50 protein-coding genes, 1 pseudogene and 1 riboswitch are annotated in these 44,950 nt (G+C 70.2%); of the genes and pseudogenes, 37 read left to right on the top strand and 14 right to left on the bottom strand.

The window, feature by feature from the left end; translation table 11 throughout:
* A partial coding sequence (locus AX018_RS18080; protein WP_245951660.1) for a transposase occupies positions 1-307 on the bottom strand: 307 nt, incomplete at its 3' end.
* Between the two features lie 127 nt (positions 308-434).
* Between AX018_RS18080 and AX018_RS18075 the strand changes: the two genes are divergently transcribed.
* The 3 genes from AX018_RS18075 (at position 435) to AX018_RS18065 (ending at position 3,379) form a co-directional block, all read left to right on the top strand.
* The gene (locus tag AX018_RS18075) at positions 435-1,430 is read left to right on the top strand and encodes a tripartite tricarboxylate transporter substrate-binding protein (RefSeq protein ID WP_111880095.1); all 996 of its coding nucleotides are present in this window, start codon (positions 435-437) and stop codon (positions 1,428-1,430) included.
* A gap of 270 nt (positions 1,431-1,700) precedes the next feature.
* Positions 1,701-2,732, top strand: a complete 1,032-nt coding sequence (locus tag AX018_RS18070; protein WP_111880092.1) for a transglutaminase family protein — start codon at positions 1,701-1,703, stop codon at positions 2,730-2,732.
* Entirely contained in the window at positions 2,660-3,379 is a 720-nt protein-coding gene (locus AX018_RS18065; RefSeq protein ID WP_111880089.1) for an RHS repeat-associated core domain-containing protein, read from the top strand. Before AX018_RS18070 ends, AX018_RS18065 begins: the two co-directional genes overlap by 73 nt.
* A gap of 377 nt (positions 3,380-3,756) precedes the next feature.
* Here the strand turns inward: AX018_RS18065 and AX018_RS18055 are convergent, their stop codons facing one another.
* The 3 genes from AX018_RS18055 to AX018_RS18045 form a co-directional block, all read right to left on the bottom strand.
* Entirely contained in the window at positions 3,757-4,263 is a 507-nt protein-coding gene (locus AX018_RS18055; protein WP_111880113.1) for a GNAT family N-acetyltransferase, read from the bottom strand.
* A 176-nt stretch (positions 4,264-4,439) separates the two neighbouring features.
* Positions 4,440-4,766 carry a DUF1840 domain-containing protein gene (locus AX018_RS18050; RefSeq protein ID WP_111880084.1) on the bottom strand — a complete coding sequence of 109 codons (327 nt, stop codon included), beginning with the start codon at positions 4,764-4,766 and terminating at the stop codon, positions 4,440-4,442.
* A gap of 45 nt (positions 4,767-4,811) precedes the next feature.
* A complete protein-coding gene (locus AX018_RS18045; RefSeq protein WP_111880081.1) occupies positions 4,812-6,098 on the bottom strand; it encodes a class I SAM-dependent methyltransferase in 1,287 nt (428 codons plus the stop codon).
* A 209-nt stretch (positions 6,099-6,307) separates the two neighbouring features.
* On the opposite strand from AX018_RS18045, the gene AX018_RS18040 reads away from it, so the two are divergent.
* Together AX018_RS18040 and AX018_RS18035 are read left to right on the top strand one after the other, a co-directional pair.
* Positions 6,308-7,192 carry a flagellin N-terminal helical domain-containing protein gene (locus tag AX018_RS18040; RefSeq protein WP_111880074.1) on the top strand — a complete coding sequence of 295 codons (885 nt, stop codon included), beginning with the start codon at positions 6,308-6,310 and terminating at the stop codon, positions 7,190-7,192.
* 167 nt (positions 7,193-7,359) lie between these two features.
* Positions 7,360-8,376 (top strand): hypothetical protein, encoded by a 1,017-nt coding sequence (locus AX018_RS18035; RefSeq protein WP_111880072.1) that lies wholly within the window; start codon positions 7,360-7,362, stop codon positions 8,374-8,376.
* A gap of 39 nt (positions 8,377-8,415) precedes the next feature.
* Here AX018_RS18035 and AX018_RS18030 read toward each other — a convergent pair whose 3' ends face one another.
* The 7 genes from AX018_RS18030 to AX018_RS24910 form a co-directional block, all read right to left on the bottom strand.
* Positions 8,416-10,503: a flagellar biosynthesis protein FlhA gene (locus tag AX018_RS18030; protein ID WP_111880069.1), complete on the bottom strand. Its 2,088-nt coding sequence runs from the start codon at positions 10,501-10,503 to the stop codon at positions 8,416-8,418.
* 11 nt (positions 10,504-10,514) lie between these two features.
* On the bottom strand, positions 10,515-11,645 hold the full coding sequence (flhB, locus tag AX018_RS18025; RefSeq protein WP_111880066.1) for a flagellar type III secretion system protein FlhB: 1,131 nt from the start codon (positions 11,643-11,645) through the stop codon (positions 10,515-10,517).
* Positions 11,638-12,459, bottom strand: coding sequence for a flagellar biosynthetic protein FliR (gene fliR, locus AX018_RS18020; protein WP_245951658.1), 822 nt, complete (start codon positions 12,457-12,459; stop codon positions 11,638-11,640). The genes flhB and fliR overlap by 8 nt, the downstream gene beginning before the upstream one ends.
* Positions 12,460-12,639: 180 nt before the next feature.
* Positions 12,640-12,912: a flagellar biosynthesis protein FliQ gene (gene fliQ, locus AX018_RS18015; protein ID WP_111880061.1), complete on the bottom strand. Its 273-nt coding sequence runs from the start codon at positions 12,910-12,912 to the stop codon at positions 12,640-12,642.
* Positions 12,913-12,916: 4 nt separating this feature from the next.
* Positions 12,917-13,639 carry a flagellar type III secretion system pore protein FliP gene (gene fliP, locus AX018_RS18010; protein ID WP_111880111.1) on the bottom strand — a complete coding sequence of 241 codons (723 nt, stop codon included), beginning with the start codon at positions 13,637-13,639 and terminating at the stop codon, positions 12,917-12,919.
* Between the two features lie 71 nt (positions 13,640-13,710).
* On the bottom strand, positions 13,711-14,055 hold the full coding sequence (gene fliN / locus AX018_RS18005) for a flagellar motor switch protein FliN (protein ID WP_111880059.1): 345 nt from the start codon (positions 14,053-14,055) through the stop codon (positions 13,711-13,713).
* 8 nt (positions 14,056-14,063) lie between these two features.
* Complete coding sequence (locus AX018_RS24910) at positions 14,064-14,987, bottom strand: FliM/FliN family flagellar motor switch protein (protein ID WP_211322479.1); 924 nt, start codon at positions 14,985-14,987, stop codon at positions 14,064-14,066.
* Positions 14,988-15,324: 337 nt separating this feature from the next.
* Positions 15,325-15,416: riboswitch (cyclic di-GMP riboswitch) on the top strand.
* A gap of 308 nt (positions 15,417-15,724) precedes the next feature.
* Here AX018_RS24910 and fliE point away from each other — a divergent pair.
* The 17 genes and pseudogenes from fliE to AX018_RS17915 all read left to right on the top strand — a co-directional run bounded on the left by fliE (position 15,725) and on the right by AX018_RS17915 (position 29,620).
* Positions 15,725-16,066 carry a flagellar hook-basal body complex protein FliE gene (fliE, locus tag AX018_RS17995; RefSeq protein WP_111880056.1) on the top strand — a complete coding sequence of 114 codons (342 nt, stop codon included), beginning with the start codon at positions 15,725-15,727 and terminating at the stop codon, positions 16,064-16,066.
* 64 nt (positions 16,067-16,130) lie between these two features.
* A pseudogene (gene fliF / locus AX018_RS17990) lies at positions 16,131-17,832 on the top strand (flagellar basal-body MS-ring/collar protein FliF).
* Complete coding sequence (locus AX018_RS17985) at positions 17,825-18,856, top strand: flagellar motor switch protein FliG (protein ID WP_111880055.1); 1,032 nt, start codon at positions 17,825-17,827, stop codon at positions 18,854-18,856. The pseudogene fliF and the gene AX018_RS17985 overlap by 8 nt, the downstream one beginning before the upstream one ends.
* Positions 18,853-19,725, top strand: coding sequence for a flagellar assembly protein FliH (fliH, locus tag AX018_RS17980; RefSeq protein ID WP_211322478.1), 873 nt, complete (start codon positions 18,853-18,855; stop codon positions 19,723-19,725). The genes AX018_RS17985 and fliH overlap by 4 nt, the downstream gene beginning before the upstream one ends.
* Positions 19,722-21,047, top strand: a complete 1,326-nt coding sequence (gene fliI / locus AX018_RS17975) for a flagellar protein export ATPase FliI (protein ID WP_111880052.1) — start codon at positions 19,722-19,724, stop codon at positions 21,045-21,047. The genes fliH and fliI overlap by 4 nt, the downstream gene beginning before the upstream one ends.
* The gene (locus AX018_RS17970) at positions 21,044-21,481 is read left to right on the top strand and encodes a flagellar FliJ family protein (RefSeq protein WP_111880050.1); all 438 of its coding nucleotides are present in this window, start codon (positions 21,044-21,046) and stop codon (positions 21,479-21,481) included. Before fliI ends, AX018_RS17970 begins: the two co-directional genes overlap by 4 nt.
* Positions 21,482-21,670: 189 nt before the next feature.
* Positions 21,671-23,020, top strand: coding sequence for a flagellar filament capping protein FliD (fliD, locus tag AX018_RS17965; protein WP_111880048.1), 1,350 nt, complete (start codon positions 21,671-21,673; stop codon positions 23,018-23,020).
* Positions 23,021-23,041: 21 nt separating this feature from the next.
* Complete coding sequence (gene fliS, locus AX018_RS17960) at positions 23,042-23,434, top strand: flagellar export chaperone FliS (RefSeq protein WP_415842087.1); 393 nt, start codon at positions 23,042-23,044, stop codon at positions 23,432-23,434.
* A gap of 5 nt (positions 23,435-23,439) precedes the next feature.
* A complete protein-coding gene (locus AX018_RS17955) occupies positions 23,440-23,760 on the top strand; it encodes a hypothetical protein (RefSeq protein WP_111880045.1) in 321 nt (106 codons plus the stop codon).
* On the top strand, positions 23,757-24,929 hold the full coding sequence (locus tag AX018_RS17950; RefSeq protein WP_111880043.1) for a flagellar hook-length control protein FliK: 1,173 nt from the start codon (positions 23,757-23,759) through the stop codon (positions 24,927-24,929). The genes AX018_RS17955 and AX018_RS17950 overlap by 4 nt, the downstream gene beginning before the upstream one ends.
* Positions 24,930-24,950: 21 nt before the next feature.
* A complete protein-coding gene (locus AX018_RS17945; RefSeq protein WP_111880040.1) occupies positions 24,951-25,454 on the top strand; it encodes a flagellar basal body-associated FliL family protein in 504 nt (167 codons plus the stop codon).
* A gap of 10 nt (positions 25,455-25,464) precedes the next feature.
* Positions 25,465-26,178 carry an RNA polymerase sigma factor FliA gene (gene fliA, locus AX018_RS17940; protein ID WP_111880037.1) on the top strand — a complete coding sequence of 238 codons (714 nt, stop codon included), beginning with the start codon at positions 25,465-25,467 and terminating at the stop codon, positions 26,176-26,178.
* Positions 26,179-26,194: 16 nt separating this feature from the next.
* Complete coding sequence (gene motA, locus AX018_RS17935; protein WP_111880034.1) at positions 26,195-27,091, top strand: flagellar motor stator protein MotA; 897 nt, start codon at positions 26,195-26,197, stop codon at positions 27,089-27,091.
* Positions 27,075-28,085, top strand: coding sequence for a flagellar motor protein MotB (locus tag AX018_RS17930; RefSeq protein WP_111880103.1), 1,011 nt, complete (start codon positions 27,075-27,077; stop codon positions 28,083-28,085). Before motA ends, AX018_RS17930 begins: the two co-directional genes overlap by 17 nt.
* A gap of 50 nt (positions 28,086-28,135) precedes the next feature.
* Positions 28,136-28,423, top strand: coding sequence for a flagellar biosynthesis anti-sigma factor FlgM (flgM, locus tag AX018_RS17925; protein ID WP_111880032.1), 288 nt, complete (start codon positions 28,136-28,138; stop codon positions 28,421-28,423).
* A complete protein-coding gene (flgN, locus tag AX018_RS17920; protein WP_111880029.1) occupies positions 28,420-28,851 on the top strand; it encodes a flagellar export chaperone FlgN in 432 nt (143 codons plus the stop codon). The genes flgM and flgN overlap by 4 nt, the downstream gene beginning before the upstream one ends.
* Positions 28,838-29,620: a glycoside hydrolase family 73 protein gene (locus AX018_RS17915; RefSeq protein ID WP_111880027.1), complete on the top strand. Its 783-nt coding sequence runs from the start codon at positions 28,838-28,840 to the stop codon at positions 29,618-29,620. Before flgN ends, AX018_RS17915 begins: the two co-directional genes overlap by 14 nt.
* Here AX018_RS17915 and flgA read toward each other — a convergent pair.
* A complete protein-coding gene (gene flgA / locus AX018_RS17910; protein WP_111880025.1) occupies positions 29,602-30,372 on the bottom strand; it encodes a flagellar basal body P-ring formation chaperone FlgA in 771 nt (256 codons plus the stop codon). The genes AX018_RS17915 and flgA overlap by 19 nt on opposite strands.
* On the opposite strand from flgA, the gene flgB reads away from it, so the two are divergent.
* The 14 genes from flgB to AX018_RS17840 all read left to right on the top strand — a co-directional run bounded on the left by flgB (position 30,371) and on the right by AX018_RS17840 (position 41,695).
* Positions 30,371-30,733, top strand: a complete 363-nt coding sequence (gene flgB, locus AX018_RS17905; protein ID WP_111880022.1) for a flagellar basal body rod protein FlgB — start codon at positions 30,371-30,373, stop codon at positions 30,731-30,733. The two genes, flgA and flgB, sit on opposite strands and share 2 nt — an antisense overlap.
* A gap of 2 nt (positions 30,734-30,735) precedes the next feature.
* Positions 30,736-31,155, top strand: coding sequence for a flagellar basal body rod protein FlgC (flgC, locus tag AX018_RS17900; RefSeq protein ID WP_111880019.1), 420 nt, complete (start codon positions 30,736-30,738; stop codon positions 31,153-31,155).
* A 4-nt stretch (positions 31,156-31,159) separates the two neighbouring features.
* On the top strand, positions 31,160-31,840 hold the full coding sequence (locus AX018_RS17895) for a flagellar hook capping FlgD N-terminal domain-containing protein (protein WP_111880016.1): 681 nt from the start codon (positions 31,160-31,162) through the stop codon (positions 31,838-31,840).
* 13 nt (positions 31,841-31,853) lie between these two features.
* On the top strand, positions 31,854-33,056 hold the full coding sequence (locus tag AX018_RS17890; protein ID WP_111880014.1) for a flagellar hook protein FlgE: 1,203 nt from the start codon (positions 31,854-31,856) through the stop codon (positions 33,054-33,056).
* Between the two features lie 13 nt (positions 33,057-33,069).
* Positions 33,070-33,810, top strand: a complete 741-nt coding sequence (locus AX018_RS17885) for a flagellar basal body rod protein FlgF (protein WP_111880011.1) — start codon at positions 33,070-33,072, stop codon at positions 33,808-33,810.
* Positions 33,811-33,859: 49 nt separating this feature from the next.
* A complete protein-coding gene (flgG, locus tag AX018_RS17880; RefSeq protein ID WP_170146295.1) occupies positions 33,860-34,648 on the top strand; it encodes a flagellar basal-body rod protein FlgG in 789 nt (262 codons plus the stop codon).
* Positions 34,648-35,319: a flagellar basal body L-ring protein FlgH gene (gene flgH / locus AX018_RS17875; protein WP_111880006.1), complete on the top strand. Its 672-nt coding sequence runs from the start codon at positions 34,648-34,650 to the stop codon at positions 35,317-35,319. Before flgG ends, flgH begins: the two co-directional genes overlap by 1 nt.
* 23 nt (positions 35,320-35,342) lie before the next feature.
* Positions 35,343-36,467, top strand: a complete 1,125-nt coding sequence (locus AX018_RS17870; RefSeq protein WP_415842088.1) for a flagellar basal body P-ring protein FlgI — start codon at positions 35,343-35,345, stop codon at positions 36,465-36,467.
* A 14-nt stretch (positions 36,468-36,481) separates the two neighbouring features.
* Entirely contained in the window at positions 36,482-36,853 is a 372-nt protein-coding gene (locus AX018_RS17865) for a flagellar biosynthesis protein FlgJ (RefSeq protein ID WP_211322477.1), read from the top strand.
* Between the two features lie 53 nt (positions 36,854-36,906).
* Complete coding sequence (gene flgK / locus AX018_RS17860) at positions 36,907-38,277, top strand: flagellar hook-associated protein FlgK (RefSeq protein ID WP_111880004.1); 1,371 nt, start codon at positions 36,907-36,909, stop codon at positions 38,275-38,277.
* 13 nt (positions 38,278-38,290) lie between these two features.
* Positions 38,291-39,202 (top strand): flagellar hook-associated protein FlgL, encoded by a 912-nt coding sequence (gene flgL, locus AX018_RS17855; RefSeq protein ID WP_111880001.1) that lies wholly within the window; start codon positions 38,291-38,293, stop codon positions 39,200-39,202.
* 34 nt (positions 39,203-39,236) lie between these two features.
* Positions 39,237-40,442 (top strand): hypothetical protein, encoded by a 1,206-nt coding sequence (locus tag AX018_RS17850; RefSeq protein ID WP_111879998.1) that lies wholly within the window; start codon positions 39,237-39,239, stop codon positions 40,440-40,442.
* Positions 40,443-40,803: 361 nt separating this feature from the next.
* Complete coding sequence (locus AX018_RS25305; protein WP_170146294.1) at positions 40,804-40,974, top strand: hypothetical protein; 171 nt, start codon at positions 40,804-40,806, stop codon at positions 40,972-40,974.
* 166 nt (positions 40,975-41,140) lie between these two features.
* Entirely contained in the window at positions 41,141-41,695 is a 555-nt protein-coding gene (locus AX018_RS17840) for a hypothetical protein (protein ID WP_111879995.1), read from the top strand.
* 26 nt (positions 41,696-41,721) lie between these two features.
* On the opposite strand, the gene AX018_RS17835 is transcribed toward AX018_RS17840, so the two are convergent.
* On the bottom strand, positions 41,722-42,390 hold the full coding sequence (locus AX018_RS17835) for a DNA-3-methyladenine glycosylase I (RefSeq protein ID WP_111879993.1): 669 nt from the start codon (positions 42,388-42,390) through the stop codon (positions 41,722-41,724).
* 167 nt (positions 42,391-42,557) lie between these two features.
* On the opposite strand from AX018_RS17835, the gene AX018_RS17830 reads away from it, so the two are divergent.
* Positions 42,558-43,685, top strand: a complete 1,128-nt coding sequence (locus tag AX018_RS17830) for an aminopeptidase (protein ID WP_111880097.1) — start codon at positions 42,558-42,560, stop codon at positions 43,683-43,685.
* A 2-nt stretch (positions 43,686-43,687) separates the two neighbouring features.
* Here AX018_RS17830 and AX018_RS17825 read toward each other — a convergent pair whose 3' ends face one another.
* A complete protein-coding gene (locus AX018_RS17825) occupies positions 43,688-44,791 on the bottom strand; it encodes a hypothetical protein (protein WP_111879991.1) in 1,104 nt (367 codons plus the stop codon).
* Between the last annotated feature and the right edge of the window lie 159 nt (positions 44,792-44,950).

Genomic DNA, 44,950 nt, shown 5'->3' with positions numbered 1-44,950 from the left:
GTTGCGCCCCAGTCTCTCGCGGGCCGCGCCAACCTGATTTTTTTAAAGCCTGCTCCAGCACGCTCACTCCGTGCTGGTCAGGCTCGCTCCACTTGCGCCAGTACGCATAGACGTTGTGCCACTTGGGGAACTGCGGCGGCAGATAGCGCCACTGACAACCCGTGCGAAGCAGGTACAGCACTGCACAGAACACTTCGTACAGGTCCAGCTTGATCGGTTTGGTGCTGCGCCGAACGCTGCGCAGCAGCGGCTCGATCTCGGCAAACTTCTCTCTACTGATGTCGCTTGGGTATGGCTTTCTTTTCACCCCAGGATTGTCGGGGGAGATCGTAAACACGCTCTTAAAACCCCGCCCTCCGCAGCCTCAGTGATTACCTTGATGTGACGCCCAAAGGCCGTGACTATCATGGCACGTCTTTACGCTGAGGATCACCATGAAAATGCATTTCAAGACCACGCTGCTGGCCGCCGCCGCGACCGTTGCCGTGTTCGGAGCCCAGGCCCAGCAGGCCTTCCCGTCCAAGGACAAGACGGTCACCATCGTCGTGCCCTTCGCGGCCGGCGGCCCGACCGACCGCGTGGCCCGCGACCTGGCCGAGGCCATGCGCAAGCCCCTGGGCGGCGTGAGCGTCGTCATCGACAACGCCGCCGGCGCCGGCAGCAGCATCGGCACCGCCAAGGTGGCGCGCGCCACGCCCGATGGCTACACGCTGCTGCTCAACCACATCGCCATGGCGACGATGCCCTCGCTCTACCGCAAGCTGCCCTTCAGCGTGCCCAACGACTTCGAGTACCTGGGCATCGTGAACGACGTGCCCATGACGCTCATCGGCCGCCCCTCGCTGTCGGCCAACAACTACAAGGAGCTCGCCACCTGGATCGAGCAGAACAAGGGCAAGATCAACCTGGGCCACGCGGGCCTGGGCGCCGCATCGCACCTGTGCGGCCTGCTCTACCAGAGCGCGATCAAGGTCGAGATGACCACCGTGGCCTACAAGGGCACGGCCCCCGCCATCACCGACCTGATCGGCGGCCAGATCGACCTGCTGTGCGACCAGACCACCAACACCACCTCGCAGATCGAGGCCAAGAAGGTCAAGTCGTACGCCGTCACCACGTCCAAGCGCCTCGCCACGCCTTCGCTGAAAGACCTGCCCACGCTGGCCGAGTCCGGCGTGAAGGACTTCCAGGTCACGATCTGGCACGGCCTCTACGCGCCCAAGGGCACGCCCGCCGACGTAACGAAGAAGCTCAACGACGCCCTCAAGGCCGCCCTGAAGGACCCCGACTTCATCAAGAAGCAGGAAGGCCTGGGCGCCGTGGTGGCCGCCGACCAGCGCGTCGAGCCCGCCGAGCACAAGAAGTTCGTGCAGGCCGAGATCGATAAGTGGGGCACCATCATCAAGGCCGCCGGCACCTACGCGGACTGACGCGCGCATCCTTCACTCCAGTCCACAACGCCCCTCGCCCCGGGGCGTTCTTTCAGGGCGGGCTTGCGATCTGCCACGCAAACAACGAACCGGTTATTGATACGCAGTTCGCCCCAATGCAGCCTACGAGGTTGGAGAGCGTTCGTCATTGCCAATACCCGAGGTTGCTGTGCGCCTGATCCATCCAACCGGACCGTTTCAACGGTGTGGAAGGAGCAGTTGGATTGCTGCGCCACGTCACCGGCGGGAATCGTTTGTTCTCTGTACAAGATGCCACAGGTCACGCGCTTCCTCGCATTGGTTTTCGCGTTGTCGTGCTTTTCTGCATCGGCACAACTGCAGTCCACAGCTATTCGCGATGCAGCCGAATATCGAGGAATAGCCTCCGACACACGGATCAAAACCCTCAAGGCACTCCTCGGGCAGCCCGAGGCGGACATCGATCTGGCTCGTGTGAAACTGACCATCGACCACATGATCGACCCTCACATCGATGTCGAAGGCACCTTGGCCCAACTCGATGCAATGGCCAATGAAATTCGACGACTCTATCCCGCGAATGCCAGCAAGCAGGTTGCCGTTGAAACACTTCGGGCCTATCTGCACGGACCAGACCCTCAACGCCCGCACCCGTTCCGATATGACCTGGATGATCCGCAGGGAACGAAGGTGTCGAACAAGCTGATCCCGACCTATCTGAAGACCAAAAAGGGCAACTGTGTATCCATGCCCGTTCTATTTGTCATCCTGGGGCAGAAGCTGGGGATTGATGTCACGCTTGCCCGGGCGCCTCGGCACTTCTTCGTGAAGTATCGGGACACACGGGGCCGGTTTCTCAATCTGGAGACGACTTCGGGCGGATTTCCGCGTATGGATTCAAGCTACCAGCGTGACACGCCCATGACGACAAAAGCACTGGCCAATGGCGTGTACATGCGGCCTTTGAGTCGACGCGAGGCAGCAGCCGCGATGGCAGAAACACTGCGCCAACATTTTTTTGAGCAAGGCCAAGTGCCTCATGGCCTCGCCGTTGCGTCCATGATGCTCGAACATGCGCCGGATGACGCGGAAACCATGGTGAACCAGAGCTATGGCTATTGGCTGCTGGAGAAGAAGAACTTTCAGGCCAAGTACCCGAACCCCAACACCATTCCGCACGGGCTTCGACCATACTTGCGTGATCTGCAAGAAAAGCAGGCGTTCTGGCGAAGCAAGGCAGAAGCACTAGGATGGCACGAGCCAGACCCATCCCGGGAAGAGCAATACAAGCAGATCGTCAACAAAGCTCGCAGCGCTTCATAACAACGACAGGGGAGTGGAAAGTGATGAGTCATCGCAGGGTTCATATTTCTTTCATCGTGGCTGTGATGCTCTGCAGTGCTGGCAGCGCGACTGCTCGTTATTTGCAAGCGGACCCGATAGGGCTTGATGGAGGCTGGAATCGGTTCGGGTACGTTGAGGGTGATCCTGTGAACCATGTCGACCCCACAGGTCTCGATGTCGTCGTGATCACAGGCGGTCGTCGCGAAGCCACCAACCCCTTTGGTCACACGGCAGTGGGTGTAACGGGCGCAGGAATCTACAGCTACGGCAACAACACCCCGCTTGGCGGCTCTCCGTTGAGCTACTTACAGTCCCAAAGTCAATTCCGAGATCAGCAGGTCACCATCATTCCTCGCTCTTTTGAGCAGGATCAGGCAGCACTTGGCAATTTGTCGCGCAACAGTTGCAGGAATTGCGTGGGAATACTCGACAACTGTGCAGTGAGAACAGATTCAGCACTGCGCGCCAGCGGGGTAAAAACAAACATGTCTCCTTTCCCAGGTGGGGTGGCTCGCGATGCCGCACGGACACCGGGCGCTATCAACTATTACATCCCCAAGGGTGGTCCGATTCCTCCCGAGGTCGTTGATGCGATGAAGCCCTTCACTCCCCCGAATGTGCCATGAGGAATCGGCCGCAAGCCATTTACAAATGGACGACCTTCGGGTGGTTCATTGGCGTGTGCGTTCACCTGGCCTGGTCATTGCTACGGCAACGCACCCAGACACCGACGGAGGAGGTGTACACACAGATGCTTTCTTTCCAGATAGCCAGTTTCACCGTGACGACCCTGCCTTACTGGCTGGGCGCTCTGCTTGCGATCCTGATCTTTGAATTTGCAGTCTTTGGGCGCAAGGCCAGATGACCCCACGTCTTCGCCCGGCTCGGCGCGCACAGAACCTTTCGGCGTCCACTCATTAACGCAATAGTGACGGAGCGCAGGCAGTGGAGCGCGCATACGGCAACCATTGCGCGGGCCCCGGAGGCACGGCAGCCACAGGCATCACAGGGGGAGCCACAAGGTCTCGCGCGCGGCCGGATCGAGGGTCTGCCACTGGCGTTCCATGACCGCCCTCAGCCCGGCGCCGATCCGGTCGGACGGCATCGGGCGAAACCCATGCTTTCGGAACCACGGCCCGTTCCAGATCGGCACCTTGAACGTCGTCAAAGTCACCGCCGGGGCCTCCAGGGCGGTGGCGTGCTCCATGACCGACGACAGCAGCACCTTCCCGATCCCGCGACCGGACGCGCCGGGCTCGACCGAGATGTTGTCCAGGTAGAGCAATCCGTCGAGCGGCCGCATGGCGGCAAAGCCCACGACCGCCTGGCTGGCGCCATCGACGGCCACCTCGACGCGGCAGGCCTTGAACCGGTCGGCGCTCAGCGGAGGCGCATAGGCGATGTGAGCGAGAGGGGGAACGGCGCTGTAGCGCCCACGCGCCCGTGCCGAGATGAGGCTCAGGCGCTCAATATCATCCATGTTCGACAGGCGCAGGGTGAAACCGCCCATGATGCTCTCCTGATGTCGTCGCCGCGGTTTCTCCACCGGACGGATCGCTTGGCCGCCATGGGCCGAACCCGGCCCGCAGCCGAGGCGTGCCGGGGGCCCCTCAACGAATTGGATGGGTGGGTGGGTGGCTCCGGGTGGCGGATCACCGAGCCCCATCCTCCGCGGGCCGCCGCCGGCTACCAGGTCACTTCCTTGCCCTCGGCGGCGCTGCGGCGCAGCATGTCGATGAAGGGCGCGGCGCGCTGGCGCAGCCGCACGGCATCCGCCGGCTCGCGCGCATCGTCGTCGCCGTCGGCATCCGCCGCGTTACCCGCCTCGGTACGGCGCGCCTCGTCGGCCGCCACGGCGGCCTCCAGCGCCTGGATGGCGCCGGGGATCTGCTCGGGCGTGACGATGCCGTGCGCATCGTCGGGGGATTTGCCGATGGCCTGCAGGATCTGCCGACCGTGGGCCGGCAGCAGGATGAGGTCGGCCGTGGCGCGGGATTTGAATTTGTAGAGCATGGATGCCTGTCGGAGAGCCGTGGAAGAAAAAGAAAAGGGTGGGGATCAGGCGGCGAGCGCCGCGCCCGCATACATGTAGCCGCGCTGGAAGGGGTAGTCGGACTGCGCTCCCGGCATGGTGCCGGAGTCGATCCGGCCGTCCGGCCGGATGGCGAGCATCTGGTGCAGCGCCATCCAGCCGCGCTCGAACCCCATGGCGCTGCCGGCCAGATAGAGCCGGTAGGCGCGCAGGACCCTGGCGCCGCGCTCGGCGCCGGCCTCCTCGGCCAGGATCGCCCCGGCCTCGGGCAGGCGCGCCTCCAGCGCGTCGGACCAGGCCCACAGGGTGCGCGCATAGTGGGGCCGCAGGTTCTCGGTATCGACCATCTCCAGGCCCTCGGCCGCCATGCCGCGCAGCACCGCGCCCACGTGCACCAGCTCGCCACCGGGGAAGATGTACTTCTCGATGAAATCACCCATGCCCGCGCCCAACTGGGTGTTGCCCACCCCGCCGGCCGTGATGCCGTGGTTGAGCAGCAGCCCGCCGGGCCGCAGCAGACTGCGAATGCACGCGAAATATGCCGGCAGCCGGGCGCGGCCCACGTGCTCGAACATGCCCACCGAGGCGATCTTGTCGAACGGCCGGGGCTCGGTGGCGGGCAGCTCGCGGTAGTCGCACAGCAGCATGCGCGCCCGGCCCGCGAGGCCGCGCTCGGCGATCAGGCGCGTGGCGTGCGCGTGCTGGTGGCGCGAGAGGGTGATGCCCGTGGCCTCCACCCCGTAGTGCTCCGCCGCCCAGAGCAGCAGCCCGCCCCATCCCGCTCCGATGTCGAGGAAGCGCTCGCCGGGGGCCAGCCGCAGCTTGCGGCAGATGAGGTCGAGCTTGGCCTCCTGCGCCTCGGGCAGCGCCATGTCCGCGTCGCGGTAGTAGGCGCAGGAATACACCCGGCGCGGATCGAGCCAGAGCGCGTAGAAACGGTCGGAAAGGTCGTAGTGGAACTGTATCTGCCGCGCGTCCCGCCCCCGCGTATGCCCCCAGCGGGAGCGCGCCCGGTGCCGCAGCGACCGCCACCAGCCGCAGGATTCACGCACGGGATCGCCGCGCAGCACGGTGCCCGCCACGGCCATCAGGTCACGGATACGGCCCTCCATGGCCACCCGGCCCTCCACGATGGCCGTGCCCACGTCACCCAGATTGCCGCGCACCAGGGAGGCCAGCGCCACCACGTCGCTGAACCGCAGCACCACGCGGGCATCGCGGCCGCCGAGCCGCTGGCCCCCGGGCAACTCCAGCGCCAGACCGACCGGAGAGGCGGCCAGGCGGTCTTCCAGGGCGTGCATCAGGTGTTTCATGCGGCGGATTGTTGGAGCGGGCCTCGCGGAGCGTCAATGGCCACTGTGTTACAGAAAAAGCGCGTCCATCCCCCCTCCCGGGGCCGGTCCCGGCAGGGCCGGGGGAAAAAAATCGCGCCCCGCATTTAAGGCCCGCGCGAAACCCGTCGCCCTTGAGGGTAGGAGGCGAAAAAAGCACCGGCCTCCAACCAGTTTCACAGGAGTCTTTCATGCTGAGCCTACACACCAACACCGCATCGCTGTCCACCCAGAACGCCATCGGCCAGACGCAGAAGTCGCTGAACACCTCGCTGACGCGCCTGGGCACGGGCTACAAGATCAACTCCGCCCAGGACGGCGCCGCCGACCTGCAGATCGCCTCCCGCCTGCTGGCCCAGACGCGCGGCCAGACCGTGGCGCAGAAGAACACCCAGAACGGCATCTCCATGCTGCAGGTGGCCGACGGCGGCCTGGACGAGGTGAACAACATCCTGCTGCGCATGAAGGACCTGGCCACCGAAGCCTTCACGGCCTCGACCTCCAGCGACGACAAGACCGCCCTGCAGTCCGAATACGACGCCCTGGGCAAGGAACTGGCCAACATCGTCAAGAACACCTCCTTCGGCGGCAAGCAGCTGCTCAGCAACGGCTCCTCGGTGGACGGCACGGGCGGCGTGCTCTCCTCCAGCACCCTCACGTTCCAGATCGGCGCCTCCTCCAGCGAGACCATGAGCGTGGACACGCAGACCTCCCTCACCTCGCTGACCTCCGCGCTGGCCAGCGTGAGCGACATGTTCGCCACCACGCCCACGGGCTCGGGCGTCGAGCTGACGGGCACCAGCAACGCCATCATCGACACCATCAAGGGCGCCATCGACAAGGTGGGCACGATGCGTGCCGAACTGGGCGCCTCGGCCAACCGCCTCGAACACATCTACACCAACCTGGGCAACATGAGCTCGAGCACCGAGGCAGCCCGCGGCCGCATCATGGACGTGGACTACGCCCAGGAATCGGCCAACTCCACCGCCAAGCAGCTGCTGCTGCAGGCCGGCACCTCCTCGCTCAAGCAGGCCAACAGCCTGTCGCAGCTGGTGCTGTCGCTGCTGCAGTAATCCCGGCCCGCTCCAGGCGCGGCGGCCCGCCGCCGCCGCCTCCGGGTGTGGCCCTCCGCCGCGCCCGGCAGAGCCAACCGCGCCCGGGCGGTTGGCTTTTTTGTTTTTCGTGCGGGATGCGTGCATCCCGCACCCGATCGGCGCACCATACGCTCCGGGGACATCGCATGGGACCGGACTCCTTCATCACCAGGCCCGCCGCCTCGCCGCTGCCTGCCTACGCCCGCGTCGCCCCCCCAGGGGCAGCCGCCGGCGTGGCGCGCGACCCCGGCATGGTGGGCGAGACGCTGCGCCTGCGCTTCGCCGAGGCCGTGGGGGATGTGCTGCGGGCGGAAACGCCCCAGGGGATGTCGCTGTGGCTCTCGGGCGCCGGCCGCTGGGCAGGCGCCCTATCCCCCGGCGACCTGCTGATGGTGCGGGTGCTGGCCACCGCCCCCCGGCTGGAAGTGGAGGTGGTCCACCCGCCGGCACCGGCCGCCCCCGCCGCCGGCCCCTCCCCGTGGGAAGGCGACGCCGACCCCCTGCCCCGCGCCCTGCGCTGGGACCAGGCGGCCGCGCAGGCCATGGCCCGCAACGGCCCGCCGGACACCGCCCTGCTGGCCGCGTCCTGGCAGGCCCTGCTGCGGCGCGAGGCCCATGCGCTGCGCGAAGCCGTGGCCCATGCGCCCGCCGACATGCCGCTGCTGCCCGGGCCGGGCGCCGAGAAACACTGGGCCTGGCCGGTGCTGGCCTGGGCCGCGCTGCCGCTGCTGCTGCGCGTCTTCGACGTGGCGGACGACCCCGCCGCCGACGCCGGCACGCCGGACCGCCCCCGCCCGCGCGGCCTCGGACGCCGCACGGTGCTGTGCCTGGACCTGCGCTGGGCCCACTGGGGGCGCGTGCTCGTGCAATTGCACGCCCTGCAGCCGGGCGCCCTCGCGCTGCGCCTGCATGCCGAGGATGCCCAGCGCCTGCCCCTGCTGCGCGCCCTCGTGCCGCGCATCGCCGCGGCCCTGGCCGCCACGGGGCTGCGGCTGGTGCGCTGCCAGGTCACGGCCGGCGCCATCCCGCCCCACGGCCATCCCTCGGGGCCCGCCTGGCCGCCCCGCTGGCAGGACGCCATGTCCCTCACCTCCGACGTGTTCCGCGCCGCCGCCGAAGCCGTCACCGTGCTGGCGGAGCCGCCCGGGGCACTGGCCGCCTGAAGGCGGGCCGCGCCAGGGCGGCGCGGACGCGGGCCGGCGTCAGCCCAGGGCCCCGACCACCGACACCTCGCGCTGCTCGGGAATCTCGTTGTACGACAGCACGTGCAGCCCCGGAGCGAACAGCCGCGCATAGCGCGCGAGCAGCGGCCGGATCTGCGGCATCACCAGCAGCACCGGCACGGCGCCCTGCTGCTTCATCTGGGCGCGGATCGCGGGCATGTTGAGCTGCATCTGCGACAGCAGGTTCGGATCGATGGGGAAGTTGTCCAGCGCCACCTTGCCCGCCTGCCGCGCCTGGTTGAGCGAGGTGAGCAACATGTTCTCCAGCTCCGCGCCCAGGTTGAACACCTTGATGTCGCGCGCCGGCCCCACCAGCGCGGTGACGATCTGCCGCCGCAGGGTGCAGCGCACCTCCGCCGCGAGCAGGATCGGGTCTTTCGTGGTCTCGGAGGCCTCCAGCAGCGTGGTGGCGATGGGCACGATGTCCTTGAGCGACACCTGCTCGGCCAGCAGCACGCGAAAGACCTTGAGGATCTGGCTGTGCGAGAGCGCCTTCTCCAGCGCCGCCGACAGCTTGGGCGCCTGCACCGCGAGCCGCTCCAGCAGCGCGGGCACGTCCTCGTGCCGGATCAGCTCGGAGAAGTGGTCCTGGATCAGCTTGGACACGTGGGTGGCGATCACACTGGGCCCATCGACCACCTGGTAGCCCAGCCCGAGCGCATGGGCCTTGGCGTCGGGCTCGATCCACGTCACGGGCAGGCCGTAGGCGGGCTCCAGGCTCGGGATGCCGTCGAGCTGACCGTACACCTGCGGCGAGGGGATCGCCATGAGCCGGTCGGCAAAGACCTCCGCCTGGGCGATGGGGGCGCCGCCCAGGTGCACCACGTACTGCGTGGGCGGCAGCGACAGGTCGTCGCGCAGCGCGATGGGCGGCAGCAGCAGGCCGCTGGCCTCGCTCAGGCTCTGGCGCACGCCCTTCAGGCGCTTGACCACGGCGCCGCCCTGGGCGGGATCGATGAGGCTGGCGAGCTTATAGCCCACGGTCACCGCCACCGGCTCGACGAAGGGCAGGCCGCGCCAGTCCAGCTCGGGCGGCGGCGCCGCGATGAGCGCGGTCTCCACCGCGGCGTTGTCCGCCGCCTCCGGCACCTGCGCGCGCTGCGCCATGCGCCAGCCCACGTAGGTGAGCACGGCGGCGAAGCACAGGAAGGTGGGCCAGGGCATGCCGGGGATGAGGCCCAGCACCAGCATCAGGCCGGCGGCGCCGTAGAGCACGCTGGGCGAGGCCAGCAGCTGCTGCCCCACCTGGTCCTCGAACTGGCCCGAATCGCTGATGCGCGTGACGATGATGGCCGCCGCGGCCGACAGCAGCAGCGCCGGGATCTGCCCCACCAGGCCGTCGCCGATGGTCAGCAGCGCGTACTGGCGGAAGGCATCGGAGAACGTGAGCCCGTGCATCAGCGCGCCGATGGCCACGCCGCCGATCAGGTTCACGACCAGGATCAGGATGCTGGCGACCGCATCGCCGCGCACGAACTTGGAGGCACCGTCCATCGCGCCGTAGAAATCGGCCTCGTTGGCCACCTCCTGCCGGCGCGCCTGGGCCTTTTCCTGGTTGATGAGGCCCGCGTTCAGGTCGGCGTCGATCGCCATCTGCTTGCCGGGCAGCGCATCCAGGGTGAAGCGCGCCGACACATCGGAGATGCGCTCCGCGCCCTTGGTCACCACGATGAAGTTGATGATCATCAGGATGATGAACACCACCAGGCCCACCACGAAGTTGCCGCCGATGACCACGTTGCCGAAGGCCTCGATCACGCGGCCGGCCGCGTGCGTGCCCTCGTGCCCGTGCAGCAGCACCACGCGCGTGGAGGCCACGTTGAGCGAGAGCCGCATCAGCGTGGTGGCCAGGATCACCGTGGGGAAGATCGAGAAATCCAGCGGCTGCCGGCTGTTCACGCTCACCAGGATCACCACCATCGACAGCACGATGTTGAACGTGAACAGCACGTCCAGCAGCATCGGCGGCAGCGGCAGGATGATCATCGCCAGGATCGCCAGCAGGAAGGCGGGCGTGGCGAAGCGGTGGCGTCGCAGTTCGGCGAAGACTTTGCGCAGGGTATCCATGGGCGGAGCGGTCAGGTGAGGTGGTCCGGGACGGCGAGGTCGGGGGGCAGCGCGGGCCGCGTCGGCCGGCGGCCGGACTGGAAGGCCTTGAGCTGCAGCACGTAGCCCAGCACCTGGGCGACGGCCTTGTAGAGGGGTGCCGGGATCTGCTGGTAGACCTGGCTCGTGTGGTAGACGGCACGGGCGAGCGGCGGGATCTCGACCACTTCCACGCCGTGCTCTCGGGCCACGGCGCGGATGTAGAGCGCCATCTCGTCCACGCCCTTGGCCACCACGAACGGCGCCTCGGCGCGCTGCGCGTCGTAGCGCAGCGCCACGGCATAGTGCTCGGGGTTGACCACCACCACGTCGGCATCGGGCACGGTCTTGCGCACGCTGCGGCGCGCCATCTGCAGCTGCAGGCGGCGGATGCGCTGGCGCACCTCAGGGCGGCCCTCGGCCGACTTGTGCTCTTCCTTGATCTCCTGCTTGCTCATGCGCTGGCCGCGCAGGAACACGAAGCGCTGGATGGGCACGTCGATGAGCGCGAAGAGCACGAACACCGCCATCAGGGCCAGCAGCGCGTCGAGCACCATGTCCGTCCCCGCGAGCAGCGCGGCATCGAGCGGGCGCTGCTGCAGCCGCAGGAAGTCCGGCAGCTGCCGGCTCACCACGTAATGGAGCACGCCCAGCAGCGTGAGCGCCTTGAGCAGCGCCGAGCCGAAATCCACCGCATGCTGCATGGCGAAGACCCGCCGGAAATACCCCAGCGGATTGAACTTGCTCCACTGCGGCTGGAAGTGGCGGCCGGTCCACACCCAGCCCCCCGACAACAGCGTGCCGGCCACGATGCACAGCGGCACGGCAAACAGCGGCAGCACCATCTGCATGATGAGCCGCAGCGCGTCCAGCCACACCACGGACTGCAGGTTCTCCAGTGCGTCCGGGGCATCCAGCGGCGCGATGGCGTGCAGGAAGAGCCCGCGGAAATCCTCCAGCCATCCGGGCAGCAGCAGCACCGCGATCTTCAGGCCCGCCACCACGCCCACGGCCGTGGCGAGGTCGCGCGAGCGCGCCACCTGGCCCTGCTCGCGCGCCTTGCGCAGCTTCTGGGGCGAGGCCTTCTCGGTCTTGTCGCCGCCACCCGCGCCCGCGTCAGCCATGGGCCGTGGCCTGCATCAGCTGCCGGATCATCTCCAGCACCCGCGCGCTCATGCGCACATAGTGCTCGGGCACCGAGCGCACCACCTGGGCCAGCACCAGCAGCCCCAGCAGCGTCACCAGCGAAAAGCCGAGCGAGAAAAGATTGAACGAGGGCGCCACCCGGTTGAGCAGCCCCATGCCGATCTGCACGACAAGCGTGGAGAAGATCACCGGCGTGGCCAGCAGCAGCGCCGCGCTGAACACCCAGGCCACGGCATGGGGCACGGCCTGCAGCGTCAGGCTGGCGATGCCCGATCCCACGGGCCACGCGCGAAAGCTCGCGCCCGCCACGCCCGCAACCACCAGATGGCCATCCACGGCGAAGAAGACCAGTGCCACCAGGATGAAGATCAGCCCCGAGATGACATCGGACGAGGTGCCGTTCATCGGATCGTTCATGATCGCCATGGCCAGGCCCATCTGCGCCGACACCAGGTAGCCCAGCACCATGAAGGCCGCGATGACCAGGTGGAAGGCCAGGCCCAGGATCAACCCGATCAGCGCCTGCTCGGCCGTGGTCACCATGCCCGCGATGGAGAACGGGTCCACCGCCACCGCGGGCTGCGCCACGGGCAGCAGGATCACGGCCATCACCAGCGACAGCAGGATGCGCACCGTGACCGGCACCATGTTCTCGCCGATCACCGGGGCGGCGCTGAGCAGCGCCATCACGCGGCAAAACGGCCACCACAGCGCGGTGAGCCCCGTGACCATCTGTGCGAAAAGTGCCTGCTCCGCCATGGCGACCCCGTTCACACCGCTGCAGCGATCCATGGCGCCACCCGCAGCCCATGGCACCAGCGCTGCGCCCCCCGCCCGGCGGCCGCGGAGCCGGCCATGCCAGCGGACGCCGTGGAGCGGGCTGCGCCCGGCCACCGGCGTCGTCCCCCTTCCCGCGCGCAGCGCGAGAGAAGGGGGAAGGCGCGAAGCGCCAGAGGGGGTTGCCGCTTCATTTCAGCCCACGAGGACCGCGGCGCGCTGGAAGATGCCGATGCAGTAGTCCATCAGCATGGTGGTCATCCAGCGGCCCAGCAGGGTGAGCGCGAGCAGGGTCACCAGCAGGCGCGGCAGGAAACTCAGGGTCTGCTCGTTGATCTGCGTGGCCGCCTGCAGCAGGCTCACCACCAGCCCCACCACGAGGCCCGGCAGGATCAGCACCGACACCAGCAGCATCACGAGCCGCAGGCTGTCGCTCACGAGGTCCACGGCGATATCGGGCGTCAGCATGGCCTCAGCCCCCTCCCGCGGCGCGGATGCTGCTCACCAGCGTGTTCACGGTGAGCGTCCAGCCGTCCACCAGCACGAACAGCAGCAGCTTGAGCGGCAGCGAGATCACGAGCGGCGACAGCATCATCATCCCCATGGCCATCAGCACCGAGGCCACCACGAGATCGATCACGAGGAACGGGATGAACAGCATGCACCCGATCTGGAAGGCCGTCTTCAGCTCGCTGAGCACGAAGGCCGCGAGCTTGACGGTGAAGGCGTGGTCCTTGGGGTCGGCCACGCCCGCTTCGCCGGCGAGCGATGCGATCTGCGCCAGCGCCGTCTTGCTGGTCTGCGCCAGCATGAAGCGCGAGAGCGGCACCTCGGCGGTCTGGAGCGCCTGCACCAGCGTGATGCGGCCCTCGTCGTAGGGCACGAAGGCCTCGCGCCAGATCTGGTCGCCCAGCGGCCGCATGACCAGCAGCGTGAGGATGAGCGCCACCCCCGTGATGATGCGCGTGGGCAGGCCCTGCTGCAGCCCCAGGGCCTGGCGCAGCAGCGACAGCACGATCACGAAGCGGGTGAAGCTCGTCATCATGAGCACCATCGCGGGCAGCAGCCCGAGCAGGGTCATGAGGACGAGGATCTGGCTCTTGACCGTGAGCTCGGTCGAATTGCCGACCGTGGTCGCGCCGAAGATCGGCACCGGCGCGGCCGCGGCCGCCAGGGGCAGCAGCGCGCAGGCCATCAGCAGCGCCGCGCCCACGCCCGGCCCGCGCCAGCCACGCCCGGCGATGCCCTCCAAGCCGCCGCGCAGGATCACGCCAGTCCGTCCAGGTCGATGTCGGTCAGCTCGACCACCTTGAGGCCGTAGTTCTCGCCCGAGACCACGACCTCGGCACGCCCGATCGCCGTGCCGTTCACCTTGATGGTGAGCGGCTCGCCGGCCAGCGTGTCGAGCTCGATCACGCTCTCATGGCCGAGCTGCAGCAGATCGTGCAGGGACACCCGCGCGGCGCCCACTTCGAGGGTCACGGTCACGGGGATCTTGCGCATCATCTGCGGCAAATCGCGCGCGGGGCGCCGCGCGGGCGCGGGCGCCTCGGCGGGCGCGTCGTTCAGCAGCGCGTGCAGGTCGTCGGCGCCATCGGTGGGGGATGTCATGTCGTTACTCATTCCGCATCTTCGAAGGAGGTGAGGCAAAGCTTGCCCTTGTGCTCGGCCACCGCCGCGGTGAACAGACGGGAGTCGTCCACCAGCACGTCCGCCGGGCCGAGGGTGATGGGAATCACGTCGCCCACGCGCAGGCCGAGCAACTGGCCCAGCGGCATCTCCCGCTGCACCAGCCGGGCCAGCAGGGTGAGCTGCACCGCATGCGCGGTGGGAGGCTCGCGCCGCGACACCGGCCTGGCCCGCGCGGGCCGGGCGAGGTGGTGCAGCAGCCGCGCCATCCATGCATCGTCCAGCGCCAGCCACAGCGCGCCCCGGCAGCCCGAAACGGAGTCGCGAAGCTCGGTGTGGAAGGCCCAGCCGCCCACGCTCGACGGGCCCGCCTGGGCCGCCGGCGCCTGCGTGGCGGTCACGGCGCGCGCCTCGCCCGCGCGGGCCTGGGCTTCGATCGACTCGGCCAAAAGCTGCGCGAGCAGCAGGCCGAAGCCCGAGGAAAAGCGCTCCTCGGTCTGCGAGAACGGCGGGTCCGCGGCATCGGGGGCATCGGCGCGCTGCGGGAGCGTGCCCGGATATTCCGCCGTGTCTTCGTGCCGGGGTGGCGAAGGCTCCTGGGGCGCGGAGGGCACGGGTGCCGCGGCAGCCGCCACGACACCGTAGCGGTATCCGAAGATGGCCCGCAGCAGGTCGCGGTCGAGCGCCACGCCCAGCCGCCCCGTCTCGGTGCCGAACACCATCCACTGGGCCGGCATGCGGGGCTCCTGCTGGACGTGATCGCTGTGCCTCACCCGGGTCTCGCCCAGCACGAAGCCCGCGCGATAGCGGCGGTTGAGGCGCACCTCGAACCAGTCGGCCAGGCGCTCCCCGAGCTGCGCCGCGAACCCCGGCAGCAGGTGCACCGGCCGGCCGAGCGTGCGGGCGTCCAGCACGCGGGGAACCGCCGTGGAGCGGGGCGACGGACCTCTGGAACGGGGCGCAGCGGGAACTGCCATGGGAGCCTTGGAATGCCGGGGAAATAATGCGCGGGCGCGCGATTCGATAATGGCGCATCCATATTGAAGGGCGCCGCGCTCGGGGTGCTGCAGTGCAGCAAATTTCAGGCCATTATGCAGTGCTTTCACCCGGGCGCGTATTGCCGTGCATTGCCGTCGCATTCCGGCCAATGCGTCACATTTGAGCGCTTCTGTCACAAAAAGATGTATAGAATGACCTCGTCCGCAACACTTTTCAGAGGGGGAGAGGCCCTGGCAAAGTGCCTGCGGCGCCATCCAAACAGGGCTCACCCGCGCGAAAGCCGGGGTCGCAAAGCCTCCGGTCTATAGGGTCTTTTCGAGGGCCACGATAGCGGGGCTGCACGGCAAACCCCATCCGGCACCCTCTCGGGCGCTGCGGGGAGGCCGGTCGCTTTCCTCTCGCCGCGGAGGAGATGCAACTATTGCGCGTGGTGTGCTTTTTTGCGTTCAGTTACACAAAAGGTTACACCCATTCTCGATCATCCATTTCTATCGAAAAGCACCCCACGATTACCGTTCCGCATTTCTTTGGCGCGAACAGAATATCTGCATAGTTGATAGAAATGATTATTCATCCGGCGCGCAGAGATTATTGCGTGCCGGGAATATTGTCTTGCCCGGATTACCACCCCTCCCTCAGGAATAACCCGCCCATGGATACGAACAACGCAATGGCCCAGTCCATCCTGGCCACCGCTGCACGGATCGATGCATCGGTTTCCGCCCCCCTGCCGGCCATGGTCCTGGCTTCGCCGGAGGGCGGCACGCCGGTCACGGGAGGGTTCCTGTCGGCCATGCATGCGGCGGTGCTGAGCGTGGACGCGAAGGACCAGCGCGCGGCGGAGAAGGTCGCCGATGTGGACAGCGGGCGCAGCGACGACATGGTGGGCGCGATGCTCGCGAGCCAGGAGGCCAGCCTGTCCTTCTCGCTGCTCATGCAGGTGCGCAACAAGGTGATGGGCGCCATGGAAGACGTCATCAAGCTGCAGGTGTAGAGACCATGGCCAAGCCTTACCTCCCACCCCCTTCCGGAGCCTGCCCGTGGCTCCCCTGACCCGGATGATGGGCCGGCTGCGCAACGCCGGCATGGCGCCCCGGGTGCCTGCCGGCCTGGGCAAGAGCCTCGCGCCCCTGTTGCTGGTGGCGGCGGCCGTGACCGCGCTCGCCCTCATGTACCTCTGGCGCGACCAGTCCACCTACAAGCCCGTCTTCGGGGCACGCGAGAAGGTGGCGGCCGCCGAGATGATGAGCACGCTCGACGCGGAGGCCATTCCCTACCGCGTGCACCCCGACAGCGGCCAGGTGCTGGTGCCCGAATCGCAGCTCGGCAAGGCGCGCATGCTGCTGGCCGCCAAGGGCGTCACGGCACGGCTGCCCGCGGGCCTGGAGCTGATGGACCGCAACGACCCGCTGGGCGTGAGCCAGTTCGTGCAGGACGTGCGCTTTCGCCGCGGCCTCGAAGGCGAGCTGGCCCAGAGCATCATGAGCCTGGACGCGGTCGAATCCGCGCGCGTACATCTTTCGGTGGCCAAGGCCTCGTCCTTCGTGGCCCCCGACGGCGAGAAAAGCTCGGCCTCGGTGGTGCTGCAGGTCAAGCCCGGGCGGCAGTTGAACCCGGAGCAGATCGCCGCCACCATCAAGCTCGTGGCCGGCAGCGTGGCCAGCCTCGACCCCCAGCGGGTGAGCGTGGTGGACCAGGCCGGACACCTGCTGTCCGCGCGGGTGGACCTGTCGGACGGGTTCGAGGCCGCCCAGGCCGGCGATGCCGGCCGCCGCCACGAGGAGCTGACCCGCCAGAACGTGCGCGACCTGCTCGCCCCCGTGCTGGGCGAGGGCAACTACAAGGTGAGCGTGACGGCCCAGGTCAACAACGACCGCGTGCAGGAGACACGCGAGCAGTACGGCGACGCCCCCCGCGTGACCAACGAGGCCACCCGCGAGGAGATGGCGCGCGACAAGATCGCGCTGGGCGTGCCCGGCTCGCTGAGCAACCGCCCCGTGAACGTTCCCGCTCCGGCCGGCAATGCCCAGGGCGCGCAGCCGGCGGGCGGCCAGCAGCCGCCGGACGCCAACACCGCCCAGAAGAACGCGACCACGCGCCAGTTCGCCTACGACCGGACCGTGACGCAGACCCAGCGCGCGCGGACAACTCGCCCGGCTGAACGTGGCCGTCGTGCTGAACCAGGCCGCGGCGCCCGCGGGCGGCGCCTGGACCGAGCCCCAGATCGCCAACGTGGAGAAACTGCTGCGCGCCGGCCTGGGCATCGACGGCCAGCGCGGCGACACCCTGGTCGTCTCGGCCCTGCCCTTCCCCGCGCAACCCGCGCCGCAGCCCTGGTGGCAGCAGCGCGAAAACGTGGTGGAAGGCGCCAACTGGGCGGGCTACGCGCTGGCGACCCTGCTGGCGTTCCTGCTGGTGCTGCGCCCGCTGGTGCGGCTGGCGCAGCAGCGCTGGGCGCGCGGGCCCTCCGCCACGCCGCTCACGCCACGGGATGCCCAGGGCGCCGCGGCCGGTGGCCTGGCGCTCGCCCGCCCGGACCCGGCGGGTGCCGCGCCCTCCCTGGCCGCACCGGCCATGGGGGCCCCGGCCCTTGCCGGCGGCGCCCCCAACACGGCCGTGGCGCCCCTGCTCGAAAACTACGACCTGCCGGCACCGGGCTCGCCGGTGGACGTGCTCGTGGAGCATCTGCGCGAACTCTCCACCAAGGAGTCGGAGCGCGTCGCGGAAGTGGTCAAGCAATGGGTGCAGAAAAATGGCTGACGAAACCACCGATTCCGGCCTGTCCCCCGAGGCAGGCGCGCTGACGCCGCTGGAGCAGGCGGCCATCGTCCTGCTCAGCATGGGCGAGGAGCCCGCGGCGGCCGTGCTGCGCTGCCTCTCGCGCGACGAACTGCTGCAGGTCACGCAGGTCATGTCGCGCATGAGCGGCATCAAGGTCGAGACCGTCAAAGTGGCGCTGCAGAACTTCTTCGACGACTACCGGGAGCAGAGCGGCGTGCATGGCGCCTCGCGCTCCTACCTCAAGAAATCGCTCGACCTCGCTCTGGGCGGCAACATCGCCAACAGCGTGCTCAACAGCATCTACGGCGACGCGATCCGCCCCAAGGTGGCGCGCCTGCAATGGGCATCGCCCAAATGGCTCGCCGAGCGGCTGGTGCACGAGCACGTGCGCATGCAGGCGGTGTTCATGGCGTTCCTGCCGCCCTCGCTCGCCAGCGCGCTGCTCGGCGCCCTGCCCGAGGAAGGGCGCGACCTGCTGCTCTACCACGTCGCCCAGCTCAAGGAGATCGACCATGAGCTGCTCGTCGAGCTCGAAGAGCTGGTAGACCGCTGCCTCGACACGCTGGGCATGCAGGGCACCAGCGTGGAAGGCGTGCGCCACGTGGCCGAGATCCTGAACCGCCTGCCCGAGAGCCGCCGCCAGGTGATGGAGCAGCTGCGCGCCCGCGACCCGAAGGTGGTCGCGGAGATCGAGGTCAGCATGTACGACTTCTTCATCCTCTCGCGCCAGACCGAGGCCGTCATCACCCGCCTCATCGAGCAGGTGCCGATGGAGCAATGGGCGATCGCCCTCAAGGGCGCGGAGCCCGCCGTGCGCGATGCCATCCTGCAGGCCATGCCGCGCCGCCAGGCCCAGGCGTTCGAAGACACCCTGCGCCGCACCGGCCCGATGCCGCGCAGCCGCATCGAGCAGGCGCGCGAGGAGATCATGGCCGAGGTCAAGGCCCTGGCCGACGCCGGCGAGATCGAGGTCCAGCTCTTCGCCGAGGCGGTCGTCGAATGAAGCACCCCCAGCGCGTCCACCGCTTTCCGCCGCTCGCCAGCCTGTCGGCGGCGCGGCGCGGCGGCGCGTCCGAGGGCGGCCCTTCGCATGCCGAGGGCTACCAGCACGGCGTGGCGCGGGGCTATCAGGAAGGGTTCGCGCAGGGGCTGGAAGCCGCGCGCGCGGCCGGCCTGGAGGAAGGCCGCCAGGACGGCACGGCCCAGGGCCTGGCGGAAGGCCGCGCCCAGGCCCGCCAGCACTTCGAGGGGCTGGCCACGCCGGTCGATGCGCTGCTGCGCGGCCTCGCCGCGCAGCAGGAAGAATTCGAGGCTGTGCTCCGCAAGGAAGTCGTGGATCTGGTGGCCAAGGTGGCGCGCCAGGTGATCCGCTGCGAACTGGCCCTGCAGCCCGTGCAGATGCTGGCCCTGGTGGACGAGACGCTGGCCACCATGCCGCCGGTGTCGCAGGGCATCGAGGTGTACCTGAACCCCGGCGACCTGCAACGCATCCAGGAGATCGCCCCCGAACGCGCGCAGGCCTGGTCGCTGCTCGCCGATCCCCGGCTGGAATCGGGGGAATGCCGGGTCAGGGCAGGCCACCGCGAAGCCGACGCAGGCTGCGGCCAGCGGCTGGCGGCGTGCATGGAGCAGATCACCCAGCAGCTCTCCCAGGCCTCGGCTCAGGCCGCGACCGAAGCCGAACAGGCATTGCCGCCCGCGGAGCCGGCCCGAGCGGAGCCAGCCCCGGCCGCCACCGCCCCGGTGGAGGCCGCGCCGGAGCCGGACGCACCCGCCACCGCAGACCCCGCGGCAGACACGGCCACGGCCGCCCCGAAGAAGCCCCGGGCACGCCGCGCCGCCAAGGCCCCGGCCAGCGAGGCCGCGCAATGATCGCCTCGGTCATCCGCCAGCTCGACGTCACCGCCGTGCCGGTGGCCACGCCCACGGGCCGCCTCGTGGGCGCCTCGGGGCTGCTGCTCGAAAGCGTCGGCTGCCCGCTGCACACGGGCCAGCGCTGCAGCATCGAGACGGCCCACGGCCAGTGGATCGATGCCCAGGTCGTGGGCTTTCGCGAGGAGGTGTCATTCCTCATGCCGCTCAAGCGCCCCGATGGCCTGGCCACGGGCGCCCGGGTGCTTCCGCAGCCCACGCGCAACGAACTGCGCATCGGCCCCTCGTGGCTGGGGCGCGTGGTCAATGGCCTGGGCGAGCCCGTGGACGGCCTGGGCCGGCTGACGGGCGAGCACGTGCTCGACCCCCAGCCGCGCCGGGTGGACCCGCTGCGCAAGGCCCCCGTGCACGCACCGCTGGACGTGGGCGTGCGTGCCCTCAACGGCATCCTCACGCTCGGCCGGGGCCAGCGCGTCGGGCTCATGGCCGGCAGCGGCGTGGGCAAGAGCGTGCTGCTGGGACTGATCACGCGACAGACCGTGGCCGACGTGGTGGTGGTGGGCCTCATCGGCGAGCGCAGCCGCGAAGTGCGCGAATTCATCGACATGTCGCTCGGCCCCGAGGGGCTGCGCCGCGCCGTGGTCGTGATCGCGCCGGCCGACGAATCCCCCCTCATGCGCCTGCGCGCCACCGAGCTGTGCCACGCCATCGCCGCGCACTACCGCGACCAGGGCCGGCATGTGCTGCTGCTGGTGGACTCGCTCACCCGCTATGCCATGGCCCGCCGCGAAGTGGCCCTCTCGCTGGGCGAGCCTCCCGCCACGCGCGGCTATCCCCCCTCGGTCTTCAGCTTGCTGCCGCAGCTGGTGGAGAGCGCCGGCAACGGCGAGAGCGACCAGGGCAGCATGAGCGCCATCTACACCGTGCTGGCCGAAGGCGACGACCAGCAGGACCCGGTGGTGGACACCGCGCGGGCCATCCTGGACGGGCACATCGTGATGTCGCGCGCGCTCGCGGAGCGCGGCCACTACCCGGCCATCGACATCGCCGCGTCCGTGAGCCGCTGCATGGCACAGGTGACCGGCCCGGAGCACCAGAAGGCCGCGCGCGAGTTGCGCGAACTGGTGTCGCGCTACCACCAGGTGCGCGATCTGCTGCCCCTGGGGGCGTATGTCCCCGGCACCGACCCGGCCACGGACCGCGCGGTGCAGCTCTATCCCCGCATCGAGGCCTTCCTGCACCAGGGCGTGCGCGAGGCCGCTCCGCTGGAAGCCACCCTCTCGCAACTGCAGGCCCTGCTCTCGCACGGAGGCAACGCATGACGCACCCTCCCGAACCGCTGCGCAGCCTGGAGCGGCTCGTGGATGTCCGCGAGCGCGAGGTGGACCGCCTGACCGCCGACATGGCGGACAAGCGCGCCCTGCGGGACCGGTTCCTGCGCAGCATCGAACGCATGGAGCATCTGGCGCACAGCAGCGGCGCCAGCGGCGGCACCCTGCTGGCGCAGGCGCTCAACCGGGGCGCCTACAAGCAGGCCATGCTGCACCTGGCCCACACCCACCGCCAGGATCTGGGCCGCCACGAGGCGGATCTGGCCCAGGCCCAGCAGCAGCTCACCCAGGCGGTGCGCCGCAAGGAAGTGCTGGGGCAGGTGCTGGAGCAGCGCCAGCAGGTGCAGGCGCTGGCGGCGCAGGCCCTGCAGCAAAAGCGCGACGACGAGCTGGCATCGCAGGTGTGGTGGAGGGGGCAGGCATGACCCGGGCACGCCTGCCGGCGGGCCGCCGGGCACGGGGATTTCAGTCCGCCCCGCTTCCGGTCGCCCTGGGTTTGTGGGAGACCGGCCTGCTCCGGCCCGCCATGCCGACATCCGCCCACGGGGCGGTCGCGGCGTGGGCGGGGCGCGGCACGGGCCGGCCCTCCGCCGCCATCCACCCAGGAGTTGCCCATGGCTAACATCGACCCCGCCGGCCAGGCCCAATCGCTGGCCACCGCCTACACCGAACCCGCCCGCCAGCTGCTGGCCCGCAAGGCACAGTCGGCCCAGACGCTGTCGTCCGCCTATACCAAGCTCAAGTCCGCGCTGAGCACCTTCGAGACCGCCCTCTCCGGCCTGTCGGCCAAGAAGGGGCTGACCCAGAACGCCGCCACCTTCTCCACCACGGGATACGGCACGGCCACGGCCTCCGCGTCGGCGCAGCCGGGCACCTACCAGTTCTTCGTGGAGCAGACGGCCAGCGCGCACCAGGTCGCCTTCAGCGACCTGCCCGCCGTGCCGGTGGCCCTGGGCGGCCCCCTGGTGGTGCAACTCGCCGACGGCACGAACTTCACCGTGAACGTGGGCGCGGCCGACTCCAACGGCGACGGCACCATCTCCCAGGCCGAGATCGCCCGCGCCATCAACCAGGCCAACGACAACAAGGGCAAGGTGTCGGCCACAGTGGTGAGCAGCGGCGGCAGCACCTCGCTCATGCTCACCGCCGGCAGCACGGGCGCGGGCAACGCCATCACGGTGGATGCCAGCGGCCTGCCGGACAGCGCGCTCAAGACCGCCCTGTCGGCCACGCCGACCACGCTGACGGCTGCGCGCGACGCGAAGATCTGGCTGGGCGCCAAGGACACGGGCACGCTCATCGAGCAGGCGTCCAACACCCTCACGGCCATCAGCGGCGTCTCGATCACCTTCACCAAGGCGCAGGCCGCCACGGAAACGCCCCTCGCGGTGACCGTCGCGGCCGACAAGGACGGCACGGCGGCCAACGTGCAGACCTTCGTGGACGCCTACAACGCCCTCAAGAAGGTGCTGGACGAAGTCACCAAGACCGGCAACCCCGAGGCGGGAACGAGTTCGGCCGCGCTCTCCAGCGACGCCAGCGTGCGCACCCTGCGCAGCCGCCTGGGCCAGATGCTGCGCCAGGAATTCGGCGGCCAGAGCCTGCTCGACCTGGGCGTGAGCATCGACCGCACCGGCACCCTGACCCTGGACAAGGCCAAGCTGCAGACGCAGCTCGAAGCCAACCCCGAGGCGCTGGGCAACGTCATGGGCAGCGCCAGCCTCTCGGGGCCCAGCGGCCTCATGGGCGCGCTCGACACCTATCTGGACGGCTGGACGCAGAGCAGCACGGGCCAGATTGCCCGCCGCCAGCAGTCCATCCAGACGCAGCAGAAATCGATCACCGACCGGCAGGCACGCCTGACCGACCAATACAACACGATGTACCAGCGCTACCTCAAGCAGTACAGCCAGTTGCAGCAGCTCATGACGCAGATGGAGCAGACCTCGTCCAACCTCTTCTAAGGCGGACCGCCGCACGCAACCATGATCGTTTCCCAAGATGCCTACGGCAGCTACCACGCCGTCAACCTCAACGCCCAGGCCTCGCAGGCCTCTCCGGTGCAGCTCGTGCTGATGCTGACCGACGGCCTGTTGGAGGAGCTCGTGCGCGCCAAGTCGCACATCGAGGCGCGCCGCTACGAACTGAAGGCCCGCAGCCTCGACCGCTGCGTGGACATCCTCAACGGCCTCTCCGGGGCCCTGGACACCGACTCCGGCGAGGAGGTCGTGGGCAACCTGGGCCGGCTCTACGACTACTGCGCCGACCGCCTGTGCCATGCCGGGCTCCAGCTCGACGGAGGCATCGTGCAGGAGGTCATCGGACTGATCACCACGCTCCGCCAGGGCTGGCAGGGCATGCAGGCCCGCGTGGGCTGACCGCCATGGACATCGCCTCCCACGCGCCGCGCCAAGCCGCCCTGCACGAGATCGCGGAGCAGTTGCTGCGCGCCAGCCAGGCGGGCGCATGGCAGGAGCTGCAGCAGGCCGACGCGCGCCTGTCCGCCCTGCGGGCCGGCGGCGCATGGCGGGACGGCGAGCGCGCGGCGCTGGAGGCCGTCCGCCAGGCGCATGCGCAGGCGCTGCAGCACTGCCGGCAGGCCGCCGCCGAAGCGCAGGCACGGCTCGGCGAACTGGCAGAACAACGGGACGGCTGGGTGGCCTATGCGGCCGACCAGGACGTCTGGAAGGAATTCACGGCATGACCCTCGCGGCACCCATTTCTCTCGCCACGGCACCGGCCACGGCCGATGCGGCCCCCGGCCGTCCCCTGCCCGGGATCGACTGGGCGGCCCCGGCGGCCCTGTTCCCGCAGGGCGCCGGCGATGCCGCCCAGCCTTTGCTGTTCGACCCGCAGTGGCTCGACGCCGCGCTGCCGCCGGGGCTGGCGGAGCCCGCGCTTCCCGCGGACGGCCCCGCGGCCCCAGCCGCCGGCACGGACGAGGCCGCCACGCCGGCGGATGCCTCCGGCAGCCCCACCGCGCCCGGAGCCCCCGTGCCCGCGGACGGCACCGCGCTGCTGCAGGCCCTGGCCCCGGTGCTGAACGTGGTGCTCGCGCAGTGGCAGTCCACCCAGCCATCGCAAATGCCCGGCGGCACCGCCGCGCAGGCCCCTGAAACGGCCTCGGCCCTGCTGCGCGCCCCGGCACCTGCCGCGCCGCTGGCGGCGCTATGGACGCAGCCCGCGGCACTGGCGGCCGCACCGGGCATTGGGGACAAGCCTTCCACGCCGGGGGGGGTGGACGGCCTCTCTTCGCCGCCGCAGGCCGCGCCCTCGCCGGAAGCCGCCGCGCCCGACACCGCACAGCACGCCGATGCCGACGCCCGGACCAGCCCGGCCGCCATGGCCCTGCGCGCCGCCACCGCCTGGGTGGAGGACGGCGCCGCCCCGTCCTCCATGGCCGCCACGGCCCGGGGCCACGCCGCCGAGGGCACATCCGCCACGGGTGGCAGCACGCACGCCGGCGCTGCCGAGCCCGGTGCGGCCCGGCATGCGCTGGTGCAGGCCCTGGGCGAGCGCATCAAGGTGCAATGGGGCCATGGCAGCGAGCGGGCCGTCATCCGGCTCGACCCGCCGATGATGGGCTCCCTGGAGATCGTCATCCGCCACGAAGGCGGTGCACTGCAGATCCAGATGACGGCCTCGCACGACGGCGTGGCACGCCAGCTCGCCCAGCTCAGCGACACCCTGCGCCAGGACCTGGTGCAACGCCAGTTCGGCGACGTGAGCGTGCAGGTGTCCACCAGCGCCGGCCGCGACGGCACGGGCCGCCAGCGCTCCGGCGACGGTGCCGCCCCTGACGAAGACACGCCCGGACAGGCCCTGGCCGAGGCCGGAACGCCCGATGCGCCCGTGCGCTTCACGCTTGCCTGACCCTGCATCCCCGCCGAGAAGATGAAAAAGAAACGACGCCTCCTCACCCTGGTGCTCTCCCTGCTGGGCGCCGTGGTCCTGCTGGGCGGCGGCGCCGGAGCCGCCTGGTGGTTCCTGCGCCACCAGGCCGCCCCCGCGCCCGCCGATGCCGCCACCGCGGTCAAGGCCGAGGCCGCGAAGCCCAAGGCAGAGAAGATCAGCCTGCAGGAAGCCAAGTACGTGAGCATGGACAAGGTCATCGTCATGCTGCGCAGCCGGCCCGACCAGCCCCTGTCGCACTACCTGTCGGTGGACCTGGTGTTCAAGACCGGCCCGAAGGCCGAGAAGGCCGTCAAGGAGCAGCTGCCCGCGCTGCGCAGCATCGCCGTGCGCTTCCTCTCCACCTACACCATGGAGCAGGCCTCCATGGCCACGGTGGACGAGCTGACCACCGCCATCAACCGCGCCTACGAAGAGCGCTACCGCCAGGACGGCGGCGAGATGCCCTTCGCGGAAGTGCTGATCGGCAAGCTCATCATCGAATAGCCGGCCCGCCATGCAGACGGCCTACGCCGAATTCCACAGCGTCGCCACCACCGTCCGTTCGGTGGCCGACGAGGCGCGCCAGCTCCGGGCCTATGCCCCGCTGGTCAAGCGCGTGGTGCGGCAATTGCAGGCGCAGGCCGGCGGCACCATGGACCTGGACGACATGGAGCAGATCGGCCTCATCGGCCTGCTGGAAGCCATGCGCCGCTATGGCGAACCCGACGAGCGCTTCGGCGCCTATGCGGCCATGCGGGTGCGCGGCGCCATCCTCGACGAGCTGCGCCGCCAGGACTGGCGGCCCCGCGCGGTGCGCCAGGAAAGCCACCGCATGCGCGATGCGGTGCGGGACATCACCCGCAAGCTCGGCCGCGAACCCAGCGAGCAGGAACTGGTGCAGGCCCTGGGCGTGACGCCCGAGGCCTACCGTGCCTACCTGCAGGACGAGAACGCCGAGCAGCTCGCCAGCTTCGACGAACTGATCCTCGAACTGAGCAACACCGCCTCGGACATGCAAAGCCCCGAGGCCCAGATGATCGCGCGCCGCAGCCTGGAGCAGGCGCTGCGCGTGCTGGACGAGCGCGAGCAGCGCGTGATCCAGCTCTATTACGAATTCGAACTCAGCTTCAAGGAAATCGCGGCCGTGCTTGACCTCACCGAGGCGCGGATCTGCCAGCTCAACAAGGGCGCCCTGCGCAAGATGCGCGAGTTCCTCCAGGCCCACTAAAAAGCCCCACCACACCATGCAATCCATCATCGTCATCGTCCTGGGGTGCGTCTTCGGCGGCTTCCTGTTCATGGGCGGCACGTTCAGCGTGATCTGGCAGCCCATCGAGATGCTCATCATCCTGGGATCGGGCGCGGGCGCGCTCGTCGTGGGCAATCCCCGGCACGTGCTGCTGGAGATGAAGCACCAGGTCGTGAAGGTGGTCACCGGCAGCAAACGGGAATCGGAATTCCAGCGCCAGCTGCTGCTGCTCATGTACGAGCTGCTGCAGACTGCGGCCGGCGGCCTCAAGGCCCTCGATGCGCACGTGGAGGCCCCGCACGAGAGCGAGCTGTTCAAGCGCTATCCGCTGGTGCTGGCCGAGCCCAAGCTGCTGGCCTTCATCGTGGACAACTTCCGCCTGATGGCCATGGGCAAGATCAACGCGCACGAACTGGAGGGCGTGCTCGACCAGGAGATCGAGGCCATCCACGAGGAGATGGTGCAGCCCTCCAAATCGCTGCACAAGATCGCCGAGGGCATGCCCGGCTTCGGCATCATGGCCGCCGTGCTGGGCATCGTGATGACGCTCAACTCCGTGGCCGACGGCGCCACCTCGGGCGAGATCGCCACGCACGTGGCCGCCGCCATGGTCGGCACCTTCCTAGGCGTGTTCTTCTGCTACGGCCTGCTGGACCCGCTCAGCAGCATGATGAAGCAGGTGGTGCAGGAAGAGCTTTCCACGCTCGAATCGGTGAAGGTGGTGCTGGTCACCCACGTGGCGGGCAAGCCGCCGCTGCTGGCCATCGACGCGGGCCGCCGCCTCGTGCAGCTCAACACCAAGCCCAGCTTCGCCAAGCTGGAGGGCTGGATCGAAAACCTGCGCAACGGTGCCGACGGCGCCGGAGGGGACGGCCGTGTCCAGCAAGGCTGACAAGGGCCACGAAGCCACCATCGTCAAGCGCGGTGGCGGCAAGCACCACGACGACGAGCACGGCGGCGCCTGGAAAGTGGCGTTCGCCGATTTCTGCCTCGCACTGCTGTGCCTCTTCCTCGTGCTGTGGCTCATGGCCGCACGCCAGACCGAATCGCTGCAGGAGGTCATGCAGGCCTATGGCGGCAGGATGCTCAACGAGGGCAGCGGCACCACCGCCGAATCGCTGGGCGGACCGCGCGGCAGCCTCATCGAGCGCATGCCCCTGCCCAGCAACGGCGACACCGAGGCCCCGCGCCGCACGCGCGCCAACAGCGCCCGGCTGATCGAGGAGACCGACCAGGGCTTTCGCCTCTCCAAGACCCGGCTGGAGAGCCGCTCCGACCTGCAGGAGCTGGCCGACCTGCTGGAGCGCATGGGCGACAAGGTGGGCCTGTCGGGCAACGTGCAGAGCGTGATCACGCCGCTGGGCCTGCGCGTCATGCTGCACGACACCGACAAGGAAGGCATGTTCCACCTGGGCAGCAGCCAGCCCAACAACCGCTTCCGCGAGCTGCTGCGCAAGATGGGGCCGCTTTTCGCCCAGATCGAGAACCAGCTCCTCGTGGTGGGCCACACCGACTCCCTGCAGTACGCGGGCGGCGAGCTCGCGGGCTTTTCCAACTGGACGCTGTCCATGAACCGCGCCATGGCCTCGCGCGCCGAACTCATGGCGGGCGGCATGCCCGCGCAGAGCGTGCTGCAGGTGGTGGGCATGGCCGACCGCGCGCCCATGGACCCGTCCAACACCCGTGCGGCCACGAACCGGCGCATCGAGCTGCTGGTGCTCACCTCCGACCAGTCCCGCGCGGTCGCCGACATGTTCGGCACACCCGGCACCAGCGCGGGCACGCCCCTGCCCGGCGTGGAGCTGGGCCTGACCGAACGCGAATCCCTCAGAACCCTCGCGCGCCAGATCCGTCCGCCCGAGCGCGGCGCGCTCTCCGCCCCGTGAGCGCCAGCCCGCGCCTTCGCCCCATGCCAACCCGAACCCGAGGCACCCGTATGCGTATCAGCAGCCCCACCGCGCTTCCCGAAGTCGTCCCCGCGGCGCCCGCCACGCCCGCTGCACCGGCCGCCGCGCCCACGCCCGCCTCCGCACCCGCCAGCGCCCCCGGGGCGGAGAGCCAGACCGCCATCCTGCAGCCCGCGCGGGCAGCGCTGAGCGAGCTGCCCGCCGTGGACCAGACGCGGGTGGCCGAGATCCGCGATGCGCTGGCCCGGGGCGAGCTGCCCTTCGATCCCGAACGGCTGGCCGCGCTCGTCGTGCGCTACCACGGAAGCGGCCGATGAGCGGCGATCGCCAGGACCAACTGCTGCGCCTCATGCAGGGCGTGCGGGCCGACCTGGACGGCTACCGGCAACTCAGTGCGCTGCTGGAGCGCCAGCACGCCGCCGCCCTGCGCCACGACGCGCAGGCACTGCCCGAAGTCACCGAGGGCATCGTGGCGCTGGTCGATGCGATGGAGCCCCGCAGCCGCGAGCGCACCGGGATCGTCCGATCCCTGTGCGGCCGCGCCGACGCCGAAGGCATGCGCCTGGTGCTGGCCTCGATGCCCGAGGCGGCGCGCAACACGCTCTCGGGCTGGTGGGACGCGCTGGAGCCACTGGTGCGCGACTGCCATGCGCAGAACCTGCGCACCCGCCAGCTCATGGTGGACCAGAGCGAAGTCATGCGCCGCGTGCTGCAGGAAGAACAGGGTGTCTATGCGCCCCAGTGACGCCCTGCAGGCCCCCGGCAGCGCCTTCCGCGCGGAGATGGAGCGCATCGCGCTGCCGCTGCACGGCGGTTCGACGGCGCACGGGGACTTCGGCGGCTTCTTCCGGCAGGTGCAGGGCGAGATCCAGGCCTACATCGCCACCGGCCAGGGCGGCCAGGGCATGGACGACGCAGCGGTGGATCTGAGCACCCAGGCCCGGTGGCTGCGCGCGCAGTTCGCGGCCGGCGCAGGCGCCACGCCCGCCGCCGCGTCCACCGATCCGCAGTCCGTGGCGGCGCCCTCCGAGGCCCAGGCCGCCTTTCTCGCGCAGGCCACGCCCTGGGCCGAGGAAGCCGCGGCCCGTCTGGGCGTGGCGCCCGAGCTGGTGCTCGCCCACGCGGCGTTGGAATCCGGCTGGGGTCGCCAGCCCCTGCGCGACCCGGCGACCGGGCAGGACACGCACAACTATTTCGGCATCAAGGCCGGCGGCACCTGGCGCGGAGAAGTGGCCCGGGCCGCCACCACCGAATACGAGGACGGCGTGCCCCAGGCGCAGACGGCCGCCTTCCGCAGCTACCCCGACGGCGCCAGCGCCTTCCGCGACTACGCGCGCCTGCTGAGCACCCAGCCCGGCTACCAGGGCGCGCTCAACGCCGGCCACGATGCCCGGGCCTTCGCCCAGGGCCTCGTGCGCGGCGGCTATGCCACCGACCCGGACTACGCGGACAAGCTCGTGCGCGTGGCACGGCAGTTGCAGGCCCGCGGCCTGGCTCAGCGCACCGGCGACTGAGGGGAAGGAGCAGCCATGGCCCCGACATCCACCGGCTCGACCAGGCCCTCGCCCACCACGCGGGCCTGGATGACCTTGCCGCTGCCGATATTGCGCACGCGCACCGTCTCGCCGAGCGCGCCGGGCGCGAGCGCCTCGCCGGCACCGTTGACCTCCACGCCCGCGCGCCGCACGGCGATGGTCACGGGCTGCGACTTGCGCACCAGCAGCGGCGCGTCGAGGTACCGCGGCACGACGACCTGCCCGGGCCGCAGGGGCCTGCGGCTGGTCTGGCCGACGACGGCGTCGATGTCGGACGTGCCGTCCTCGAAGGTCTGCAGGGGCCGCGACTCCATTGCCACGTCCTGGGCCGTGATGGGCCGCTGCGCGGCCACGGGGGCGGAGGCGATCACCACGTCGGCGCGCGCGTCCACGCGCAGCGTCCAGTCCTCGCGCCAGGGCCGCGCGGGGTCCGCACAGGACACCGAGACGCGGATGCGCGACAGCCGCCGCACGTCGGTTCCATCGACCCCGAGCGGGCCCTTGCAGTCCGGCCACTCCGGCACGGCGCCGACCGGGGCGATCTCGAATTCCACCGCGTCCAGCCCCCGCGCCCGGGCCTGCTCGGCCAGGTACTGCCGCACGGCCTTGCCCACCGGCGCGGGCAGGGATGCGGCAGCGGGCTGCGCGGAGGCCCCCGTGAACCCGCACGCCAGCACGGCGGCACACCACACCGGTCCGAGGCCGGACCACCTCTCATAAGGAGCGCACATGAGTATCGATTTCCACAAAGCCTTGGGCGTCCATCAGGATACCCTCAGACTGCGGGCGGAACGCACCAGGGTCCTGGCCTCCAACATCGCCAACGAGAGCACGCCGGGCTACCAGGCGCGCGACATCGACTTCCGCGCCGCCCTGCAGAGCGTGGTGGCCGAGGACGGCGGCGACCTGCCCGACCTGGACGGTGCCGACGCGAAGTACCGCGTGCCCTACGGCGCCTCGCAGGACGGCAACACGGTGGAGCTGGGCGTGGAGCAGGCGGCGTTCAGCCAGAACGCCGCGGACTTCCAGGCCAGCCTCACGTTCATCAACATGAAGATCAAGGGCCTCTCGAAGGCCATCACGGGGCAGTGACCATGGCATTCCGCGACATCGCCCAGATCGCCGGCTCGGCCATGGCCGCACAGACCGTGCGCCTCAACACCATCGCCAGCAACCTCGCCAACGCGCAGACCGCCGCCGGCACCGAGGAAGCGGCCTACCACGCCCGCAAGCCCGTGTTCGCCGCCGTGATGGGCGGCGATGCGTCGGGCGACCAGCCCGGTGCCCGCGTGCAGGTGCTGGACGTGGTGCAGAGCACCGAGCCGGTGCGCCGCATGCACGAGCCCGGCCACCCGCTGGCCAACGAGAACGGCGAGGTGTTCTACCCCAACGTGAACACCGTCGCCGAGATGACCGACATGATGGCCGCCTCCCGCGCGTTCGAGACGAACGTCGAGGTGATGGTGCGCGTGAAATCCATGCAGCAGTCCCTGCTGCGCCTCGGCGAAGGCTGATGCCATGACCACCACGACCTCCTCCTCTTCCACCACCGCCTCGCCCTATACGGGCACGGCCGCCACCGCGCCGGTCACGGCCAACAGCGCCTCGGGCATGTCCGACATGTTCCTGAAGCTGCTCGTGGCGCAGATCCAGAACCAGAACCCGCTCGAACCCAGCGATCCGGACCAGTTCGTGACGCAGCTGAGCCAGCTCAGCCAGAACGAGGCGCTGCAGAAACTCGTGAGCCAGAACAGCGCCACGAGCAACATGCTCTACAGCCTGCAGGTGCTGGCCATGGGCAACCAGGTGGGCTCCACGGTCACGGTCAACGCCAGTGCGGTCACGCTCGGCACCGAGGCCGTGCAGGGCAGCTTCACGCTCTCGGGCCCGACCTCCGAGGCCACGCTGGTGCTCACCGGCAGCGACGGCCAGGCCCACCGCGTCTCCCTGGGCTCCCGGGCCGCCGGCGCCGTGGATTTCACGCTCGATCCCGCGACCCTGGGGCTGCCCGCCGGCACCTACCAGATCGCCGTGCAGGCCCAGGGCGGCGAGACGCCCCAGGCGCAGCTGCGCGGGCAGATCACGCGCCTGCACTTCGACGCCAGCGGCGCCCCGCTGCTGGACGTGACGGGCGTCGGGCCGGTCGCCTCCTCCGACATCACCAGTTTCCTGGGCCACCAGGGCTCCACCACCCGCTGAAAGGACTTCCGCCATGAGCTTCGATATCGCACTGTCCGGCCTCTCCGCCATCAACGACCAGCTGGAGACCATCAGCCACAACCTCGCCAACACCGGCACCTACGGCTACAAGTCCAACCGCGCGAACTTCTCCTCCCTGTACGCCGGCCAGCAGGCCATGGGCGTGGAGGTGGGTTCCACCACCCAGTCCATCGCCCTGGGCGGCAACGCACAGAACACCGGCCGCGACCTCGACGCGATGATCCAGGGCCGCGGCTTCTTCATGACGCGCAGCACCGCCGGCGAGACCGTGTACACCCGCGTGGGCATCTTCGGCACCGACACCAGCGGCTACGTGGTGGACAGCTTCGGCCGCCGCCTGCAGGGCTACGCGCAGGTGTACGACACCGCGGGCCGCCCCGTGGAAGGCACGCTCGGCGCCATGGGCGACCTGAAGCTGCGCGACGGCCAGATCTCGGCGCAGGCCACGAGCACGCTGCGCTACGTGGGCAACCTCTCCTCGGACTGGACGGTGCCCACCGTGGCCACGTTCGACGCCACCAACGCGCAGAGCTACAACGGCACCGCTTCCACCGTGGTGTACGACTCCCTGGGCACGAAGCACACCGTGTCGCAGTACTTCGTGAAAACGGCCGCCGGCGTGACGGTGCACTACAGCTTCGACGGCACGGCGCAGACCACCACCACGGACATGACGTTCGACACCAAGGGGCAGCTCACGGCCCCCACCGGCCCGGTGAGCCTCGCCATCCCCACCATCGCCGGCGCGGACGCGCTCACCGTGGCCATCGACTACACGGGCACCACCCAGTTCGGCGGCGCGACCACCACGCTGACCAACGCCGCCAACGGCTACGCCTCCGGCGTGCTCACGGGCGTGCAGATCGACGAGACCGGCGCCGTGATGGGCATCTACAGCAACGGCATGAAACAGAGCGCCGGCACGATCGCGCTGGCCACCTTCCCGAACGAGGAAGGGCTCGCCCCCGTGAGCGACACCGCCTGGACCGCCTCCACCGCCTCGGGCAGCCCGGTGTTCTCCACGCCGGGCACCGGCATCGCGGGCACGCTCAAGTCGGGCTCGCTGGAGCAGTCCAACGTGGACATGTCCACGCAGCTCGTGATGCTGATGACGGCGCAGCGCAACTACCAGGCCAACACCAAGGTGATCTCCACGCAGAGCGCCATGGTGCAGTCGCTGATGCAGGCGATCTGACGCCCGGGCCGCCATGGACGCACTGATCTACACCGTGATGAGCGGCGCGGAGCGCTCGCTGCGCGCCCAGCAGGTGCACGCCAACAACCTGGCCAACCTGGAGACGGCGGGCTTCCGCGCCAACCTGGAGCAGGCCACCTCCGACACCGTGCCCGGCTACGGCTACGACAGCCGGCACATGAGCCGCATGCAGGCCCAGGCCGTGTCCGCCCGCGAGGGCGCCGTGCGCGCCACCGGCCGCGACCTGGACGCGGCCATCGCGGGCCCGGGCTACTTCGCGGTGGAATGGCAGGGCGGCGCCGGACAGGTGCAGGAGGCCTACACGCGCGCCGGGCATTTCGACATCGACGCCGAGGGCACGCTCACCGTGAACGGCCGCCCGGTGCTCGGCGAGGGCGGCCCCATCGTGGTGCCGCAGTACGAGCGCATCGCCATCGGCGAGGACGGCAGCGTGCTGGTGCAGAACCCCGGGCAGCAGACGCTGCAGGTGGTGGACCGGCTCAAGCTCGTCAACCCGGCGCCCGGCGACGTGACCAAGAACACCGCGGGCCTCATCGTCGCGCGCTCGGGCGAGGCCCTGCCGGCGGACGACACCGTGCGCCTGCGCCCGGCGCACCTGGAGGGCAGCAACGTCTCGGCCGTCGAGGAGATGGTGGCCGTGATGGACATCAGCCGCGAGTTCGAGGTCCAGATGAAGCTCTACCGCAGCGCCGACGGCATGGCCGAGAGCGGCAACCGCCTGCTGCGCGAGTGAGCGCAGCACCGCCCCCGAACACCCCGCACCGAACACCAGGAGAAACACCATGAATCCCGCCATGTGGGTCAGCAAGACCGGCGTGCAGGCCCAGGACGCCAAGCTCCAGGCCATCGCCAACAACCTCGCCAACGTGAACACCACCGGCTTCAAGCGCGACCGCGTCGTGTTCGAGGACATGTTCTACCAGGTCGAAAAGCAGCCCGGCGCGCAGAACGACACCAACACCGTCACGCCCTCGGGCGTGCAGCTGGGCACGGGCACGCGCCTGCTGGGCACGCAGAAGACCTTCACCGAAGGCCCGCTGCAGACCACGGGCCAGCAACTGGACGTGGCCATCATCGGCCTGGGCTTCCTGCAGGTGCAGCAGGCCAACGGCGACACGGCCTACACCCGCGCCGGCCAGTTGCAGGTGAACGCCGAAGGGCGCCTGGTGACCGCGCAGGGCCTGCCCCTGCTGCCGGAGATCACCGTGCCGGCCAACGCCACGGCCGTGAACATCGGCGAGAACGGCGTGGTCTCGGCCACCGTGCCCGGCGCCACGGCCCCCACGCAGCTCGGCCAGATCAACCTCGTGAGCTTCCTCAACCCCTCGGGCCTGCGCGCCCTGGGCGGCAACCTCTACCTGGAGACCGCCGCCAGCGGCGCGCCCACCGAGGGCGCCCCGGGCGAGAACGCGCTGGGCAAGCTCAAGCAGGGCGCGCTCGAAGGCTCCAACGTGCAGGTGGTGGAGGAGATGGTGGACATGATCGCCGCCCAGCGCACCTACGAGATGAACACCAAGGTGCTCTCCGCCGCCGACAACATGATGCAGTACCTCGCGCAGGCGGCACGGTGATGGCGCGCCCCGGCCCGCTCCTTCTCGCCGCAGGCGCCGCGCTCCTGCTGGCCGGCTGCGCCGCGATGGAGCCGCCGCAGCCACCGCAGCCGCAGTTCGTCGAGCCGTTCCCGCAGCCCCCGGCCCAGGCGGCCGGCCGCAGCGGCGGCGGGGTGTACGCGCCGCAGACCCCGTGGCTGCTCACCTCCGACAGCCGGGCGTTCCGGCCGGGAGACGTGCTCACGGTGGTGCTGCAGGAAACCACCCAGGCCAGCAAGCGCGCCGGCACCCAGTTCGGCAAGGAAAGCAGCCTGGGCATCAGCCCCACGGTCATCGCCGGCAATTCCATCAAGACCGACATCAGCGCCGGGGCCTCCAACACGTTCAACGGCAGCTCCTCCAGCACCCAGCAGAACACGCTGCAGGGCGCGATCACGGTGATCGTCCACCGCGTGCTGCCCAACGGCCTGCTGCTGATCCAGGGAGAAAAAAGCCTCTACCTGAACCAGGGCGAGGAACTCATCCGCGTGACGGGCTACGTGCGCGCGGGCGACATCGACACCGAGAACCGCGTCTCGTCCCAGCGCATCGCCAACGCCAACATCGTGTACTCCGGCCGGGGCACGCTGGCCGACGCGAACAGCGCGGGCTGGCTCTCGCGCTTCTTCGTGAGCCCCTGGATGCCCTTCTGACCCCGTCGCCGCGACGCCCCGCCATGCCCATGCCCTCCCGCCTCCTCTCCCTGCTGGCCGCCCTGCTCGCGCTGGCCGCGCCCGCCGTGCCGCACGCGGCCACGCGCACCGAACAACCCCTGCGCAACCTCGTGCATGTCGAGGGCGTGCGCGAGAACCAGCTCATCGGCTACGGCCTCGTGGTCGGCCTGCGCGGCAGCGGCGACAGCACGCAGGTCCGGTTCGCGGGGCAGTCGGTGGGCAACATGCTCAAGCAGTTCGGCGTGAAGATGCCCGAGGGCACCAGCGCCACGCTCAAGAACGTGGCCACGGTGATGGTGAGCGCCACCTTCCCGCCGGGCTACCGCAAGGGCCAGACCATCGACGTGACGGTCTCCTCGATGGGCGACGCCAAGAACCTGCGCGGCGGCGTGCTGCTGCTCACCCCGCTGCGCGCGGCCGACGGCGAGATCTACGCGCTGGCCCAGGGCAACCTCGTGGTGTCGGGCGTGTCCGCGCAGGGCGGCAGCGGCTCCAGCGTGACCATCAACACCCCCACCTCGGGCCGCGTGCCCAACGGCGCGACCGTCGAGCGCGAGATCGAGAGCGATTTCGACAGCGGCGATACCGTGCAGCTCAGCCTGCGGCGCCCGCATTTCCAGACCGCCGCCAACATCGTGACGACCATCAACCGCCGCTACGGCGAGATCGCCAGCGCCCGCAGCGCCACCACGGTGGAAGTGCGCGCGCCCGCCAGCCCCAACCAGCGCGTGAGCTTCGTGGCCGCCCTGCAGGCCCTGCCCATCGACGTGGGCACCGAGGTGCCCCGGGTGATCCTCAATTCGCGCACCGGCACGGTGGTGATCGCCGAGGGCGTGCGGGTCAAGCCGGCCGCCGTGTCGCACGGCAGCCTCAAGGTGGTCATCTCCGAGCAGCCGGCCGTGAGCCAGCCCGGCCCCTTCAGCCAGGGCCAGACGGCCGTGGTGCCGCGCTCGCAGGTGAGCGTGGAGCAGGGCAACGGCCACATGTTCAACCTGCCCGCGGGCACCAGCCTGCAGACCATCGTGGACAGCATCAACAGCATCGGCGCCTCGCCCGACGACATCATGGCCATCCTCCAGGCGCTCGACCAGGCGGGCGCCATCGAGGGCGAGCTGGTCGTGATCTGAGCGCAGGCCCCCGCATGACCACGCCCCTGAACCCCGCCTCCGCGGCCGCTGCCGCCTCCTCCGGCCCCGGCGAGGACGCCGTGCTGCGCGCGCGCACCGAGGAGGCCGCGCGCAAGTTCGAGGCCTTCTTCATCGCCGAGGCCCTGCGCGGCATGCGCCGGAGCACGCGCGAGATGGCCAGCGAGGACAGCATCTACCGCAACCGGGTGAACGAGGACATGCTGGACATGGCCGACACCCTGGTGGCCGACGCGCTCGCGGGCCAGCGGGCCTTCGGCATCGCCGACGTGATCCTGCGCCAGCTCCTGCCCGCTCAGGCCGCCGCGGCCCCGGCGGCGCCCGGGCCGCTTAAGCCGGACGGCGATCCGGTCGCCTTACCCGGATAACCGCCACGCCCGCCCCGGGCGCAGCCCATCGACTCCACCGCCGCACACCGAACATGATCTCCAACATCGCCCTGTCCGGCGCCATGGCGGCGCAGGCCGCCCTGGCGGTCTCCAGCCAGAACACCGCCAACGCCATGACCGAGGGCTACACCCGCCAGGGCGTGCAGCTCTCGGCCGTGGGCGCGCTGGGCCGCAAGAACTCGCCCGGCAACGGCGTCGAGGTGTCGGCGCTGCTGCGCTTCGCCGACAGCTACAAGAGCCAGCAGCTCTGGAAGTCCCAGTCCGGCCTCGCCCAGTATTCGCTGCCGCAGCAGTACTACACCCAGCTCGAATCGGTGCTGGGCGACGACACCGCCAACATCGACCACGGCCTGGACACGTTCTTCGCGGCGCTCAACGCCAGCACCACCGAGCCCACCTCCACCCCGCTGCGGCAGCAGGTGCTCACCGCCGCCGAGGCCGTGGCACAACGCTTCAACCAGGCCGCGCAGCTCATCGACAACCAGCGCGTGTCCATCGCGCGGCAGCGCGGCGCCATGGTGGACGAAGCCAACTCGCTGCTCGGCAGCATCGCCCAGCTCAACGAGAAGATCGTGGCCTCGCAGACCACCGCCGGATCGGGCGTCTCGGGCCTGATCGACGAGCGCGACAACAAGATCGACGAACTCGCCAAGATCCTCGGCGTGCAGGTGCTCGACAAGGCGGACGGCTCGCGCGACGTCACCCTGCCCGGCGGCCAGCCGCTGGTGCTGGGCAGCCTCGCGGGCCAGCTGTCGCTGCAGACGCTGGCCGACGGCACCCAGTCCACCACGGTGAAGTTCGTCAACGACACCTTCACCCTGCCCGCCACGGGACTGGGCGGCGGCCTGGGCGGGCTGGGGGATTTCGAGAGCCGGGAGCTGCTGCCCCTGCGCCAGAGCCTGGCCGAAATGGCCCGCCAGTTCGGCGACGCCTTCAACACCCAGCTCACGGCCGGCTTCGCGCAGGACGGCATGGCGGGCAAGCCGCTCTTCGACACGGCGCCCGGCTCCGGGCTCCTGCAGGTGCGCACCGACGTGAAGGCGCAGGACCTCGCCTTCTCCAGCGACAGCACCCAGCCCGGCGACAGCGGCAACCTCCTCCGGCTCGTGGCCCAGCAGAACCAGTCCGTCTCGCTCACCACGACGGGCTCCGTGCTGCTGAGCGACGCGCACACCCAGCTGCTCGGCCGCCTGGCCATGAACAGCCGGCAGAACCAGGTGGCCATCACCACGGCCACCACGGTGCGCAACCAGGCGGTGGAGAGCTGGAAGTCCACCAGCGGCGTGAACCTGGACGAAGAAGCCATCAACCTCCTCCAGTACCGCCAGATGTACGAGGCCAACATGAAGGTCGTGGGCGTGGCCAACGACCTCATGGACATGACCCTTGCCCTGATCCGCTGAACGGAAGCACGCCATGCGCATCGCCAGCACCCAGTACCACACCACCATGAACACCGCGCTGCAGGGCGCCAACGAAAAGGCCAACGCCATGCTGCAGCGCATGGCCACCGGCCAGCGCATGCTGGTGCCCTCCGAGGACCCGGTGTCCCAGGTGCGCCTCATGCGCCTGGGCCGCGAGGAGGCCGCCATCGACCAGTACCGCAAGAACATCGAGACGCTGAACTCGCGGCTGGAGCAGAACGAGAGCCACCTCTCGAACATCGTGAACGACAGCATGGACGCGCGCGACCTGCTCGTGTGGGCCCTGAACGGCTCCAACGCGCCCGAAGACCTGAAGGCCATGGTGAGTTCGTTCGACGCGCTGCGCGAGAGCATCCTCTACACCGCCAACACCCGCGACCGCGAGGGCCGCTACCTGTTCTCGGGCACGGCCATCGACACGGCGCCCATCCGCTACGACCCGGCGCAGCCCGTGGGATCGCGCTACACCTTCGCCGGCAACACGCAGGAGCAGGCCGTGGCCGTGGGCAGCGGCGTCACCCAGCCCGCCAACGTGAGCCTGCCCGAGGTCGCCGCCCTGCTCAACCACCTGGAGCAGGCCGGCGCCACCATGGCGACCAGCGGCGTGAACGTGAACGACCCGGCCGTGCGCGCCACGCTGACCGCCGCGCTCGACGGCCTGGACGCGAGCAAGAATTCGATCGACACCCAGATCGCCCGGCAAGGCGGCCGCCGCAACATCCTGGAGGCGCTGGACGGCAACCACGCCGACGTGAGCCTGTCCAACCAGACGGCGGCCCTCACCATCGCCCAGCTCGACTACGGCGACGCCGCCGTGAAGCTCAACGGCTACACGCTGGCCGTCGAGGCCACGCAAAAGGCCTATGCCAAGGTGAGCGGGCTGTCGCTGTTCAACCTGCTGTGACCCGCGCCGCAGCGGACCGCCCCACGCCACGCCCATGCTCGTCGATCCGCCCTCCACGCCCCGACTGATCTCCGAGCGCGCCGCGCCCATCGCCGGCGTGCGCGCGCCCGGCACCGGCGCCACCGCCGCGGGGTCGTCCAGCGGAGCGGTGGACGCCACGGCGCGCGACACCGGGCCGCGCGGCGCGCGCGCGCAGGACGCCGCCGCGAGCGGCGCGCCGCAGCCGCCCCCGCTGCGCGCGGGCTTGTCCTCCTGGGAGCCCGGCTACCACCGGGGCATCGGCCACGCCCAGCAGGCCCTTGCATACCTGGCCGATCTGGACACCCAGCTGCGCGGGCTGGGCGATGGCGTGGCCGCGCGGCTGCAATCGCGCATGCCGCAATCGCCCTCCGCCGAACCCACGGCGGATGCACCGGCGGGCGGCGGCGACGCTCAGGAGCTGCAAGCGCTGCAGGCCCGCATCGCGCGCCTGGCGCAGCGCTGGAGCGAGCGCCGCCAGGCCACCGGCCAGAGCCTGGACGGCGACCTGAACTACCGCGCGCGCGGCGATGCCCGCCAGGGCTTCCAGCTGGCCGGGCTCAACGCCACCACCCTCGCCAGCGGCGCGCGGGAGACGCTGTTCCTCTCGCTGGGCGGCGTGGGCCGCCAGCCCGTGCCGGTCGATATCGACCCCGCCCAGCCGCCGCAGGAGCTGGCCCGGCGCCTGGACGTCGCGCTGGCCCCGCAGGGCGTGCGCGCACAGTGGGACGAGGGCGAGACACGGCTGCGCTTCTCGGTGGACGAAGCGCGCTGGCCCGCCGTGCGCGACACGCTGGCCGTGCAGGGCGGCGGCGTGCGCTACCCCGCGGGACAGATGGTCCTCGCCCGCCCCGGGGCCGAGCCGTCCGCGCTCGATCCCGCCCAATGGGGCGTGGCCGATGCCGAGGCGCAACGCCGCACCCTGCGCGCGGTGGTGGCTGCGCAGCAGAAGGTGCGCGCCGGGCAGCAGCAGGTCGGGCAGGTGCTGAGCGAGGCCGCCAGCACCGCTTTCGCGTCCCCGGCCGCCGAAGGCACCGGCGCCGCGCAGGCCGGCGATGCCGCCGCGCCCGCCGGCCTGGCCTGGGCGCAGCGGTTCACCGTGCAATTCGCCGGGCAGCTGCAGCAGCCGGACTACCGCGCCATCGCCGCCGCGGCCCCCGCGCTGATCGGCATCAGCCGCGAGCGCGTCGTGGCGCTGCTGGGCCTGCCCGCGCAGCCATGACCCCCGCTTAGAACGTGTTCACGATCTCCCAGGGGTCGCGCAGTGGCGTGTGCGGGAGGGATGCAAGGCGCGGTGCGCCGCCCATAGCCCGGCTATGGGCCAGCGCCGCAACGCCGCAGACCGCCCGCACACGCCACTGCCCGAAGGGTTGGAGCGAAATCGGGCGATTGGACGCCCCGGCTGCTTGCATGGGCATGAGCCCATGTGGCGCATCCGAGGCATCCACTCATCCCGATTGCGCTCCAACGCGACCCCTGCGAGATCGTGAACACGTTCTTACGGCCCCGCCAGGCCACGGTGCCGCACGGCTATGGCCTAATAGCGGGTTTTCACAGCACGTTCCAGCAGGAGTCACCACACCATGGGCAACAAGATCGTTACCGAAGCCGACCGCAAGCACACCCCCGCACCGAAGCCGCTGCCCGGCATGTCCCTTCCCACGCCCGGCCGCGGCCAGCGCGTGAGCCTGGAGCGCGGCGTGGCCACGCGCAGCAAGAAGAACCCCGGCAAGCGCACCAAGAAGGGCGGCTGAGCCCCCTTCGCCGCAGGGGCCGCATCCGGCCCCTCCCGCGCACAGAGCCCTCCACCCGGAGGGCTTTTTTCATTGTTTTCATGGGCGTGGGGGTCTTCTTCCATGCCCGCGCGCACGGGCACGGCACGGGCACAATGGGGTCCTCGCAGCAGCCGCGGGAGCTTCCATGCCCTCCTCCGCCCTCTCCCCCCACGACGCAGGCGCGCTCTACGCGGCGCTGCAGGCGGGCCCGCTGGCCGGCAGCGCGATCACCGTGCTGCACATCGGGGCGGCGCATTCCTCGATCGCGAGCGGCACCGGGCCGCAGCCCCACGTGCTGCGCACGCTGGACGTGGGCTCGTACGCCACCGCCGCCGCCTGCCTGCGGCACCAGCCGCCCACCGGGGCCGAGGTGGAGCAGGCCATCGCGGTGGTGGAAGACGCGGTGATGCCGGTACGCGCCGTGCTGCCCGCGGGCTCGGCCCTCTACACGGCCGACGCGGACATCCGCCGGATCGCGCTGCAGGCGGGCATCCCGGCCCAGCCGGAGATGCAGTTGCCGCTGGAGGCCCTGGAGCGCGTCTACCAGCGCATGGCCTCGCGCGCCATGGGTGGCGCCCCGCAGGGGTCGGACGCGGTGGAAGACGACCCCGCCTTCATCGCCACCCTCGTGATCCTGCGCGAATGCCTGCACCACCTGGGCTTCGAGGGCATCTCCATCCGCTCGGAATCGGCCTACTGACTCGGGCTACTGAAGCCCGAGCCCGCTCACGGCGCGGCCGCCGGCACCTCGAAGGCCGCCCGCGCCGCCAGGGCCGCGTCCCGGGTGGCGCAGCCCTCGATGTGGTCGTTCACCAGCCCCATCGCCTGCATGAAGGCGTACATGGTGGTCGGCCCCACGAAGCCGAAGCCGCGCTTCTTCAGGTCCTTGGAGAGGGCCACGGCGGCCGGCGCCGTGGTGAGGGCGCGCACGGCCGCCAGCGTGAGCCGCTCGGGCCGCCCCTCGGCGGCGGCGGGCGCGAAGCGCCAGACATAGCGCGCCAGCGAACCGAACTCGCGCCGCACCTCCAGCGCGCGCCGCGCGTTGCGGATCGCCGATTCGATCTTGCCCCGGTGGCGCACGATGCCCGGGTCGGCCAGCAGCCGCTCCACGTCGGCCGCGCCGAAATCCGCCATGCGCTCGGCGTCGAACTGCGCGAAAGCCGCGCGGAAGGCCTCGCGCTTGTTGAGGATGGTGATCCAGCTCAGGCCCGCCTGGAAGCCCTCCAGGCAGAGCTTCTCGAACAGGCGCCGGTCGTCGTCCACCGGAAAGCCCCACTCGTGGTCGTGGTAGTGGCGGTAGAGCGGCGTGGCGCGGCACCAGAAGCAGCGCGGCGCGTCGCCCGGGGCGTCGGCGAAGAGGCCCTCGGGCAGGTCGGTGTGGCGGGAATCGGGCATGGCACGATTCTAGGAAGCGCGGAGCCCCGGCGGGGCTTCGTACACTGCGGACACCGCCATGCGCCCGTGCCCGGATGCGAACTTTCCCGCGCCGCGCGGGCTCTCATCCCCTTTCCCGAGCGCCGCCACCGATGATGCCTCCGAGCCCTTCGACCATCGCCCGCGCCATGCGCATCGCCTCCCTCGCCCCGGGCCTGCTGCTGGCAGGCTGCGCCCACACGGGCGACACCCTGGGCTATTACTGGCAATCGGTGCGCGGGCACCTGCAGATCATGCAGGCCGCCGCGCCCGTGGACGACTGGCTCGCGCGCACGGACACCTCCGCGCCGCTGCGCGAGCGCCTGGATCTGGCCCGCCGGGCACGCGCCTTCGCCGTCACCGAGCTGCACCTGCCCGACAACGCCAGCTACCGCCGCTATGCCGACCTGGGCCGCCGCGCGGCGGTGTGGAACGTGGTGGCCGCGCCGCCCGACTCGCTCACCCTGCACACGTGGTGCTTCCCCATCACCGGCTGCATCGGCTACCGGGGCTACTTCGCCGAGGCCGACGCCCGCGCCGAGGCCGCGCGCCTGTCCGCCCAGGGGCTGGAGGTCGGCGTGTACGGCGTGCCGGCCTATTCGACGCTGGGCTACACCAACTGGCTCGGGGGCGCCCCCCTGCTCAACACCTTCATCGCCTGGCCCGAGGGCGAGTTCGTGCGGCTGCTGTTCCACGAACTGGCCCACCAGGTGGTGTACGCGAACGGCGACACCGTGTTCAACGAGTCGTTCGCGACCGCCGTGGAGCGGCTCGGCGTGGCCCGCTGGCTGGCCGAGCGCGCCACGCCCCAGGCCCAGGCCGAGTACGAGCGCGGCGAGGCCCGGCGCAGCGCCTTCCGCGCGCTGGCGCGCACCACACGCGAAAAGCTCTCGGACCTCTACGATTCCGCCCGAAAACCCGACCATGTCGCCGAGAAATCTGCGTTTCTTGCTATGAAAAATGAAGCAATGGAGCGCTTCCGGGCCGACTATGCCGCGCTGCGGGCCCGCTGGCTCGATGGCGGCGCGGCCACGCCCGCGCAGATCGCCGGCTACGACCGCTGGGTGGCCGAGGCCAACAACGCCACCTTCGGCGCCCAGGCGGCCTACGACGACCTCGTGCCCGCGTTCGAGGCCCTGTTCGAGCGCGAGGGGCGCGACTGGCCGAAGTTCTACGAAGCCGTGCGCGCGCTCGCCGCGCAACCGGCGCCCGAGCGGCTGGCGAACCTGCGCGCCCAGCGACCGCCCCCGGCCGCCGCGTCTGGCTCCGCAGGGTAGCCTCAACCGCGCCGATTCCCTCCAGGGCACTGTCGGCGCCACGCCAGCAAACCGAGCATGGCGCTGAGGCATGCGAGTGCCCACGGCGCATCCACGGGGATCGGTTCCCCTCGCAGGATGGTGGCCGTCGCCGAGGACTGGCTGCCGACGATATAGCTGCCGCCGTTGGGTTGCAGGGTCAGCGTGGCGCTCGCACCCGTGTCATGGGCGGAGGATTCCGCGCGGATCTCGCACGAGACGGCCGTGCTGCCCGCAGGAATCGTCAGCGGATCGGAGCAGGTGGTGGTGTAGGCATTGCTGGCCGAGGGCGGAACGATGCGCACGCTCAGTCCGCCGGCGGGCGCAGGGGCATTGGACGTGACCGTACATGTTTCCACCGGATGCTCCACAGTCAGCAGGGTAGGGGTGCATGCCAGGGTCAGCGTCGGCGGGCCCAGGGTCACCGTGATCTTCACCCGGCCTGCGCTGCCCGCCAGCCCCGTGGAACTGCTCGCATTGGTCGGTGTGTTTCCGCCCACGCCCCCAACGCCGTCGGTGCTGGTGCTCGCGGAAACCTGGGACATCTGATAGCTGCCATTGCCCAGGACGCATGAACCGCCGCCGGTGCCGGGGCCCGTGGCTTGGCCCTGGGTGGGGTCGTTGGCATGCGGATTGTCGATGCCGAAGGTTCCGCCCGTGCCCACCGCGCCCGCATAGCCGCCTCCGCCGCCACCGCCGCCGCCGCCGTTTCCGTTGTTGGTCTGCGCCGTGTTGGGCGTCGTTGCCCCGGCCTGTCCGTCCCCGGGTTGGCCGCACTGCGCGGCGTTCACCGTCAGGGACCCTGCCGTGTTGTCGCTGGCATTGGGACCGGGGATGTGCCAGTTGCCCGCCCCGCCACCGCCGCCGCCGCCCGCGCGGACGAACGCCTGCCCCACGGTGACCACGGAGGCTCCCCCGCCGCCGCCGCCACCGCCACCGCCCTCGGTGGGGCCGTTGACGCCCGCCTGTCCGCCGGAGCCGCCGCTGCCGCGGCCGGCCCCCCCGGCGCCGGCCCCCCGGGCAGGGTTGGTGCCCGAATTGGAAAACTCTCTTCCGGCCGAGCCGCCGTTGCCGACGAAGGCATTCACCGTTTCGCCGCCCCTCAGGGCAATGCCAGTCAGATAAGCCCTTGGAAGTCTGATGGGAGCTAAAAAGGGAACGTGTGCAACACGTTCCCTTTTTGCTTTGCGCCTGCTCGAAAACACCCTGACCCAAACCCTGCAACAAGCCCCCAACGATAGCCTGGG

Source organism: Paracidovorax anthurii, assembly GCF_003269065.1.
In the GTDB taxonomy this organism is placed as follows: Bacteria; Pseudomonadota; Gammaproteobacteria; order Burkholderiales; family Burkholderiaceae_C; genus Paracidovorax; species Paracidovorax anthurii.
Note: the sequence above shows the minus strand (reverse complement) of the source record. Positions and strands in the feature narration are given on the sequence as shown.

Coding starts and splice junctions, on each gene's coding strand:
- AX018_RS17890 (WP_111880014.1), top strand. CDS start 31,854: ATGAGCTTCGATATCGCACTGTCCGGCCTCTCCGCCATCAACGACCAG.
- AX018_RS18040 (WP_111880074.1), top strand. CDS start 6,308: ATGCTGAGCCTACACACCAACACCGCATCGCTGTCCACCCAGAACGCC.
- fliE (WP_111880056.1), top strand. CDS start 15,725: ATGGATACGAACAACGCAATGGCCCAGTCCATCCTGGCCACCGCTGCA.
- AX018_RS18030 (WP_111880069.1), bottom strand. CDS start 10,503: ATGGATACCCTGCGCAAAGTCTTCGCCGAACTGCGACGCCACCGCTTC.
- AX018_RS18055 (WP_111880113.1), bottom strand. CDS start 4,263: ATGGGCGGTTTCACCCTGCGCCTGTCGAACATGGATGATATTGAGCGC.
- flgG (WP_170146295.1), top strand. CDS start 33,860: ATGAATCCCGCCATGTGGGTCAGCAAGACCGGCGTGCAGGCCCAGGAC.
- AX018_RS17895 (WP_111880016.1), top strand. CDS start 31,160: ATGACCACCACGACCTCCTCCTCTTCCACCACCGCCTCGCCCTATACG.
- AX018_RS17955 (WP_111880045.1), top strand. CDS start 23,440: ATGGACATCGCCTCCCACGCGCCGCGCCAAGCCGCCCTGCACGAGATC.
- AX018_RS17950 (WP_111880043.1), top strand. CDS start 23,757: ATGACCCTCGCGGCACCCATTTCTCTCGCCACGGCACCGGCCACGGCC.
- AX018_RS18065 (WP_111880089.1), top strand. CDS start 2,660: ATGGCACGAGCCAGACCCATCCCGGGAAGAGCAATACAAGCAGATCGT.
- AX018_RS17870 (WP_415842088.1), top strand. CDS start 35,343: ATGCCCATGCCCTCCCGCCTCCTCTCCCTGCTGGCCGCCCTGCTCGCG.
- AX018_RS17885 (WP_111880011.1), top strand. CDS start 33,070: ATGGACGCACTGATCTACACCGTGATGAGCGGCGCGGAGCGCTCGCTG.
- fliQ (WP_111880061.1), bottom strand. CDS start 12,912: ATGCTGACGCCCGATATCGCCGTGGACCTCGTGAGCGACAGCCTGCGG.
- AX018_RS17915 (WP_111880027.1), top strand. CDS start 28,838: ATGCGCCCCAGTGACGCCCTGCAGGCCCCCGGCAGCGCCTTCCGCGCG.
- AX018_RS17830 (WP_111880097.1), top strand. CDS start 42,558: ATGCGCATCGCCTCCCTCGCCCCGGGCCTGCTGCTGGCAGGCTGCGCC.
- fliR (WP_245951658.1), bottom strand. CDS start 12,459: ATGGATCGCTGCAGCGGTGTGAACGGGGTCGCCATGGCGGAGCAGGCA.
- fliD (WP_111880048.1), top strand. CDS start 21,671: ATGGCTAACATCGACCCCGCCGGCCAGGCCCAATCGCTGGCCACCGCC.
- fliN (WP_111880059.1), bottom strand. CDS start 14,055: ATGACATCCCCCACCGATGGCGCCGACGACCTGCACGCGCTGCTGAAC.
- flgM (WP_111880032.1), top strand. CDS start 28,136: ATGCGTATCAGCAGCCCCACCGCGCTTCCCGAAGTCGTCCCCGCGGCG.
- AX018_RS17985 (WP_111880055.1), top strand. CDS start 17,825: ATGGCTGACGAAACCACCGATTCCGGCCTGTCCCCCGAGGCAGGCGCG.
- flgH (WP_111880006.1), top strand. CDS start 34,648: ATGGCGCGCCCCGGCCCGCTCCTTCTCGCCGCAGGCGCCGCGCTCCTG.
- AX018_RS18045 (WP_111880081.1), bottom strand. CDS start 6,098: ATGAAACACCTGATGCACGCCCTGGAAGACCGCCTGGCCGCCTCTCCG.
- flgB (WP_111880022.1), top strand. CDS start 30,371: ATGAGTATCGATTTCCACAAAGCCTTGGGCGTCCATCAGGATACCCTC.
- motA (WP_111880034.1), top strand. CDS start 26,195: ATGCAATCCATCATCGTCATCGTCCTGGGGTGCGTCTTCGGCGGCTTC.
- AX018_RS18035 (WP_111880072.1), top strand. CDS start 7,360: ATGGGACCGGACTCCTTCATCACCAGGCCCGCCGCCTCGCCGCTGCCT.
- AX018_RS17945 (WP_111880040.1), top strand. CDS start 24,951: ATGAAAAAGAAACGACGCCTCCTCACCCTGGTGCTCTCCCTGCTGGGC.
- AX018_RS17840 (WP_111879995.1), top strand. CDS start 41,141: ATGCCCTCCTCCGCCCTCTCCCCCCACGACGCAGGCGCGCTCTACGCG.
- fliP (WP_111880111.1), bottom strand. CDS start 13,639: ATGGCCTGCGCGCTGCTGCCCCTGGCGGCCGCGGCCGCGCCGGTGCCG.
- flgN (WP_111880029.1), top strand. CDS start 28,420: ATGAGCGGCGATCGCCAGGACCAACTGCTGCGCCTCATGCAGGGCGTG.
- AX018_RS17835 (WP_111879993.1), bottom strand. CDS start 42,390: ATGCCCGATTCCCGCCACACCGACCTGCCCGAGGGCCTCTTCGCCGAC.
- AX018_RS18070 (WP_111880092.1), top strand. CDS start 1,701: ATGCCACAGGTCACGCGCTTCCTCGCATTGGTTTTCGCGTTGTCGTGC.
- flgK (WP_111880004.1), top strand. CDS start 36,907: ATGATCTCCAACATCGCCCTGTCCGGCGCCATGGCGGCGCAGGCCGCC.
- fliS (WP_415842087.1), top strand. CDS start 23,042: ATGATCGTTTCCCAAGATGCCTACGGCAGCTACCACGCCGTCAACCTC.
- fliI (WP_111880052.1), top strand. CDS start 19,722: ATGATCGCCTCGGTCATCCGCCAGCTCGACGTCACCGCCGTGCCGGTG.
- flgC (WP_111880019.1), top strand. CDS start 30,736: ATGGCATTCCGCGACATCGCCCAGATCGCCGGCTCGGCCATGGCCGCA.
- AX018_RS25305 (WP_170146294.1), top strand. CDS start 40,804: ATGGGCAACAAGATCGTTACCGAAGCCGACCGCAAGCACACCCCCGCA.
- flgA (WP_111880025.1), bottom strand. CDS start 30,372: ATGTGCGCTCCTTATGAGAGGTGGTCCGGCCTCGGACCGGTGTGGTGT.
- flgL (WP_111880001.1), top strand. CDS start 38,291: ATGCGCATCGCCAGCACCCAGTACCACACCACCATGAACACCGCGCTG.
- fliH (WP_211322478.1), top strand. CDS start 18,853: ATGAAGCACCCCCAGCGCGTCCACCGCTTTCCGCCGCTCGCCAGCCTG.
- fliA (WP_111880037.1), top strand. CDS start 25,465: ATGCAGACGGCCTACGCCGAATTCCACAGCGTCGCCACCACCGTCCGT.
- AX018_RS18050 (WP_111880084.1), bottom strand. CDS start 4,766: ATGCTCTACAAATTCAAATCCCGCGCCACGGCCGACCTCATCCTGCTG.
- AX018_RS17850 (WP_111879998.1), top strand. CDS start 39,237: ATGCTCGTCGATCCGCCCTCCACGCCCCGACTGATCTCCGAGCGCGCC.
- AX018_RS17970 (WP_111880050.1), top strand. CDS start 21,044: ATGACGCACCCTCCCGAACCGCTGCGCAGCCTGGAGCGGCTCGTGGAT.
- AX018_RS18075 (WP_111880095.1), top strand. CDS start 435: ATGAAAATGCATTTCAAGACCACGCTGCTGGCCGCCGCCGCGACCGTT.
- flhB (WP_111880066.1), bottom strand. CDS start 11,645: ATGGCTGACGCGGGCGCGGGTGGCGGCGACAAGACCGAGAAGGCCTCG.
- AX018_RS17865 (WP_211322477.1), top strand. CDS start 36,482: ATGACCACGCCCCTGAACCCCGCCTCCGCGGCCGCTGCCGCCTCCTCC.